Origin of the sequence: Enterobacter oligotrophicus, assembly GCF_009176645.1 — a bacterium.
GTDB lineage: Bacteria > Pseudomonadota > Gammaproteobacteria > Enterobacterales > Enterobacteriaceae > Enterobacter > Enterobacter oligotrophicus.
Window position 1 is genome coordinate 2,224,723 of sequence record NZ_AP019007.1, and the last position, 57,671, is coordinate 2,282,393.

The 57,671-nt window shown below is 55.4% G+C and carries 50 protein-coding genes, 5 tRNA genes and 2 rRNA genes (2 of these 57 only partly in view); 14 read left to right on the forward strand and 43 right to left on the reverse strand.

Annotation, left to right across the window (positions count from 1 at the left end):
- From EoCCA6_RS10720 to pepQ, 7 genes are all read right to left on the reverse strand, one after another.
- A 23S ribosomal RNA gene (locus EoCCA6_RS10720) occupies positions 1-975 on the reverse strand; it reaches 1,929 nt to the left of the window's first position.
- 184 nt (positions 976-1,159) lie between these two features.
- Positions 1,160-1,234: transfer RNA gene (locus EoCCA6_RS10725), tRNA-Glu, on the reverse strand.
- Positions 1,235-1,321: 87 nt separating this feature from the next.
- A 16S ribosomal RNA gene (locus tag EoCCA6_RS10730) occupies positions 1,322-2,863 on the reverse strand.
- The 16S and 23S rRNA genes sit together here with 1 tRNA gene alongside, the layout of an rRNA operon.
- A gap of 353 nt (positions 2,864-3,216) precedes the next feature.
- On the reverse strand, positions 3,217-3,762 hold the full coding sequence (gene hemG, locus EoCCA6_RS10735; protein ID WP_152082639.1) for a menaquinone-dependent protoporphyrinogen IX dehydrogenase: 546 nt from the start codon (positions 3,760-3,762) through the stop codon (positions 3,217-3,219).
- 10 nt (positions 3,763-3,772) lie between these two features.
- Positions 3,773-5,224 (reverse strand): Trk system potassium transporter TrkH, encoded by a 1,452-nt coding sequence (gene trkH, locus EoCCA6_RS10740; protein WP_152082640.1) that lies wholly within the window; start codon positions 5,222-5,224, stop codon positions 3,773-3,775.
- A 39-nt stretch (positions 5,225-5,263) separates the two neighbouring features.
- Positions 5,264-5,878 (reverse strand): IMPACT family protein, encoded by a 615-nt coding sequence (locus EoCCA6_RS10745; protein WP_152082641.1) that lies wholly within the window; start codon positions 5,876-5,878, stop codon positions 5,264-5,266.
- Positions 5,878-7,209 carry a Xaa-Pro dipeptidase gene (gene pepQ / locus EoCCA6_RS10750; RefSeq protein WP_152084439.1) on the reverse strand — a complete coding sequence of 444 codons (1,332 nt, stop codon included), beginning with the start codon at positions 7,207-7,209 and terminating at the stop codon, positions 5,878-5,880. Before pepQ ends, EoCCA6_RS10745 begins: the two co-directional genes overlap by 1 nt.
- 190 nt (positions 7,210-7,399) lie before the next feature.
- Between pepQ and fadB the strand changes: the two genes are divergently transcribed.
- Positions 7,400-9,589 carry a fatty acid oxidation complex subunit alpha FadB gene (fadB, locus tag EoCCA6_RS10755; RefSeq protein WP_152082642.1) on the forward strand — a complete coding sequence of 730 codons (2,190 nt, stop codon included), beginning with the start codon at positions 7,400-7,402 and terminating at the stop codon, positions 9,587-9,589.
- Positions 9,590-9,598: 9 nt separating this feature from the next.
- Positions 9,599-10,762 (forward strand): acetyl-CoA C-acyltransferase FadA, encoded by a 1,164-nt coding sequence (gene fadA, locus EoCCA6_RS10760; protein WP_152082643.1) that lies wholly within the window; start codon positions 9,599-9,601, stop codon positions 10,760-10,762.
- A 152-nt stretch (positions 10,763-10,914) separates the two neighbouring features.
- On the opposite strand, the gene fre is transcribed toward fadA, so the two are convergent.
- Both fre and ubiD read right to left on the reverse strand, forming a co-directional pair.
- The gene (gene fre, locus EoCCA6_RS10765) at positions 10,915-11,616 is read right to left on the reverse strand and encodes an NAD(P)H-flavin reductase (protein ID WP_152082644.1); all 702 of its coding nucleotides are present in this window, start codon (positions 11,614-11,616) and stop codon (positions 10,915-10,917) included.
- A 30-nt stretch (positions 11,617-11,646) separates the two neighbouring features.
- On the reverse strand, positions 11,647-13,152 hold the full coding sequence (gene ubiD, locus EoCCA6_RS10770) for a 4-hydroxy-3-polyprenylbenzoate decarboxylase (protein WP_152082645.1): 1,506 nt from the start codon (positions 13,150-13,152) through the stop codon (positions 11,647-11,649).
- A gap of 170 nt (positions 13,153-13,322) precedes the next feature.
- Here ubiD and rfaH point away from each other — a divergent pair, with 170 nt between their 5' ends.
- On the forward strand, positions 13,323-13,814 hold the full coding sequence (rfaH, locus tag EoCCA6_RS10775) for a transcription/translation regulatory transformer protein RfaH (RefSeq protein ID WP_152082646.1): 492 nt from the start codon (positions 13,323-13,325) through the stop codon (positions 13,812-13,814).
- On the opposite strand, the gene tatD is transcribed toward rfaH, so the two are convergent.
- The 9 genes from tatD to udp form a co-directional block, all read right to left on the reverse strand.
- Entirely contained in the window at positions 13,811-14,593 is a 783-nt protein-coding gene (gene tatD, locus EoCCA6_RS10780; protein WP_152082647.1) for a 3'-5' ssDNA/RNA exonuclease TatD, read from the reverse strand. The two genes, rfaH and tatD, sit on opposite strands and share 4 nt — an antisense overlap.
- A 41-nt stretch (positions 14,594-14,634) precedes the next feature.
- Positions 14,635-15,405: a Sec-independent protein translocase subunit TatC gene (tatC, locus tag EoCCA6_RS10785; RefSeq protein WP_152082648.1), complete on the reverse strand. Its 771-nt coding sequence runs from the start codon at positions 15,403-15,405 to the stop codon at positions 14,635-14,637.
- 2 nt (positions 15,406-15,407) lie between these two features.
- Positions 15,408-15,950, reverse strand: a complete 543-nt coding sequence (gene tatB, locus EoCCA6_RS10790; RefSeq protein ID WP_152082649.1) for a Sec-independent protein translocase protein TatB — start codon at positions 15,948-15,950, stop codon at positions 15,408-15,410.
- Between the two features lie 3 nt (positions 15,951-15,953).
- Positions 15,954-16,208, reverse strand: a complete 255-nt coding sequence (gene tatA / locus EoCCA6_RS10795) for a Sec-independent protein translocase subunit TatA (RefSeq protein ID WP_152082650.1) — start codon at positions 16,206-16,208, stop codon at positions 15,954-15,956.
- A gap of 76 nt (positions 16,209-16,284) precedes the next feature.
- Positions 16,285-17,925 (reverse strand): ubiquinone biosynthesis regulatory protein kinase UbiB, encoded by a 1,641-nt coding sequence (ubiB, locus tag EoCCA6_RS10800; RefSeq protein WP_152082651.1) that lies wholly within the window; start codon positions 17,923-17,925, stop codon positions 16,285-16,287.
- Positions 17,922-18,527 carry a ubiquinone biosynthesis protein UbiJ gene (gene ubiJ, locus EoCCA6_RS10805; protein ID WP_152082652.1) on the reverse strand — a complete coding sequence of 202 codons (606 nt, stop codon included), beginning with the start codon at positions 18,525-18,527 and terminating at the stop codon, positions 17,922-17,924. Before ubiJ ends, ubiB begins: the two co-directional genes overlap by 4 nt.
- Before the next feature lie 13 nt (positions 18,528-18,540).
- On the reverse strand, positions 18,541-19,296 hold the full coding sequence (ubiE, locus tag EoCCA6_RS10810) for a bifunctional demethylmenaquinone methyltransferase/2-methoxy-6-polyprenyl-1,4-benzoquinol methylase UbiE (RefSeq protein WP_003860790.1): 756 nt from the start codon (positions 19,294-19,296) through the stop codon (positions 18,541-18,543).
- A 66-nt stretch (positions 19,297-19,362) separates the two neighbouring features.
- Positions 19,363-20,820, reverse strand: a complete 1,458-nt coding sequence (gene rmuC, locus EoCCA6_RS10815; protein WP_152082653.1) for a DNA recombination protein RmuC — start codon at positions 20,818-20,820, stop codon at positions 19,363-19,365.
- A 138-nt stretch (positions 20,821-20,958) separates the two neighbouring features.
- Positions 20,959-21,720, reverse strand: a complete 762-nt coding sequence (gene udp / locus EoCCA6_RS10820) for a uridine phosphorylase (RefSeq protein WP_003860792.1) — start codon at positions 21,718-21,720, stop codon at positions 20,959-20,961.
- Positions 21,721-21,975: 255 nt separating this feature from the next.
- Between udp and EoCCA6_RS10825 the strand changes: the two genes are divergently transcribed.
- Positions 21,976-22,782, forward strand: a complete 807-nt coding sequence (locus tag EoCCA6_RS10825; protein WP_152082654.1) for a dienelactone hydrolase family protein — start codon at positions 21,976-21,978, stop codon at positions 22,780-22,782.
- Positions 22,783-22,828: 46 nt separating this feature from the next.
- Here the strand turns inward: EoCCA6_RS10825 and metE are convergent, their stop codons facing one another.
- Entirely contained in the window at positions 22,829-25,090 is a 2,262-nt protein-coding gene (gene metE / locus EoCCA6_RS10830; RefSeq protein WP_152082655.1) for a 5-methyltetrahydropteroyltriglutamate--homocysteine S-methyltransferase, read from the reverse strand.
- A 115-nt stretch (positions 25,091-25,205) separates the two neighbouring features.
- On the opposite strand from metE, the gene metR reads away from it, so the two are divergent.
- Complete coding sequence (gene metR / locus EoCCA6_RS10835; protein WP_152082656.1) at positions 25,206-26,159, forward strand: HTH-type transcriptional regulator MetR; 954 nt, start codon at positions 25,206-25,208, stop codon at positions 26,157-26,159.
- On the opposite strand, the gene EoCCA6_RS10840 is transcribed toward metR, so the two are convergent.
- The 3 genes from EoCCA6_RS10840 to pldB all read right to left on the reverse strand — a co-directional run bounded on the left by EoCCA6_RS10840 (position 26,047) and on the right by pldB (position 28,854).
- Positions 26,047-26,946, reverse strand: coding sequence for a carboxylate/amino acid/amine transporter (locus tag EoCCA6_RS10840; protein ID WP_152082657.1), 900 nt, complete (start codon positions 26,944-26,946; stop codon positions 26,047-26,049). The genes metR and EoCCA6_RS10840 overlap by 113 nt on opposite strands.
- An 82-nt stretch (positions 26,947-27,028) precedes the next feature.
- Positions 27,029-27,829: a sugar/pyridoxal phosphate phosphatase YigL gene (yigL, locus tag EoCCA6_RS10845; RefSeq protein ID WP_152082658.1), complete on the reverse strand. Its 801-nt coding sequence runs from the start codon at positions 27,827-27,829 to the stop codon at positions 27,029-27,031.
- A 32-nt stretch (positions 27,830-27,861) separates the two neighbouring features.
- Complete coding sequence (gene pldB / locus EoCCA6_RS10850; RefSeq protein WP_152082659.1) at positions 27,862-28,854, reverse strand: lysophospholipase L2; 993 nt, start codon at positions 28,852-28,854, stop codon at positions 27,862-27,864.
- A gap of 111 nt (positions 28,855-28,965) precedes the next feature.
- Here pldB and rhtB point away from each other — a divergent pair, with 111 nt between their 5' ends.
- Positions 28,966-29,586 (forward strand): homoserine/homoserine lactone efflux protein, encoded by a 621-nt coding sequence (rhtB, locus tag EoCCA6_RS10855; protein WP_152082660.1) that lies wholly within the window; start codon positions 28,966-28,968, stop codon positions 29,584-29,586.
- On the opposite strand, the gene rhtC is transcribed toward rhtB, so the two are convergent.
- The 3 genes from rhtC to pldA all read right to left on the reverse strand — a co-directional run bounded on the left by rhtC (position 29,583) and on the right by pldA (position 33,054).
- Entirely contained in the window at positions 29,583-30,203 is a 621-nt protein-coding gene (gene rhtC, locus EoCCA6_RS10860) for a threonine export protein RhtC (protein WP_010426287.1), read from the reverse strand. The genes rhtB and rhtC overlap by 4 nt on opposite strands.
- Before the next feature lie 61 nt (positions 30,204-30,264).
- On the reverse strand, positions 30,265-32,094 hold the full coding sequence (gene recQ / locus EoCCA6_RS10865) for an ATP-dependent DNA helicase RecQ (protein WP_152082661.1): 1,830 nt from the start codon (positions 32,092-32,094) through the stop codon (positions 30,265-30,267).
- A 90-nt stretch (positions 32,095-32,184) separates the two neighbouring features.
- Complete coding sequence (pldA, locus tag EoCCA6_RS10870) at positions 32,185-33,054, reverse strand: phospholipase A (RefSeq protein WP_152082662.1); 870 nt, start codon at positions 33,052-33,054, stop codon at positions 32,185-32,187.
- Positions 33,055-33,214: 160 nt separating this feature from the next.
- Between pldA and yigI the strand changes: the two genes are divergently transcribed.
- Together yigI and rarD are read left to right on the forward strand one after the other, a co-directional pair.
- Positions 33,215-33,682 (forward strand): acyl-CoA thioesterase YigI, encoded by a 468-nt coding sequence (gene yigI / locus EoCCA6_RS10875; RefSeq protein WP_152082663.1) that lies wholly within the window; start codon positions 33,215-33,217, stop codon positions 33,680-33,682.
- Positions 33,683-33,733: 51 nt separating this feature from the next.
- Positions 33,734-34,630, forward strand: coding sequence for an EamA family transporter RarD (rarD, locus tag EoCCA6_RS10880; protein WP_152082664.1), 897 nt, complete (start codon positions 33,734-33,736; stop codon positions 34,628-34,630).
- 83 nt (positions 34,631-34,713) lie between these two features.
- Here rarD and corA read toward each other — a convergent pair whose 3' ends face one another.
- From corA to lptM, 8 genes are all read right to left on the reverse strand, one after another.
- Entirely contained in the window at positions 34,714-35,664 is a 951-nt protein-coding gene (gene corA / locus EoCCA6_RS10885) for a magnesium/cobalt transporter CorA (RefSeq protein ID WP_152082665.1), read from the reverse strand.
- Between the two features lie 150 nt (positions 35,665-35,814).
- A complete protein-coding gene (gene ysgD, locus EoCCA6_RS21670; RefSeq protein WP_212743980.1) occupies positions 35,815-35,871 on the reverse strand; it encodes a YsgD/CorL family protein in 57 nt (18 codons plus the stop codon).
- Positions 35,872-36,020: 149 nt separating this feature from the next.
- Complete coding sequence (gene uvrD / locus EoCCA6_RS10890; protein WP_152082666.1) at positions 36,021-38,183, reverse strand: DNA helicase II; 2,163 nt, start codon at positions 38,181-38,183, stop codon at positions 36,021-36,023.
- Positions 38,184-38,262: 79 nt separating this feature from the next.
- On the reverse strand, positions 38,263-38,979 hold the full coding sequence (gene yigB / locus EoCCA6_RS10895; RefSeq protein ID WP_152082667.1) for a 5-amino-6-(5-phospho-D-ribitylamino)uracil phosphatase YigB: 717 nt from the start codon (positions 38,977-38,979) through the stop codon (positions 38,263-38,265).
- Positions 38,979-39,881 (reverse strand): tyrosine recombinase XerC, encoded by a 903-nt coding sequence (xerC, locus tag EoCCA6_RS10900; RefSeq protein ID WP_152082668.1) that lies wholly within the window; start codon positions 39,879-39,881, stop codon positions 38,979-38,981. Before xerC ends, yigB begins: the two co-directional genes overlap by 1 nt.
- Complete coding sequence (locus EoCCA6_RS10905; RefSeq protein WP_152082669.1) at positions 39,878-40,585, reverse strand: DUF484 domain-containing protein; 708 nt, start codon at positions 40,583-40,585, stop codon at positions 39,878-39,880. Before EoCCA6_RS10905 ends, xerC begins: the two co-directional genes overlap by 4 nt.
- Positions 40,582-41,406 (reverse strand): diaminopimelate epimerase, encoded by an 825-nt coding sequence (gene dapF / locus EoCCA6_RS10910; protein WP_152082670.1) that lies wholly within the window; start codon positions 41,404-41,406, stop codon positions 40,582-40,584. Before dapF ends, EoCCA6_RS10905 begins: the two co-directional genes overlap by 4 nt.
- Positions 41,407-41,441: 35 nt before the next feature.
- Complete coding sequence (gene lptM / locus EoCCA6_RS10915) at positions 41,442-41,645, reverse strand: LPS translocon maturation chaperone LptM (protein ID WP_152082671.1); 204 nt, start codon at positions 41,643-41,645, stop codon at positions 41,442-41,444.
- Between the two features lie 134 nt (positions 41,646-41,779).
- On the opposite strand from lptM, the gene cyaY reads away from it, so the two are divergent.
- Positions 41,780-42,100: an iron donor protein CyaY gene (gene cyaY / locus EoCCA6_RS10920; RefSeq protein ID WP_152082672.1), complete on the forward strand. Its 321-nt coding sequence runs from the start codon at positions 41,780-41,782 to the stop codon at positions 42,098-42,100.
- 184 nt (positions 42,101-42,284) lie between these two features.
- Here the strand turns inward: cyaY and cyaA are convergent, their stop codons facing one another.
- Positions 42,285-44,828 carry a class I adenylate cyclase gene (cyaA, locus tag EoCCA6_RS10925; RefSeq protein WP_152082673.1) on the reverse strand — a complete coding sequence of 848 codons (2,544 nt, stop codon included), beginning with the start codon at positions 44,826-44,828 and terminating at the stop codon, positions 42,285-42,287.
- 349 nt (positions 44,829-45,177) lie between these two features.
- Here cyaA and hemC point away from each other — a divergent pair, with 349 nt between their 5' ends.
- The 5 genes from hemC (at position 45,178) to EoCCA6_RS10950 (ending at position 50,654) form a co-directional block, all read left to right on the forward strand.
- Positions 45,178-46,119, forward strand: coding sequence for a hydroxymethylbilane synthase (gene hemC / locus EoCCA6_RS10930; RefSeq protein ID WP_152082674.1), 942 nt, complete (start codon positions 45,178-45,180; stop codon positions 46,117-46,119).
- Positions 46,116-46,856, forward strand: a complete 741-nt coding sequence (gene hemD / locus EoCCA6_RS10935) for a uroporphyrinogen-III synthase (protein WP_152082675.1) — start codon at positions 46,116-46,118, stop codon at positions 46,854-46,856. Before hemC ends, hemD begins: the two co-directional genes overlap by 4 nt.
- 20 nt (positions 46,857-46,876) lie before the next feature.
- Positions 46,877-48,070, forward strand: coding sequence for a uroporphyrinogen-III C-methyltransferase (hemX, locus tag EoCCA6_RS10940; RefSeq protein WP_152082676.1), 1,194 nt, complete (start codon positions 46,877-46,879; stop codon positions 48,068-48,070).
- Between the two features lie 2 nt (positions 48,071-48,072).
- Complete coding sequence (gene hemY / locus EoCCA6_RS10945) at positions 48,073-49,272, forward strand: protoheme IX biogenesis protein HemY (RefSeq protein WP_152082677.1); 1,200 nt, start codon at positions 48,073-48,075, stop codon at positions 49,270-49,272.
- A gap of 170 nt (positions 49,273-49,442) precedes the next feature.
- Positions 49,443-50,654: an MFS transporter gene (locus EoCCA6_RS10950; protein WP_152082678.1), complete on the forward strand. Its 1,212-nt coding sequence runs from the start codon at positions 49,443-49,445 to the stop codon at positions 50,652-50,654.
- 505 nt (positions 50,655-51,159) lie between these two features.
- On the opposite strand, the gene EoCCA6_RS10955 is transcribed toward EoCCA6_RS10950, so the two are convergent.
- The 9 genes from EoCCA6_RS10955 to wzxE all read right to left on the reverse strand — a co-directional run.
- A tRNA-Pro gene (locus tag EoCCA6_RS10955) sits at positions 51,160-51,236 on the reverse strand.
- Between the two features lie 45 nt (positions 51,237-51,281).
- Positions 51,282-51,368 (reverse strand) — tRNA-Leu (locus EoCCA6_RS10960).
- Positions 51,369-51,389: 21 nt separating this feature from the next.
- Positions 51,390-51,465 (reverse strand) — tRNA-His (locus EoCCA6_RS10965).
- Positions 51,466-51,532: 67 nt separating this feature from the next.
- Positions 51,533-51,609, reverse strand: a tRNA-Arg gene (locus tag EoCCA6_RS10970).
- 102 nt (positions 51,610-51,711) lie between these two features.
- Positions 51,712-53,097, reverse strand: coding sequence for a bifunctional threonine/serine APC transporter ThrP (gene thrP / locus EoCCA6_RS10975; RefSeq protein ID WP_152082679.1), 1,386 nt, complete (start codon positions 53,095-53,097; stop codon positions 51,712-51,714).
- 195 nt (positions 53,098-53,292) lie between these two features.
- Positions 53,293-54,033, reverse strand: a complete 741-nt coding sequence (wecG, locus tag EoCCA6_RS10980; RefSeq protein ID WP_152082680.1) for a lipopolysaccharide N-acetylmannosaminouronosyltransferase — start codon at positions 54,031-54,033, stop codon at positions 53,293-53,295.
- A 12-nt stretch (positions 54,034-54,045) separates the two neighbouring features.
- Complete coding sequence (gene wzyE, locus EoCCA6_RS10985; protein ID WP_152082681.1) at positions 54,046-55,398, reverse strand: ECA oligosaccharide polymerase; 1,353 nt, start codon at positions 55,396-55,398, stop codon at positions 54,046-54,048.
- Positions 55,395-56,474, reverse strand: a complete 1,080-nt coding sequence (locus EoCCA6_RS10990) for a TDP-N-acetylfucosamine:lipid II N-acetylfucosaminyltransferase (RefSeq protein ID WP_152082682.1) — start codon at positions 56,472-56,474, stop codon at positions 55,395-55,397. The genes wzyE and EoCCA6_RS10990 overlap by 4 nt, the downstream gene beginning before the upstream one ends.
- Positions 56,471-57,671, reverse strand: partial view of a lipid III flippase WzxE gene (gene wzxE / locus EoCCA6_RS10995; RefSeq protein ID WP_152082683.1) — the 3' portion only. The gene runs 50 nt beyond the window's last position; the window shows 1,201 of its 1,251 coding nt (coding positions 51-1,251); the start codon falls outside the window, past its right edge; the stop codon is at positions 56,471-56,473. The genes EoCCA6_RS10990 and wzxE overlap by 4 nt, the downstream gene beginning before the upstream one ends.

The following is a 57,671-nucleotide window of genomic DNA, read 5'->3' on the forward strand; positions in this document are numbered from 1 at the left end:
CCTCTTCACGACGGACGTTAGCACCCGCCGTGTGTCTCCCGTGATAACATTCTCCGGTATTCGCAGTTTGCATCGGGTTGGTAAGCCGGGATGGCCCCCTAGCCGAAACAGTGCTCTACCCCCGGAGATGAGTTCACGAGGCGCTACCTAAATAGCTTTCGGGGAGAACCAGCTATCTCCCGGTTTGATTGGCCTTTCACCCCCAGCCACAGGTCATCCGCTAATTTTTCAACATTAGTCGGTTCGGTCCTCCAGTTAGTGTTACCCAACCTTCAACCTGCCCATGGCTAGATCACCGGGTTTCGGGTCTATACCCTGCAACTTAACGCCCAGTTAAGACTCGGTTTCCCTGCGGCTCCCCTATTCGGTTAACCTTGCTACAGAATATAAGTCGCTGACCCATTATACAAAAGGTACGCAGTCACACCACGAAGGTGCTCCCACTGCTTGTACGTACACGGTTTCAGGTTCTTTTTCACTCCCCTCGCCGGGGTTCTTTTCGCCTTTCCCTCACGGTACTGGTTCACTATCGGTCAGTCAGGAGTATTTAGCCTTGGAGGATGGTCCCCCCATATTCAGACAGGATACCACGTGTCCCGCCCTACTCTTCGAGTTCACAGCATATGTGCTTTCGTGTACGGGACTATCACCCTGTACCGTGCGACTTTCCAGACGCTTCCACTAACACACAAGCTGATTCAGACTCCGGGCTGCTCCCCGTTCGCTCGCCGCTACTGGGGGAATCTCGGTTGATTTCTTTTCCTCGGGGTACTTAGATGTTTCAGTTCCCCCGGTTCGCCTCACAGCACTATGTATTCATGCTGTGATGATGCACCGTAGTGCACCGGGTTTCCCCATTCGGACATCGCCGGGTCAAAGGTTCATATCACCTCGCCGGCGCTTTTCGCAGATTAGCACGTCCTTCATCGCCTCTGACTGCCAGGGCATCCACCGTGTACGCTTAGTCGCTTAACCTCACAACCCGAAGATGTTTCACTTCATGATTGCGAAAATTTGAGAGACTCGAACACACATTAACTGTGTGTCGTTTCAATTTTCAGCTTGATCCAGATTTTTAAAGAGCAAATATCTCAAACGTAACTCAGTGAGTCAGTTTTGAGATATCGGTTGGCTGTGTCTTTCACTCACACCCAGCAAGTGGCGTCCCCTAGGGGATTCGAACCCCTGTTGCCGCCGTGAAAGGGCGGAGTCCTAACCGCTAGACGAAGGGGACACGGAGTGTCTCGACTTCGCAGCCGTCTTGCTTCTCTACATTCATCAGACAATCTGTGTGAGCACTGCAAAGGCAGGTTCTTTAAGGTAAGGAGGTGATCCAACCGCAGGTTCCCCTACGGTTACCTTGTTACGACTTCACCCCAGTCATGAATCACAAAGTGGTAAGCGCCCTCCCGAAGGTTAAGCTACCTACTTCTTTTGCAACCCACTCCCATGGTGTGACGGGCGGTGTGTACAAGGCCCGGGAACGTATTCACCGTGGCATTCTGATCCACGATTACTAGCGATTCCGACTTCATGGAGTCGAGTTGCAGACTCCAATCCGGACTACGACGCACTTTATGAGGTCCGCTTGCTCTCGCGAGGTCGCTTCTCTTTGTATGCGCCATTGTAGCACGTGTGTAGCCCTGGTCGTAAGGGCCATGATGACTTGACGTCATCCCCACCTTCCTCCAGTTTATCACTGGCAGTCTCCTTTGAGTTCCCGGCCTAACCGCTGGCAACAAAGGATAAGGGTTGCGCTCGTTGCGGGACTTAACCCAACATTTCACAACACGAGCTGACGACAGCCATGCAGCACCTGTCTCACGGTTCCCGAAGGCACATTCTCATCTCTGAAAACTTCCGTGGATGTCAAGACCAGGTAAGGTTCTTCGCGTTGCATCGAATTAAACCACATGCTCCACCGCTTGTGCGGGCCCCCGTCAATTCATTTGAGTTTTAACCTTGCGGCCGTACTCCCCAGGCGGTCGACTTAACGCGTTAGCTCCGGAAGCCACGCCTCAAGGGCACAACCTCCAAGTCGACATCGTTTACGGCGTGGACTACCAGGGTATCTAATCCTGTTTGCTCCCCACGCTTTCGCACCTGAGCGTCAGTCTTTGTCCAGGGGGCCGCCTTCGCCACCGGTATTCCTCCAGATCTCTACGCATTTCACCGCTACACCTGGAATTCTACCCCCCTCTACAAGACTCCAGCCTGCCAGTTTCGAATGCAGTTCCCAGGTTGAGCCCGGGGATTTCACATCCGACTTGACAGACCGCCTGCGTGCGCTTTACGCCCAGTAATTCCGATTAACGCTTGCACCCTCCGTATTACCGCGGCTGCTGGCACGGAGTTAGCCGGTGCTTCTTCTGCGGGTAACGTCAATTGCTGTGGTTATTAACCACAACACCTTCCTCCCCGCTGAAAGTACTTTACAACCCGAAGGCCTTCTTCATACACGCGGCATGGCTGCATCAGGCTTGCGCCCATTGTGCAATATTCCCCACTGCTGCCTCCCGTAGGAGTCTGGACCGTGTCTCAGTTCCAGTGTGGCTGGTCATCCTCTCAGACCAGCTAGGGATCGTCGCCTAGGTGAGCCGTTACCCCACCTACTAGCTAATCCCATCTGGGCACATCTGATGGCAAGAGGCCCGAAGGTCCCCCTCTTTGGTCTTGCGACGTTATGCGGTATTAGCTACCGTTTCCAGTAGTTATCCCCCTCCATCAGGCAGTTTCCCAGACATTACTCACCCGTCCGCCGCTCGCCGGCAAAGTAGCAAGCTACTTTCCGCTGCCGCTCGACTTGCATGTGTTAGGCCTGCCGCCAGCGTTCAATCTGAGCCATGATCAAACTCTTCAATTTAAGTTTGATGCTCGTGAATTAAACTTCGTAATGAATTACGTATGTTCACTCAGAGACTTGGTATTCATTTTTCGTCCGAGGACGTTAAGAATCCATGTCACTTTGAGTGCCCACACAGATTGTCTGATAAATTGTTAAAGAGCAGTGCCGCTTCGCTTTCGCAGCGGCGCGGGGTGTGCATATTACGCTTTCCCGCTTCAGAGTCAAGCGTTTGTTTTCGCTTTTCCCTGCTGACCCGGCGGCGTGTGTGCCGTTGTTCCGTGTCAGTGGAGGCGCATTATAGGGAGTTATTCTGAGGTGACAAGCACAAAATACAAAAAACTTTTCGTTCGCTCACTTTTCAAACTTTACGCTTATTTAAACCGCGAATCGCCGGTTAAATGCGCAATTTCCCGCGCAAAATTGGCCACCTGCGACCAGTCGGTATAAACCACTTCTTTACGTGTATCCGTTTCCCCGCCGGTCATCTTCATAATCAGACGGATCATAAAGCGGTCATACCAGCGATATCGCGGATAACGCAGCGCCCCGGCAAAGACCGCACAAAGTTTTGGCTGCCAGGGAGAGTTCAGCAAAAACTTGCGCGTGTAGCTGTTAGTTTGTGGCGTACGCTTTTCTGCTTTACGGGCAACCAGATTGACCGAGTAGAACGCACTGGGCAGCTTATTGAGCACGTCCTTATGCTTCTTCACAAAACGATCCAGCGCGGGGTGGAAATGTCCATAACGAATAGACGCGCCAATCACCACGCGATCGTATTCCTGCCAGGCTATCAGCTCCGCCCGATTCAGGTTCACCACATCCGAGTAAATACCCAGTTCTTTTAATTCAGACGCCAGATAAGAGGCAATCTCACGCGTTTGTCCGTCTCGCGTAGAGAAAAGAATAAGTGTTTTCACCGACGACTCCTTACTCGCGCCAGAATGTTGGGGTGAACAGGACCAGTAGCGTAAAGACCTCAAGACGCCCGAACAGCATATTGGCAATCAAGATCCACTTCGCGACCGGGTTCATGCTGGCAAAGTTATCCGCCACCACCCCCAGCCCAGGCCCCAGGTTATTCAGCGTTGCTACAACGGAGGCGAATGCTGAGAAATCATCCACACCTGTCGCGATGATGGCCAGCATACTGACGATAAAGACCAGCGCATACGCCGAGAAGAAACCCCACACCGCTTCGAGGATACGTTCCGGCAGCGCTCGATTTCCCAGCTTGATGCTGTATACCGCGTTCGGGTGGACCAGGCGTTTCAACTCGCGATTACCCTGCTTGAACAAGAGCAGAATACGAATGACCTTCAGGCCCCCGCCCGTTGACCCCGCACAGCCCCCGATAAACGCAGAGCACAGCAGCAATACCGGCAGGAAGAGCGGCCAGCGCGCGATGCTGTCTGTGGTAAAGCCCGCCGTAGTTGCCATCGACACGACCTGGAAAAAGGCCTGGTTTAGCGTCGTTACCGCCGAGTTATAGACATCATGGAACCACAGCACCAGCGTACAGATAACTACCAGCGTCAACTGGACACCAATAAACATGCGAAACTCCGGATCGCGCCAGTACACCTTCAGGCTGCGCCCGCTCAGTAAAGAGAAGTGCAGGCCGTAGTTACAGCCGGAGATCAGCAGAAAAATAGCAATAATGGTGTTAATTGTCGGGCTGTCGAAATAGCCCACGCTGGCATCGTGCGTGGAAAATCCACCAATGGCGATAGTCGCAAAGCTGTGCCCGATGGCATCGAAAGCGGGCATTCCGGCAAACCACAGCGCCAGCGCGCAGGCCACCGTCAGCAACACATAGATCAGCCACAGCGTTTTCGCCGTTTCAGCAATACGCGGGCGCATCTTGTTATCTTTTAGCGGGCCAGGCATTTCAGCGCGATAGAGCTGCATCCCACCGACGCCCAGAATAGGGAGGATAGCCACGGCCAGGACGATGATCCCCATCCCGCCGAACCATTGCAGCATCTGGCGATAAAAGAGAATGGCGTGCGGTAGCGAATCCAGCCCCACCAGCGTTGTCGCTCCGGTGGTGGTTAAACCAGAGAAGGACTCAAAGAATGCATCGGTAATACTCAGATTGGGCTGTTCAGAGAAGATAAAGGGCAGCGAACCGACGCTTCCCAGCACCGTCCAGAACAGCACCACAATCAGAAACCCTTCGCGAGATTTCAACTCCCCCTTTTCCCTGCGGTTAGGCCACCACAGCAGCGAGCCAATCGCCAGCGCGACAAAAAACGTCTGGGTAAACGCGCGCCCCGCACCGTCCCGGTAGATAAGTGCCACCAGTCCAGGGAGAATCATCGTCCCGGAAAAGAGTATGACCAGCAGTCCAACGATTCGGGTAATGGCACGAAAATGCATCTCTGCCGCTTCCTTTGGTATTCAAAAGTGAGGTGGGGATTATTCTTCAATCGGCAGCAATTGCAACGAGCCGCGACTAAAATCAGCCAGTTTTGCTGAAAAAGCAGCCAGTTCCGCCTGAGGAAGCGCCACGCGTAATTGCACCATCGCCTCATATTCACTGTGTGCAATCACACCGTTAAATTGCTTAAGCAGCGTTTCTATACCCGAGAGCTGGGCGTAATCGCATAACAAAGTATATTCGGTAAGTGGCGTTTTGCGGGTTGTTATCAGCAGATTAAGTGCCTGCTGGACACCGCCACCGTAGGCTTTAACCAGCCCTCCCGTGCCTAACAAAATACCGCCATAATAGCGAACCACTACGGCGGTTATCTCGCCCACGCCGCTGCCCATCAGTTGAGAGAGCATGGGTTTACCGGCCGTGCCTGCCGGTTCACCGTCATCGGAAAACCCCAGCTGTTGTGAATCGTCCGGTGGCCCTGCCACCCACGCCACGCAGTGGTGACGGGCGTCAGGATGCTCAGCCCGGACGGACTCGACAAACGCCTTTGCCGCCTCTACGCCATCGGTATGTGCCAACAGCGTAATAAAGCGGCTTTTCTTGATTTCCTCAACAAAGGTGACCGGTTCAGCCGGTATCAGCCAGCTTTCCATCAGGCCAGCTTCAGGTCTCGCGTCATGTTCTCAGTACCGTTTTCGTGGATAACCACGTTATCTTCGATACGGATGCCGCCAAACGGCTTAAGCGCTTCAATTTTTTCCCAGTTGAAGTGCTTGCTGAACTGGCCTTCACGCCATGGCGCTAACAAAGATTCAATGAAGTAGATACCCGGTTCAATGGTCAGCACCATACGCGGCGCAAGGACGCGGGTGCAGCGCAGGTAAGGATATTTAGACGGTGCCGCCAGGTGCGTCCCGGTGTCATCCTGCATAAAGCCTGCAACGTCGTGAACCTGCAGACCCAGCGGGTGACCAATACCGTGAGGCATAAATGGCCCGGTCAGATCGTTCTCCACCATCGCCTCTTCGCTCATGTCTTTCACAATCTGATGCTTACGCAGCAGTTTCGCGATGCGCTGATGGAACTGAATGTGGTAATCCACATAGCTGGTGCCCGCTTTCATGGTGCTGATAAGCGCCAGTTGCTCATCGTTCACGTCTTTAATCAGGTGTGCAAAATCGGTGTCGCCATTCGCCGCCCAGGTACGGGTCAGGTCTGCCGCGTAGCCGTTGTACTCTGCACCGGCATCCAGCAGGAAGCTGCGCATTTCGGACGGAACCTGGTGATCCAGTCTGGTGTAGTGCAGAACAGATGCGTGTTCATTGAGCGCAACGATGTTGCTGTAAGGCACGTCGGTATCACGATGACCGGTGGCAGTCAGGTAGGCCTGGTTAATATCGAACTCGCTCATGCCGGACAGGAACGCTTCGTGCGCCGCGCGGTGGCCGGTAACAGCCGTTTTTTGCGCTTCACGCATGCAGTAAAGTTCGTAGTCGGTCTTATACGCGCGATAGTAATGCAGATAATCCAGCACCCCTTTCGGGTTGAGTTTGTCTGCCGGAATATCCAGACCCAGCGCACGCTCCGCCACCGGGCCAATATAGGCGATGTTACCGCGCGCAGCAGGCAGCTGGCTGCCAATGCCGTCGGCTTTTGGTAATGCAATGACGTCCACTTCTTCCGTCCAGAAGCTGGTTGGCAGCGGTTCCACGTTGTGCCAGTAATCCACCGGCAGATAGAACCACAGTTTCGGCTTATTCACGCCATCCACCAGCAGCCAGCAATTGGGAACCTGTGTTACCGGCACCCAGGCTTTAAACTGCGGGTTGACCTTGAAGGGATAGGCATGGTCATCAAGAAATGTATTCATCAGCTCGCCGGAGTGGATCAGCAGAGCATCCAGTTTAAAGCGCGCCAGTACATCGCGGGTACGTTCCTGTAGGGTAACGATATGATTTTTATAGAGCGAAGCCAGTGAGTCCATCATTCTTCCTTTCGTTTTTTTGACCTCAAGTCCTCGCATCTTAGCACACCTGACTCCGGCTGCGTGATTTCCACCGACCGTGATCAACGCAGCAATTTCTTAATGAGTAATTTGCATTTTATTAACATAAATTCCACACTCCGTCTCATCTGGTATGACCAGATCCACTTGCTGGATTCAGGAGACTGACATGCTCTACAAAGGCGACACCCTGTACGTAGACTGGCTGGAAGATGGCATCGCCGAACTGGTGTTCGATGCCCCCGGCTCAGTGAATAAGCTCGATACCGCGACGGTGGCCAGTCTTGGCCAGGCGCTGGATGTACTTGAAAAGCAATCTGATTTAAAAGGGTTGCTGCTGCGCTCCAACAAAGCAGCCTTTATTGTCGGTGCCGATATCACCGAATTCCTCTCGCTGTTCCTGGTACCTGAAGAACAACTGAGCCAGTGGCTGCATTTTGCCAATAGCGTCTTTAATCGCCTGGAAGATTTGCCCGTTCCTACGATCTCCGCCGTTAATGGCTACGCGCTGGGCGGCGGCTGCGAGTGTGTGCTGGCAACCGACTACCGACTGGCGACGCCAGACCTGCGCATTGGCCTGCCGGAAACGAAGCTAGGCATCATGCCGGGCTTTGGTGGCTCCGTGCGTATGCCGCGCATGCTGGGTGCCGATAGCGCACTGGAAATCATCGCCGCGGGCAAAGACGTCGGTGCGGACCAGGCGCAGAAAATTGGACTGGTGGATGGTGTGGTTAAGCCAGAAAAACTGATTGAAGGCTCCATCGCCATCCTGCGTCAGGCCATTAACGGCGATCTCGACTGGAAAGCCAAACGTCAGCCGAAGCTGGAGCCGTTAAAGCTCAGCAAAATTGAAGCCACCATGAGTTTCACCATCGCCAAAGGCATGGTGATGCAGACGGCGGGTAAACACTACCCGGCCCCAATCACGGCGGTGAAAACCATTGAAGCGGCGGCTCGTCTGGGCAGGGATGAAGCCCTGAAACTCGAAAACCAGAGCTTTGTGCCGCTGGCGCACACCAACGAAGCCCGTGCGCTGGTCGGTATCTTCCTTAACGATCAGTTCGTGAAAGGCAAAGCCAAACAGCTGACCAAAAACGTTGAGACGCCAAAACACGCAGCGGTACTCGGCGCTGGCATTATGGGCGGCGGAATCGCTTACCAGTCGGCATGGAAAGGCGTGCCGGTGGTGATGAAAGATATCAGCGATAAATCCCTGACGCTGGGCATGACCGAAGCGGCCAAACTGCTGAATAAACAACTGGAACGCGGCAAGATTGATGGGCTGAAACTTGCAGGCGTGATCGCCACTATCCAGCCGACGCTGGAATACAGCGGTTTTGACCGTGTGGACGTGGTGGTTGAGGCCGTCGTCGAAAACCCGAAAGTCAAAAAAGCGGTACTGGCGGAAACCGAAGACAAGGTTCGCCCTGATACCGTGCTGGCGTCTAACACCTCCACTATTCCGATTAGCGAACTGGCGAGCGTGCTGAAGCGCCCGGAAAACTTCTGCGGGATGCACTTCTTCAACCCGGTACACCGCATGCCGCTGGTCGAAGTGATCCGTGGTGAAAAAACGTCTGACGAAACCATTGCGAAGGTGGTGGCGTGGGCCAGCAAAATGGGCAAAACGCCGATTGTGGTGAACGACTGCCCTGGCTTCTTTGTTAATCGCGTGCTGTTCCCCTACTTTGCCGGTTTCAGCCAGTTGCTGCGCGACGGCGCGGATTTCCGCAAAATCGACAAAGTGATGGAAAAACAGTTCGGCTGGCCGATGGGCCCGGCGTATTTGCTGGATGTGGTCGGTATTGATACCGCACATCACGCTCAGGCGGTGATGGCGGCAGGCTTCCCGCAGCGTATGCAGAAAGATTATCGCGACGCGATTGACGCGCTGTTCGACGCCAACCGCTTCGGGCAGAAAAACGGTCTGGGCTTCTGGCGCTATAAAGAAGACAGCAAAGGCAAACCGAAGAAAGAAGAAGATCCGGCGGTGGATGGCCTGCTGGCCGACGTATGCCCGCCAAAACGCGACTTCACTGACGACGAGATCATCGCCCGCATGATGATTCCAATGATCAACGAAGTGGTGCGTTGCCTGGAAGAAGGCATCATCGCCAGCCCGGCAGAAGCCGACATGGCGCTGGTCTACGGCCTCGGTTTCCCTCCGTTCCACGGCGGCGCGTTCCGCTGGCTGGATACGCTCGGCAGTGCCCGCTATCTCGATATGGCTCAGCAGTACCAGCACCTCGGCCCGCTGTATGAAGTGCCGGAAGGTCTGCGTAACAAAGCGCGCCATAACGAACCCTATTATCCAGCAGTGGAGCCAGCCCGTCCGGTTGGCGAGCTGAAAACGGCTTAAGGAGTCACAATGGAAAAGGTTGTCATTGTTGATGCAATTCGCACCCCGATGGGCCGTTCAAAGGGCGGTGCTTTCCGGAACGTGCGTGCGGAAGATCTCTCCGCGCACCTGATGCGTAGCCTGCTGGCGCGTAACCCGGCGCTGGACCCCGCTGCGCTCGACGATATCTACTGGGGCTGCGTACAGCAGACCCTGGAGCAAGGCTTCAACATCGCCCGCAACGCCTCGCTGCTGGCGGAAATCCCACATTCCGTTCCGGCCGTCACCGTTAACCGTCTGTGTGGTTCGTCAATGCAGGCGCTGCACGATGCGGCACGCATGATCATGACCGGCGATGCGCAGGCATGCCTGGTGGGTGGCGTAGAGCATATGGGCCATGTTCCCATGAGCCACGGCGTGGATTTTCATCCAGGCATGAGCCGTAACGTGGCGAAAGCGGCGGGCATGATGGGGCTGACCGCCGAAATGCTCTCCCGCCTTCACGGTATTAGCCGTGAAATGCAGGATGCATTCGCCGCACGCTCACACGCTCGCGCCTGGGCTGCCACGCAGTCCGGTGCGTTTAAGAATGAGATCATCCCAACCGGTGGCCACGATGCTGACGGCGTACTGAAGCAGTTCAACTACGACGAAGTGATCCGCCCGGAAACGACCGTTGAAGCCCTCTCCACGCTGCGTCCGGCCTTTGATCCGGTGACCGGTACAGTGACAGCGGGCACCTCGTCTGCGCTGTCTGACGGTGCAGCCGCGATGCTGGTGATGAGCGAAAGCCGTGCCCGTGAGCTGGGCCTGACGCCGCGCGCCCGCGTGCGTTCGATGGCCGTCGTCGGCTGCGATCCTTCAATCATGGGCTACGGCCCGGTTCCGGCCTCGAAGCTGGCGCTGAAAAAAGCGGGATTAACCGCCAGCGATATCGATCTGTTTGAGATGAACGAAGCGTTCGCCGCGCAGATCCTGCCATGCATTAAAGATCTGGGGCTGATGGAGCAGATCGACGAGAAGATTAACCTCAACGGCGGCGCGATCGCGCTGGGTCACCCGCTGGGCTGCTCCGGTGCACGTATCAGCACCACGCTGCTCAACCTGATGGAACGCAAAGATGCCCAGTTTGGTCTGGCGACGATGTGTATCGGGCTGGGTCAGGGTATCGCGACGGTGTTTGAGAGAGTGTAAGGCTATAACGTAGGCCCGATAAGCATCGCACCATCGGGCTTTTGCCGGGAGGCGCTACGCTTTCCCGGCCTACGAGAGGTATCTCACCGCTGTTGGCGAAGAGAGACAGTTTAGTTGCCGTTCTTCCCGCCTGTCAGGGGCGGGTTTTTTATTTAAATGAACGCAAACGCATCACCGAACAGACGATCTTCACGTGCACCACGTTCGTTACAGAACAGGTCGCGGGCAATTTTCGCCATCTCAAAACGACCCGCGATGTAGATATCGTGTTCTGCCAGCGTACCGTAATCCTGCAATACTGCCGTCAGCACCGTTCCGCTACGCCCGCGCCAGCCCTCTTCCGGCTGCTCGACAACCGGCTCAACGCGCAGGTGAGGATGATTCACGCTCAGTGCTTCCAGCTCAGACAGATCGTAAAGATGTTTCTCTTCGCGGCCGCCCCAGTAGATGGTGATATCACGATTCGGGTTACGCGCCAGTGCAGTCAACAAAATGGAGCGCACATAGGAGAAACCTGTACCACCGGCAATCAGGATCAGCGGACGGTCCTCGTCTTCACGCAGCCAGGCTTCGCCGTGCGGAATATCCACCACGATTTCACGTTCTTTCAGAATGCGGTCCATCACGGCCATCGCGTACAGGTTAAGCTCAGACGCACCGATATGAAGCTCAATAAATTCCTGCTCTGCGGGCGTGGAAGCCATCGAGAAAGGACGCTTATCACGCTCATCCATCACGACCATCAGGTACTGACCAGCGCGGAAAGAGAATGCCGCTTCAGGCACTAAACGGACGCGATATACGGTGTCGGTAATAGCATCTACCGAGGTCACTTTACAGCTTAAGGTTGTCATTCGCTCTCTCTGTCGGGAAGTCTATAGGGCTTAACGGTCAGCTTCAGATTTACCGTTACTCATTATGGCCAGTTCGTCCCAGATCGCGTCAATTCGCGCGGTCACGGCAGGATCTTTTCTGATCGGGCGACCCCATTCACGCTCGGTTTCGCCGGGCCATTTATTCGTGGCATCCAGTCCCATTTTTGAGCCAAGACCGGAAACCGGCGAGGCAAAATCCAGATAATCTATCGGTGTGTTTTCCACTAACACCGTATCACGCGCGGGGTCCATACGCGTGGTAATGGCCCAGATAACGTCATTCCAGTCGCGGGCGTTGACGTCATCATCGCAGACGATAACAAATTTTGTATACATAAACTGACGCAGGAAAGACCATACGCCCATCATCACGCGTTTAGCGTGACCGGCATACTGCTTCTTCATCGTCACGACCGCCAGGCGATAGGAACACCCTTCCGGCGGCAGATAGAAATCAACGATTTCCGGGAACTGCTTTTGCAGAATGGGCACGAACACTTCGTTCAGCGCCACGCCCAGTACCGCCGGTTCATCCGGTGGACGCCCCGTGTAAGTCGAGTGGTAGATCGCATCTTCACGTTGCGTAATGTGCGTCACGGTGAACACCGGGAAGTGATCAACTTCGTTGTAATAACCTGTGTGATCGCCGTATGGTCCTTCCGGTGCCAGCTCACCCTGCTCAATATACCCTTCCAGCACAATCTCAGCGCTGGCCGGTACTTCCAGGTCATTAGAAATACATTTCACAACTTCGGTTTTGGTGCCGCGCAGCAGGCCCGCAAACGCATATTCAGAGAGCGTATCGGGGACAGGCGTGACGGCTCCCAGAATCGTGGCCGGGTCAGCACCCAGCGCCACGGATACCGGAAAACGCTCGCCCGGATGTGCCGCACACCACTCCTGGAAATCCAGCGCGCCGCCGCGATGGGACAACCAACGCATGATGAGCTTGTTTTTGCCAATCAGTTGCTGACGGTAAATTCCGAGGTTTTGCCGCTCTTTGTGCGGGCCACGCGTAACGGTCAGCCCCCAGGTAATGAGCGGTGCGGCATCTTCAGGCCAGCATTGCATAATCGGGATACGGGTCAGGTCAACCGCATCACCTTCCAGCACTTTTTGCTGGCACGGCGCACCGCGCAGGCGTTTGGTTGGCATGTTCAGCACCTGCTTAAACTGCGGCAGTTTGTCGAACAGATCGCGGAAGCCTTTTGGCGGCTCCGGCTCTTTCAGAAAGGCCAGCAACTTACCCACTTCACGCAACGCCGTGACATCTTCTTGCCCCATACCGAGCGCCACGCGCTTAGGCGTACCAAACAGGTTGCACAGCACTGGCATAGAGTAGCCTTTCGGGTTTTCAAACAGCAGAGCAGGGCCACCGGCACGCAGAGTGCGGTCAGCAATTTCTGTCATTTCCAGATAAGGATCAACAGGGAGCGTAATGCGTTTGAGTTCGCCCTGCTTTTCCAGCAGCGCCAGGAAGTCGCGTAGATCGTGGTATTTCATGCAGTTAGTCATGGCCTCTCTGTAAGCGCTTCATTATACGGCGTAAGCCAGCGTGATGCTGTAATTTTGTTAAATTAGCGTGAACTTCCGCTACTTACTCCCTTTCAGGCCATTATAATCACCTTAGCGATCCCGCCAGGGTTTTGATATGCTTGCGCCCCGAACTAAGGGAAAGAGTGATTATGCCGGCCTGGTATTTACTGTATTGCAAACGCGGGCAACTTCAGCGCGCGCAGGAACATCTTGAACGTCAGTCGGTAAACTGCCTGACGCCCGTGATCACGCTTGAAAAAATGCAGCGTGGGAAACGCGCAACGGTCAGTGAACCTCTGTTTCCGAACTATCTGTTCGTTGAATTTGACCCGGAAGTGATCCACACCACAACCATTAGCGCCACGCGCGGCGTCAGCCATTTTGTGCGTTTTGGTGCCCATCCGGCAATGGTGCCTTCATCGGTTATTCACCAGCTTTCTGTCTATCAACAGCCTGAAGGCATCACCGACCCTGAGACCCCTTACGCGGGTGACAGCGTGGTGATCACCGAAGGTGCTTTTGAAGGATTACAGGCTATCTTTTCTGAGCCGGATGGCGAAGCACGCTCCATGCTGCTCCTCAATCTGTTGAACAAGCAGGTGTTACAGAGCGTTAAAAACACCGACTTCCGCAAAGTTTAAAACTGCACCCCGAACACGCGGCGCACATTGTCATCCGTCTGCGCCGCCAGCCACTGCGGATCGTCCCCGCGCCAGTGCGCGACGCTCTCAACAATATGCCCCAGATAAGCCGGTTCATTACGCCGCGAAGCTGGTTTTGGTTTCATATCGCGCGGGAGAAGATACGGTGCATCCGTTTCAACCAGCAGGCGGTCGGCCGGGATCACAGGCAGCAACTCACGAAGCTCTAATCCGCGGCGCTCATCGCAGACCCAACCCGTAATGCCCAGATAAAGACCGCGATTAAGGCAATCAAGCGCCTCCTGACGAGAACCGGTAAAGCAGTGCAGTATTGTGCCCGGCAGTTTATCCAGCCACGGCTCCAGGAGTGCGAGAAAACGCTCATGCGCGTCGCGACAGTGCATAAACACTGGCATCCCAAGCTCTGCGGCCAGCGCAAGCTGTGCGGTGAATGCCTTTTCCTGCTCCTCCGGTGTAGAGAAGTTACGGTTAAAATCGAGCCCACACTCGCCAATGGCAACCACCTCTGGTGTTTTAGCAAGTTTATGGAGCGACTCTGCGCTGTTATTTGTCCACCGGCTACTGTCATGAGGGTGGACGCCTGCAGTAGACCAACAGTGTGCGTAGCGTTGTGCCAGTCGCTGTGCCTGCTCACTTTCATGAAGATTAGTCCCCGTCAGCAAAAGCCCTTTCACACCGGCGGTAAAAGCGCGCGCAACCACCTCATCGCGATCTTTCGCAAACTGCGAGCTGGTCAGGTTAAGCCCAATATCAAACATGCTAATCCCCATATAACAACCGCCCTGACGGGCGGCTGGTTTTATTCTTCTGTGGTCTTTTCAGGTTCGTCGTCTTCGTCGTCCTGTGGGCGTCGCTTGCCTACATAGAAGCGCGAGAAGAACACGCCAACTTCAAACAGGCAGTACATCGGTATTGCCAGTAAAGTCTGCGAGAAAACATCCGGTGGCGTCAGCAACATACCAACAACAAACGCGCCCACCAGGATATACGGACGTTTTTTTCGCAGATCTTCTGGCGTGGTTACGCCCACCCAGCAGAGCAGAACAATCGCGACCGGCACTTCAAACGCCACGCCAAAGGCCATAAACAGTGCCATGACGAAACTGAGGTAACTGGCGATGTCCGTCGACACCTGAACGCCTTCCGGCGCGGTATGCGTCAGGAAGCCAAAGGCCAGCGGGAAGACCACGAAATAGGCGAACGCCATACCGATATAGAACAGCAGCGAGCTGGATACCAGCAGCGGGATCACCAGTTTACGTTCATGCTTGTACAGTGCCGGGGCCACAAACGCCCAGACCTGGTACAAAATGACCGGCGCAGACGCAATCAACGAAACCCAAAACGTCAGCTTGATCGGGGTGAAAAACGGCGAGGCAACGTCCGTTGCAATCATCGTTGCACCCAACGGCATCTGCTTAATCAGCGGCGCAGAAACCACCTGGTAGATATCGTTGGCGAAATAAACCAGGCATAAGAAAATTAGGCAAACCGCAATAATGCAGTTTAACAGGCGCTTACGCAGCTCAATAAGGTGCGTAATGAGCGGTTGAGTATCATCTACTGCCATGTTTACGCTTTATCACTCGACGAGGGGGATGATTCGGAAACGGGCGCGGCGGGCTTTACTTCAGCCGCTTTAACAACGGGCTCTTCCGGTTGCACCTGTTTTTTCACTTCGGATTCCTGCGGCGTCTGTTCTGGCGCGGCGGCCTGATGCTCTGCGCTGGAAGGCGTTACCCCTTCGCGCTGCTCTTCGCTGCCCTTCACCACCGGATTATGGATGGTATTCGCTTCATCGCTCGCCTTTTCAGGATCGTTGATGCTGTAAGAACGCTTCATCGATTCCGCCGCTTCGCGCAGTTCGTCCATAGAGGCTTTCAGCTCTGGCGTCAGGTTTTCCATGCTCGCCTTCTCAACCTTTTTCAGGCTGTCCTGAAACTCCTGGAGCTTAAGTTCCTGCGCCAGCTCGTTCTGTACAGTCGTTGCCAGCGAGCGAAGCGCCCGCACCCAACCCGCAACGGTTTTCACCGCAACAGGTAAACGCTGCGGCCCCAGCACAATCAGACCAATCACAAAGACCAGCAGTAACTCACCAAAACCAATGTCGAACACGAATTACACCTGCTCTTTATCGTGGCGTTTAGCGTCTTCCTTTTTGGCTTCATCTTGCTTGTCGGCGATGGGTTTAGCAGTAAAGTCCGCATCCTGACTGGATTTATCCTGCTTATTCTCATCATCGCCCATGGCTTTCTTAAAGCCTTTGATAGATGCGCCAAGATCGGAACCGATAGAACCGAGTTTCTTCGTGCCAAACAGCAGCACAACGATGACGGCAATAATTAACAATTGCCAGATACTGATACCACCCATACATGTTCCCCAGTGACAGATGATTAATTAGTCAGGCCGCATTATACGTATGCGACCCGTCGATAGCGACGCTAATTCAGCGCGTTTTTCTCCAGCCAGCAAGCCAGACCACAGCGCCTGCAGCCATCAGCCAGGCGGGCATCATTTGCCAGTCCGGGCGATTGATCAGCAGCAACGTGCCACTTAACAGCAGTGTAGCCCCAATCCCAAAGAGATAACGTGACTGTCCCTGGCGCACGCGGCTGGATTGAAGCTCGCGAGCGATTTTATCCATGCTGTGCTGAAGGTTCTTGCTCTGACGCAAACTGTCGTAAACCAGTTCAGGAATTTCAGGCATTTTTTCAATCCAGAACGGGCCTTTCTCTTTCAGAGAGCGCACCAGCGCTGGAATACCGACCTGATCCTTAATCCAGGATTCAAGGAAAGGTTTCGCGGTTTTCCACAAGTCTAACTGAGGATAGAGCTGGCGGCCTACGCCCTCAACGTAAAGTAATGTTTTCTGAAGTAAAACTAATTGAGGCTGCACTTCCATGTTGAAGCGACGCGCGGTGTTGAACAGGTTCAGTAAAACGTGGCCGAAGGAGATCTCTGCCAGGGGCTTTTCGAAAATAGGCTCACACACGGTACGGATCGCGAACTCAAACTCTTCGACGTTAGTATCTGGCGGAACCCAGCCTGAATCCACGTGCAGCTCGGCCACCTTTCGGTAGTCGCGGTTAAAGAAGGCGATAAAGTTCTCGGCGAGGTAACGCTTATCTTCTTTGTTCAGCGAACCCACAATCCCGCAATCAATACCGATATACTTCGGATTCTCAGGGTGCTCATAGCTGACAAAAATGTTTCCCGGATGCATATCGGCATGGAAAAAACTGTCGCGGAACACCTGGGTAAAGAAGACCTGCACGCCACGCTCGGCCAACAGCTTCATGTTAGTCCCCTGTTTTTCCAGGGCAACCACATCCGATACCGGAATACCGTAGATACGTTCCATCACCATCATGTTCTGGCTGCAATAGTCAGAGTAAACCTCAGGAACATACAACATCGGGCTGTCTTCGAAATTACGGCGCAACTGGATGGCGTTCGCTGACTCACGCAGCAGGTTTAACTCATCAATCAGCGTTTTTTCATATTCTCGCACCACTTCCAGTGGGCGTAGACGACGTCCGTCAGGGAGCAGACGCGGCACCCAGCGAGCCAGACGATAAATCAGCTTCATGTCAGCTTTAATGATCGGCAGGATATCCGGGCGAATAACCTTAATCACCACATCTTTGCCGTTTTCCTTCAGCCGCGCCGTATGCACCTGAGCAATAGACGCAGACGCCAGGGGTTGGATGTCGAAATCGTCAAACCAGGTTTCAACAGGAATATTTCCCATTGCCTCTTCGATCTGTTTCTTCGCTCTTTCGCCGTCAAACGGCGCGACGCGATCCTGTAGCAAGGCCAGTTGATCGGCAATTTGCGGCGGGAAGAGATCCCGGCGGGTAGAGAGCATCTGCCCAAACTTGATCCATACCGGGCCAAGCTCTTGTAACGCCAGACGCAGGCGTTCCCCCAGCGGCTGACCTTTATGGCGATTGGGCATCCAGAACAACATCCGCCGCCAGATTCGAAGTGGCAGCGTGATACGCATTTTGGGGATAAGCTCGTCGAGCCCGTAACTCAAAAAGGTGTGGACGATAAAGTAGAGGCGCCGAATTTCACCAGGCGTCATTTGCCCTCCAGTTTTTCCAGCCGTTTGGTTAACGCATCAACCGCACGTTCAACCGCTGCGGTCTCTTCCGCAAACCATGCCACTTCCAGTGGTCCGGGTGCCATACGCCACTCTTCGGTGAGCACTTCTGCCGCATAGCGCTGCTGTCGCTGCAGGCTTTTGCGCAGGAAAGCCGTACCACCATGAATGGCTTTGCTCATCCCTTCTGCAGCAATATCGCCTATATACGGTGCCAGCAGTTCTGCCGGGTCGAACTCGGCTAAATCGCTCAGTGCAACGAAATTCTGCACGACCTGGATGTCGCCCTCAACTTCAAGCTCGCCGCTGCGGATCAGCGCCGTCAGTCGCTGACGATCTCGTAGTTTGGGCAGCACGCTCAAATGCGTAATAACCGAGCAGTCAGCCTCGCCTTCCCACTCACCCAGAACGTCAAGCTGGCGTTCGCTGAAAACCAGCACAAGCGGCGTCGAGAACTCTTTTAAAACAATACGCAAAACCTTTCCGTTTAACCGCTGACGTGCGGTTTTCAGCGCCGGTGCGCGATACAAAAAGGCGTTCAGTGCATTCTCAATGCCTGCGGTGACTAAGGGTTTAAAGGGCACAGGAGACCTCCACTCAGAACTTATAACCGCGATGAAGCGCAACGACACCTGCCGTCATATTGAAGTATTCAACATTCTCAAATTCCGCATCCTGCATCATGGCTTTCAGGGTGTCCTGATCCGGGTGCATACGAATGGATTCGGCCAGGTAGCGATAGCTCTCGGCGTCGTTTGCCACCAGCTCACCAATACGCGGAAGAACGTGGAACGAATAGGCGTCGTAGGCTTTGCTCAGCGGATCGATAATCGGCTTAGAGAATTCGAGCACCAGCAGGCGTCCACCCGGCTTGAGCACGCGGTACATGGAGCGCAGCGCTTTGTCTTTATCGGTCACATTACGCAGCCCGAACGAGATAGTGATGCAGTCAAAGGTGTTATCCGGGAACGGCAGCGCTTCCGCGTTTGCCTGCACATATTCCACATTACCCACCACGCCGATGTTACGCAGTTTCTCGCGTCCCATTTTCAGCATGGAATCGTTGATATCTGCCAGCACCACGCGGCCGGTTTCACCCACCAGACGGGAGAATTTCGCCGTCAGGTCGCCGGTGCCACCTGCCAGATCCAGCACCGTTTGTCCGCGACGCACGCCGCTACAGTCAATGGTGAAGCGCTTCCACAAGCGATGAATGCCGAACGACATCAAGTCATTCATCACATCGTACTTCGCCGCCACGGAATGAAATACGTGGGCCACCATGTCAGCCTTCTGCGCTTTGGCGACAGTCTGAAAGCCAAAGTGCGTCGTGTCTTGTGAATCGTCAACCATCTCAGAGCCTGCTAATCAGTCAAATGTTCGTGAAGTGTAACAGATTGGGCGCGTTTGCCCTACGTTTCAACCACCGCGAAAGAAACGCGTCGGCTGCTCTTCTGGCGATAAATCCGCCGCTAAATCGTTGTCTTTGTTGTCTGTCTTTTGCTCACCCTCTCCTGCGCGAAGGCGAAACTCCTCGTCCTGAGCCGTTGCCTGTTCGACCAATTCCGGATTAATCTCGCGTTTCACTTCCACGCCCAGGCTACGAAATGCCTCGGCTTGCGCCAGCAGGTTGCCGCGCCCGGAGGAGAGTTTTTTCATCGCCTGACGATAGTTATCCTGCGCGCGATCCAGGCTTTGCCCAACCGAGGACATATCGTCCACGAAGAGACGCATTTTGTCGTACAACTTGCTGGCCCGGTCAGCAATCTGCTGTGCGTTACGGCTCTGGTGCTCATAGCGCCACAGGTTGGCAATGGTACGTAACGCCACCAGCAGCGTGGTAGGGCTGACCAGCATAATGTTATTTTTTAACGCTTCGGTGATCAGTTCGGGCTGTCTGTCGAGCGCCAACAGGAATGCAGGCTCTACCGGGATAAACATCAGGACATAGTCGAGCGAGCGGAGACCTGGAAGCTGTTGATAATCCTTCCGGCCCAGCAGACGAATGTGATTACGCACGGAGGCAATATGCTCCTGCAACGCCGACTCACGGGTGTAATCGTCTTCGGCATTAAAATAGCGCTCGTAGGCCACCAGCGTCATTTTGGCATCAATCACCACGTCTTTACCCTGCGGCAGACGCACAATCACATCCGGCTGCATCCGCGAACGGGCATCGTTTTCGATGCTGACCTGCGTTTCATATTCGTACCCTTCACGCAGACCAGAGGCTTCCAGCACGCGCGTCAGGACGACTTCACCCCAGTTTCCCTGGGTTTTGTTGTCTCCTTTCAGTGCACGGGTCAGGTTGACCGCCTCCTGTGCCATCTGCGCGTTCAACTGCTGGAGATTGCGAATTTCATGTGCCAGGGTGTGGCGCTCACGCGCCTCCTGACCAAAGCTGTCCTGCACCTGACGACGAAAACCGTCCAGCTGTTCGCGCAGCGGTGTCAGCAGGCTGTTAAGACTCTGACGGTTTTGCTCGTCGACGCGGCGGTTGCTGTGCTCAAAAATGCGATTGGCGAGGTTCTCAAACTGCTCGCTGAGGCGCTGCTCGCTGTTGATCATCTGGCGGATTTTGTCTTCCGCATGCAACTGGGTGGATTCGAGACGGGTGGTCACTTCGCGCAGATCGGCCTCCAGCGAGGTGTTGATGTCACGCAGGTTGCGCAGTTCATTGTTAAGCAGTTCGCACTCATCACGCCAGTGATCGCTCAGAGCAAGCTGCTGTTTTGCCGCACTTAACCCGGCAACTATCTCCTCGCGCTCTGCCAGTTGATCGGCCTTCTGCTGCGCATGCTGATAACCTGAAATCAGCCACCCTATCGCCACGCCCACCAGCGCAATCACCGCATAAATCAGGATTGAGAGATCCACAATGCCCCCTGCATCAACGTATTACCGCACAAAATAGAATTGTGCTGTATAAACGTCCAGTTTGAAAGGGTTTTCCTGCGAGGCGCTACGCAAAAAATAAAGGCCGAACGCGCCGGCCTTTTATCTTGAAAGGGAGGACTAGATAAGACGGCGAGCCGCTTCCACCACGATTTTCACCGCATGACTTTCGGTCTGCTTCATGGTTTCAGCGTTCGGGATCTCCTGCTGGGTACGGTTGACGATAACGCCCGCCACCATACCGGCACGCAGACCCTGGCTTGCGCACATGGTCAGCAGGGTTGCAGATTCCATTTCGTAGTTCATTACGCCCATGGACTGCCACTCTTCCATAGAGCCTTTGAAGCGGCTCACCACGCGGCCAGAGAAGGTATCGTAGCGCTCCTGGCCAGGGTAGAAGGTATCAGAGGATGCAGTGACGCCCACGTGGGTGGTTGCGCCCACAGATTTCGCGGCTTCAACCAGCGCAGTGGTACATTCGAAATCCGCCACTGCCGGGAATTCCATTGGTGCAAAGTGCAGGCTGGCACCGTCCAGACGCACGGACGCGGTCGTCACCAGCACGTCGCCCACATTAATGTGCGGCTGAATCGCACCGGTAGTACCGATTCGCAGGAAAGTACGAATGCCCAATTGTGCCAGTTCTTCCACGGCGATAGAGGTAGACGGGCCGCCGATACCGGTAGAGCACACGATCACCGCTTTGCCATCCAGCTCTGCACGCCAGGTGGTGAATTCACGATGGGCAGCCAGCTTGACCGGCTTATCCATCAGCGCGGCGATCTTTTCCACACGCTCCGGATCGCCAGGGACGATAGCCAGCGTAGCCCCTTGTAAATCGTTTTTAGTGAGGCCGAGATGAAAAACATCAGACTTGGACATAGGTGACTCCTCTGTGGGTCGGTTAGTCAGAAGAAGTAAAACGGTACTTTACAGAAGCAAAGGGCTTAATTTCGTGATGAAACTCACCATGAATGAAAATGATTGCAGTTAATTTCCACAAAATAGTGATTTACATCACATTAACAAGTTATATCGTGGGATGCTGCACAAAAGATAGACTGTATAAGGCACTGTGGGTTGTTAACCTGGTGACTATATTTACCTTTGCGCTAACTCATTGGTACGGAGAATGCCATGACTGAAAAAACCGGTTTTGCACCTGCTGCGGCTCCGCATGCTTCCACCATCGTCTCAACGCCTGAAGAAGCCATTACTGCAGGTGAGACGTCTATTCCCTCGCAGGGGGAGAATATGCCTGCTTACCACGCGCGGCCAAAATCGGCAGGCGGTCCGCTGCCGATCGTGATTGTGGTTCAGGAGATTTTTGGCGTTCACGAACATATTCGCGACCTCTGCCGTCGTCTGGCGCTGGAAGGTTACCTGGCCGTTGCGCCTGAGCTTTATTTCCGTCAGGGCGATCCGAACGATTACAGCGATATCCCGACGCTGTTCAGCAACCTGGTCAGCAAAGTGCCGGACGCACAGGTGCTGGCCGACCTGGACCACGTTGCCAGCTGGGCGGCACGCAACGGCGGCGACCCGCACCGTCTTATGGTCACGGGCTTCTGCTGGGGTGGACGCATAAGCTGGCTGTATGCTGCGCACAATCCGCAGCTCAAAGCCGCCGTCGCCTGGTACGGCAAGCTGGTGGGGGAAAAGACGTTGAACTCACCGAAGCAACCTGTTGATATCGCGACGGATTTGAATGCTCCGGTGCTGGGACTTTATGGCGGCCAGGACACTGGCATCCCGCTTGATACGGTCGAGACGATGCGCCAGGCGCTGCGCGCGGCAAACGCGAAGGCGGAGATCGTGGTGTACCCGGATGCCGGACACGCGTTTAATGCCGACTATCGTCCGAGCTACCACGCAGAATCTGCCAAAGATGGCTGGCAGCGGATGCTGGCGTGGTTCAGCCAGTACGGTGGCAAGAAAGCGTAAAAATAAAAGCCCGGTGGCGGCTACGCCTTACCGGGCCTGCATTTCATCAAGCCTGACGCAGATTCTGCGCCGCCTTCACCATATTCGCCAGCGCCGCGCGCGTCTCCGGCCAGCCACGGGTTTTCAGGCCACAGTCCGGGTTCACCCACAGGCGTTCCGCCGGAATGCGCTGGGCGGCTTTTTTCAGCAGCGCCTCAATCCATTCGACGCTCGGGACATTCGGGGAGTGAATGTCATACACGCCCGGCCCGATTTCGTTCGGGTAGTCGAACTCTTCGAACGACTCCAGTAGCTCCATGTCCGAACGTGAGGTTTCGATGGTGATCACATCCGCATCCAGCGCGGCAATGGAATCCATGATGTCGTTAAATTCGCAGTAGCACATGTGGGTGTGGATCTGCGTGTCGTCCTTTGCGACCGCCGCGTTGATACGGAACGCTTCCACGCCCCACTTCAGGTACGCATCCCAGTCGCTGCGGCGCAGCGGAAGCCCTTCGCGCAGTGCCGGTTCGTCAATCTGGATGATGCCAATGCCTGCTGCTTCCAGATCCGCCACTTCATCACGCAGCGCCAGCGCAATCTGTTTGGCGATGGTTTCACGGGTCACGTCTTCACGCGGGAACGACCAGCAGAGAATCGTCACCGGGCCGGTCAGCATGCCTTTTACCGGCTTGTCGGTCAGAGACTGGGCATACTTCGCCCACTCCACGGTGATCGCTTCCGGGCGGCTGACGTCGCCAATCACTACCGGCGGTTTTACGCAGCGGGAGCCGTAGCTCTGCACCCAACCGTTCTGGGTAAAGACGAAGCCGTCCAGATGTTCGCCAAAGTATTCCACCATGTCGTTACGCTCGGCTTCACCGTGCACCAGCACGTCCAGACCTAAGCGCTCCTGCTCGATAATCGCCTGCTTGATATGTTCGGCAATGCCGGTGCGGTAGTTGGCTGCATCCAGATTGCCTTTTTTGAAGTCCAGACGCAGGCCGCGGATCTCGGTCGTTTGCGGGAAGGAGCCGATGGTGGTGGTCGGCCACGCTGGCAGGTTGAAGCGGGCGCGCTGGGCTTCAGCGCGTACCTCATAGGGGCTTTGACGCTGGCTGTCCTGGGCGGTGATGGCCGCCAGACGTTTTTCGACCGCAGGATTGTGTACGCGAGCCGAGTGACGACGCGCCTGGATCGGTGCGCTCCATCCGGTAATCGCCGCCGTGTCGCCGCTGTTCAGCGCGTCGCGCAGCAGCGCCAGCTCTTCACATTTTTGCAGAGCGAAGGCGAACCAGCTTTTCACTTCCGCATCCAGACGGGTTTCAACGCTCAGATCGATCGGGCTGTGCAGCAAGGAGCAGGACGAGGCCACCCAGAGTTCACGTTTGCCGACGATGTCTTTAATCTGCGCGTATTTCTCTGTCAGATCGGCGCGCCAGACGTTACGGCCGTTGACCAGCCCCGCTGAGAGCAGCCACTCCTCCGGCAGTCGCTTATGCAGTTCAGCGACATTGTCTTTGCCGTGAACCAGATCAACGTGCAGCCCCTGAACCGGCAGCGTGGTGATGGTGCTGAGGTTCGGTGTTACGCCTTCGAAATAGGTGGTCAGCAGCAGCTTCACCTGACCGGTGAGCGCGTCATACGCCGGTTTGAAGGCATCAAGCCACGCCTGCGGCAGCTCCAGTACCAGCGCAGGCTCATCGATTTGCACCCACTGAATGCCACGTTTGCCCAGCTCGATCAGCACCTGTTTGTAGACCGGCAGAATATCGTTCAGCAGGCTGAGACGGTCAAACTGCTCGCCTTTCACTTTACCCAGCCACAGATAGGTTACTGGCCCGAGCAGCACGGGTTTCACCTGGTGGCCCAGCGCCAGCGCTTCGTCCACTTCATCCAGCAGCTGGGTCCAGGTCAGTTTGAACTCCTGACCTTTCACGAACTCCGGCACCATATAGTGATAGTTGGTGTTAAACCACTTGGTCATTTCCGCTGCTGCCGCTGGCTCACCCGTTGGCGCACGGCCACGGCCAATGCGGAACAGGGTATCGATATCCACCGATCCATCTTTGTTCTGATGACGAGCCGGCACGTTGCCAAGCAGCAGGCTGGTGGTCAGAACATGGTCGTACCAGGCGAAATCGCCCACTGGCAGCAGGTCAATGCCCGCCTGTTTTTGCTGATCCCAGTGACGGGCGCGCAGCTCGCGTCCCACCGCCAGCAGTTCTTCACGGGTGGCGTTACCCGCCCAGTAGCTTTCTTGCGCTTTTTTCAGCTCACGACGCAAGCCAACGCGAGGGAAACCGAGGGTGTGATTGCGAATTGTCATGGTATGCCCCTTGAGAAATTTGTTATTTAGACGTCCAGATGTTTACACATCTATAATTGGCAGGTACTGTATATTCCTCAAGCGCAAAATGTTCATGGCGAAGTGAAGGACTTTCATGATCGAGATAAAACACCTGAAAACGCTCCAGGCGTTGCGGAACTGCGGTTCGCTCGCAGCGGCTGCGGCCACGCTGCACCAGACCCAGTCTGCCCTTTCTCACCAGTTCAGCGATCTGGAACAACGCCTCGGCTTTCGTCTTTTTGTCCGTAAAAGTCAGCCTCTGCGGTTTACGCCTCAGGGTGAGATCCTGCTGCAGCTGGCGAACCAGGTGTTGCCGCAGATTGCCAGCGCCCTGCAGTCCTGCAACGAGCCGCAGCAAACTAAACTGCGTATCGCTATTGAGTGCCACAGCTGTATCCAGTGGTTAACTCCCGCGCTTGAAAACTTCCGCCAGAGATGGCCGCAGGTGGAAATGGACTTTAAATCCGGCGTGACGTTCGACCCACAGCCGTCGCTCCAGCAGGGCGAGCTGGATCTGGTGATGACGTCTGACATTCTGCCGCGCAGCGGTCTGCACTACTCGCCGATGTTTGATTTTGAAGTGCGCCTGGTGCTGGCTCCGGATCATCCGCTGGCCGCTAAAACGCGCATTACGCCGGAAGATCTGGCGACAGAAACGCTGCTGATTTACCCGGTACAACGCAGTCGCCTGGATATCTGGCGTCATTTCCTGCAGCCCGCAGGCATCAGCCCACAGCTGAAAAGCGTGGATAACACCCTGCTGTTGATTCAGATGGTTGCCGCCAGAATGGGCATCGCGGCGCTGCCGCACTGGGTGGTGGAGAGTTTTGAACGCCAGGGCCTGGTGGTCACCAAAACCCTGGGAGAAGGACTGTGGAGCCGGCTGTACGCCGCCGTGCGCGATGGCGAGCAGCGTCAGCCGATCACAGAAGCGTTTATTCGCTCAGCGCGGAACCACGCCTGCGATCACCTTCCGTTTGTGCGGAGCGCGGAGCGACCCAACGGCGATGCACCCACAGCGAAGCCAGGATCACCGCTCCCCCAATAAGGAAGCTCGGCCAGTGCGGCTGTTCCTGCCAGATGGCGAGGTTCACCAGTAGCCCGGCAGGCACATGTACGTTATTCATGATCCCCAGCGTACCGGCGTCTACCTGGGTAGCGCCGTAGTTCCACATGAAGTACCCCAGCCCGGAAGCCACCACGCCCAGCCAGACCAGAATGCCCCACTGCACGGAAGTGGTCGGCAGTTTTTGCGGGTTGCCAAGCATAAACCACGCCACCACCGCGACGATCGCCGCGCCCATGTAGAACCAGGCAAACGCGTTATGCTGCGGCATCGGGCGGGTCTCCATCAGACGTTTGTAGCCCACCATCCCGATAGCGAAGCTAATATTGGCGAGCTGGACGAACATCAGCCCGGTCCAGAAGTGATCGCTCACTTTGTCGTAGCGAATAATCGCCGCACCAATCACCGCCAGCGCAGCGCTCAGCAGATACCCCCAGCGCAAACGACGCTTGCTGAGCACATCGTAAATCAGCGTGATATAGAGCGGCGTGAGCACGGTAAAGAGCAGGAATTCCGAGACGGAGAGGTAGACGTAAGCCCGGAAGCTGAACAGATACATGATGCCGAGCTGCATCGCACCCACCAGCATGTACAGCAGAATCGTTTGCAGCGATTGTCCGCGGGTACGCAGGAACGGCAGGAATACCAGCGCCGCCAGCCCTACGCGCATCAGCACCGAGAAGTAGCTGTCGACCGAACCGGCAAGGTATTCGCCAATCAGGCTAAAGGAGAAGGCCCACAGGATAGTGGTGATAATGAGTAGCGCCACAATGCTTGTCTCTCAGGAAGAAGGACAGGCATTGTAGCGAACTCTTTAGTTGACAACTGAACAATAAACAAGCAAATGAAGATTATTCAAGGAACAGTTTGCGCAGATATTTAGGTACCGCGTTGTCAGCATTAGTGCCGATCACTTCCAGCTCCGGGTGCAAATCTTTCAGACGCTGATGCGCATTCGCCATGATGCAGCCTTTGCCCGCCATGGAGAGCATCTCGGCGTCGTTCATGCCGTCGCCAAAGGCGATGCAGTCTTTCAGCTCGAAGCCCAGACGCTTCGCCACCGCTTCCAGCGCGTGGCCTTTGGAAACGCCGCCCGCCATCACTTCCAGACAGGTCAGCGTGGAGAAACTCACGTTAACACGGTCGCCCCAGCGAGCGTTGATCGCTTGTTCCAGCGGCAGAAGTTCTTCGTGGCTTTCGCAGGTAAAGAACACTTTACTGATCCCTTCCGGCTCCAGCAGGCCCGGTTCGTACAGGGAATAGTTAAATACGGCTTCTTTGAAGAAACGCATTTCGTCCGGACGGTGGCGGTTCATAAACCAGTCGTCGTCGCGGTAAACGTTGGTGACGATATCCGGATTGTTATGCACCACACCGAACAGGTCGGCGGCGATGTCGCGATCCAGGTTGTGGGTAAAGATCAGGTTGCCATCCGTGTCGTGTACACGCGCACCGTTGGAGGTGATCATGTACGATTTGATCTCCAGATTATCGCGGATCTGCCCCACGTCCACGTGGTGGCGGCCGGTGGCAAACACAAAGTTTACGCCACGGGCTGTCAGAAGTTTTAAGGTTTCTTTCGCGTAAGGCGACAGGGTGTGGTCGGGGGAAAGCAGCGTGCCATCTAAGTCAGATGCAACAACCTGGTACATAGGGATTTCAACCTCTGGTGGTAAAACAATAATCAGTTATGCCTGTCGAAAAATTCAACAATGGCGTTGAGCGCGACTGAGCGCATAGCGTCCTTTTCGAAAAGGATCTCATGGTACGCGCCGTTTATGACCAGCGGTTTACCCCCTTCACAAGGGTGTCCGGCAGCGGCGCGGAGTTCACAAAAGCGGTCATGCATGCGGTTATCGACCACACGTTCATCTTCTGCCTGAATCAGGAGCGTCGGCGTGTCGTCATCACCAACACCTGCCAGCACATGCTCGCCAGCAAGAATGCCCTCCCGCACCCAGTGCCAGGTGGGGCCGCCGACGCGCAGGCGCGGTTCATCAGCATAAAAACGCAGATTACGGCGGTAACGCTGCCGACTGTGGGTTAACACGTTGATAGCAAACGGCAGCGCGCGCCAGCGTCCTGTGCCAATGGCATACCCTTCCCGAATGCGCTGATGGCCCTCAGCCCAGTCGAGAATATGACGCACCATCCAGTCAGGTAAGCGGATCACGATGCCGAACATCGGCGCGGTAAGCGCAATGGCATCACACTGGTGCTCGTGGCGCTGCAAAAACAGCGTCGAAATCGCGCCGCCCATGGAGTGCGCAAGAATGTACCGCTTACGCCACGGGCCCGGCTCAACTTCCTGCTGCCAGAAAGCAGCCAGATCGTCGACATAATCGCTAAAATTATCCACGTGGCCACGATGGGTGTCCGACAGCAAGCGACCAGAAAGCCCCTGACCGCGATGGTCGATAATCAACACATCGAAGCCCAGATGGAACAGGTCATAGGCCAGTTCGGCATATTTCACGTAGCTTTCGATACGCCCAGGGCAGACCACGATCACCCGATCGTTTTTCTCATCACGGAAACGAACAAAGCGTACCGGAATATCACCTACGCCCGTAAACGCATCTTCCTCACGCTGCCGCCAGAAGTCGGTCAGCGGCCCCATAGAGAAAGCAGCAAATGCGTTTTCTCGTGTTTCCCAGTCCTTTTTCTGCTGAAACATTGGGTTTCCACCCCCCGTAATCCAGGGAATATAGTTTTTTTCGTAACCGGTCACAAAATGACGTAACAATAGCGTATTGTGGCATAAAAACAGACGATTCGGGAGTTTCAAATGACCTTCGAGTGGTGGTTCGCTTACCTGCTGACATCCATCATCCTTAGCCTTTCACCAGGCTCTGGCGCAATCAACACCATGACCACGTCCATTAACCACGGCTATCGCGGCGCGGTAGCGTCCATCGCCGGTTTACAGACCGGGCTGGGCATTCACATCGTGCTGGTGGGGATTGGTCTGGGTACGTTATTCTCCCGCTCGGTGCTGGCCTTTGAAGTGCTGAAATGGGCTGGTGCGGCATACCTGATTTGGCTCGGCATTCAGCAGTGGCGCGCAGCAGGCTCGATTGATCTTAACACGCTCGCCCATGCACAAACGCGCGGTCGCCTGTTTAAACGCGCGGTGTTTGTGAACCTGACCAACCCGAAAAGCATTGTGTTCCTCGCCGCGCTGTTCCCGCAGTTTATCGTTCCGCATCAGCCGCAGGTGATGCAGTACGTGGTGCTGGGCGCAACCACCATCATTGTCGATATCATCGTGATGATTGGCTACGCGACGCTGGCGCAGCGGATTGCGGCGTGGATTAAAGGGCCTAAGCAGATGAAGGCCCTGAATAAAGTCTTTGGTTCGCTGTTTATGCTGGTTGGCGCGCTGCTTGCGTCAGCGCGTCATGCTTAGCGAGAGATGATGAGATGAATACCAAAGCCGGCAAACAGCGCGCCGGCAAAGCCGTCGATCCACTTCGCGATGCGCTGGTAGCCACGGCGCATCGCCGGTAAGGCGAACAGGCTGGCGACGATGGTAAACCAGGCGAACGTCTCAACGACGATCAGCAGGAAGATGCCCCAACGCGCGCCCGCGCCCACGCTGTCACCCACAAACAGCGAGAACACAGAGCCAAAATAGATAATTGCCTTCGGGTTTGCCAGGTTTGTCAGCAGCCCTTTAACGAAGCTACGGCCGCCCGTTGCCAGCTCAACCTTTGGCTCTTCCGGCTTTTTCTCTTCTTTTTTCAATGCCCCGCGCAGCATCTGGTAGCCCATCCAGCACAGGTACAGCCCGCCGCCGACCATAATGATGTTATGCAGCCACGCCATCTTTGCCAGAATCAGGTTCAGACCGAGCAGCGCGACTGCCGCCCACACCATGACGCCCATGGTGATGCCGAGCACACCCATCATCGCCTCTTTGCGGGAGCGGCTGACAGCCGTTTGTGATACGAAGAAAAAGTCAGGGCCAGGGCTCATCAGCGCAACGATGTGCACTAACGCCACGGTGAGAAATAGCATTAACATAATTAGCTCGCGGGGAAATAATTCAGTGAGTCACCATCCTGGCACTTTTTTGCCCGGCTGACTACTCCTCGTCATCACCATCGGCGTAAGAGCGGATGAGCGCCATAAACTCTTTCCCGAAGCGCTCCAGCTTGCGTGTGCCGACGCCGTTGACGCTGAGCATTTCGCTGGCGCTGAGCGGCATCTGCTCGGCCATTTCAATCAGCGTTGCGTCGTTGAACACCACGTATGGTGGGATGTTCTCTTCGTCGGCTATGGCTTTACGCAGCTTGCGCAGTTTGGCGAACAGTTTGCGGTCGTAGTTGCCGCCGTAAGATTTTTGCATCACGCGCGGCTTCAGGGCGATGACGCGCGGTACGGCGAGCTTGAGTTCAACTTCACCGCGCAGAACAGGCCGAGCGGCTTCGGTAAGCTGCAACGCAGAGTGCTGGGCAATATTTTGCGTGGCAAAGCCGAGGTGGATCAGCTGGCGGATGATACTCACCCAGTGCTCATGGCTTTGGTCTTTGCCAATCCCATAGACGGGCAGCTTGTCGTGGCCCATGTCGCGGATACGCTGATTATTGGCACCGCGCAGCACTTCTACAACGTAGCCCATCCCGAAGCGCTGGTTCACGCGCCCGATGGTCGAGAGCGCTTTACGCGCGTCCATCAGGCCATCGTACTGCTTCGGCGGGTCGAGACAGATATCGCAGTTACCGCACGGCTCCTGACGCCCCTCACCAAAGTAGTTGAGCAACACCAGACGGCGGCAGGTTTGTGCTTCGGCAAACGCGCCCATCGCGTTGAGCTTGTGGCGCTCGATATCCTGCAACTGCCCCTGCGGTTTTTCCTCAAGACAGCGGCGCAGCCACGCCATATCAGCCGGATCGTAAAACAGCATCGCTTCCGCAGGCAGGCCATCACGCCCGGCGCGGCCGGTTTCCTGATAGTAGGATTCGATGTTGCGCGGGATGTCGAAATGCACCACAAAGCGCACGTTGGGCTTATTGATGCCCATTCCAAACGCCACTGTCGCGACCACGATTTGCAGGTCGTCGCGCTGGAATTTCTCCTGCACGTCGGCACGGATGTGGTTCTCTAACCCGGCATGGTAGGCGGCGGCGCTGAAGCCACGGTTTTGCAGACGCGCGGCGGTGTCTTCCACCTTCGCACGGCTGTTGCAGTAGATAATGCCGGACTTGCCGCGCTGCTCCTGCACATAGCGCAAGAGCTGATCCAGCGGCTTGAATTTCTCCATCAACATATAGCGGATGTTTGGGCGGTCGAAGCTGCTGACCTGAATCAGCGGGTCTTTCAGCCCCAGCAGACGAACGATATCCAGTCGCGTGGTATCATCCGCCGTGGCGGTAAGCGCCATAAAGGGCAGTTCGGGGAAACGCTGACGAAGCTGACCAAGAGCGGCATATTCCGGGCGGAAATCGTGTCCCCACTGGGAAATACAGTGCGCTTCATCTACCGCCAGCAGCACCGGATTCCAGTGCGCCAGGTGATCGAGGAAGTTATCCAGCATCAGGCGTTCTGGCGCGATATACAGCAGGCGGATCTGCCCGGTGCGGCACCCGGCCATCACCTCTTGCTGCTGCTCGCGGGTCTGCGTCGAGTTCAGGCAGGCCGCCGCCACGCCGTTAGCGAGCAGCTGGTCAACCTGGTCTTTCATCAGGGAAATGAGGGGAGACACCACGACCGTCAGGCCGTTAAGCACCAGCGCGGGCACCTGATAACAGAGTGATTTCCCGCCGCCGGTTGGCATCACCACCAGACAATCGCGGCCTTCCAGCACGGTTTCAATGATGGTTTCCTGGCCAGGGCGGAACTGCTGGTAGCCAAAGGTTTCCTGCAAAACCTGTTTAGCCAGCGATTCCTGATTCAATACTTCCGCCTGCGCCACATTAACCCCATATGCCAGAAATGAAACAGGCGCTATTTTCAGCGCCTGAGAGAGAAACTTCAACGTTTAACGCAAAAACATTCGAGCGGCTTAGAAAATATCGTTCAACATCACGCCAACACCGACACGGGTCTGGTTGAAGTTGTAGTCGATCAGCGACTCGCCGTAACCGCTGTAAACCTGCGTGTAGATACGCACATGTTTGGTCATCGGGTAGCTCAAGCCCACTTCCGCGCCGCCGTAGCCGGTGTTCCAGTTGTACTGGCCTTTCGCGCTCAGCACCGCATCACCCAGTTGATAGCCCACTTTGAGCTGGTAGTAGCCCATGTATTTGGTGATATCCGGGTTGTCATCGGTGCTGCCCAACACATACCACGGCTTCACTTCCACCATGAAATTGCCGTTCTGCGCCATCAGGCGCGTGTAGGCGCGGTTCCAGCTACGCGAGGTTGGGTCAGAACGGCCGTTGGAATCGTGATTAAAACCGACTTCAACGTCGCGTAGCGTCCAGCCAGCAAATTCATAATCCGTTGCGAAACCGAGGAACAATTGCGGCTCATAGTTGGTTTCACGGAACGGTGAAGACTCTCCGCTGTTGGAAAGCTGCCACCAGGACTTCTGGGTATAAGACGCGCCAAGCACAGAGTTCGGCCCCAGAATGCCGCGCCAGAATGGGAACGCGAGACTGAGCTGGAACTTCACCTCATCTTTACGCGCATTATCAGACCAGTTATAGGAGCTAATCGCCTCTTTATTGAGATCGCTGGTCTGGGTGTAAATCACGTAGTTTGTGTCATACGGATAGAGCGTGAACGGATTGTCATGCTCCTGAAGCAGGTTAGCAATGACGCTACCGCGAACGGCGGGCGCATCATGCACCTCTTTAACCGTGGCTTCCTGCGCATATGCTGTGAGGGGCAGCGCAACCGCCGCCAGTAACCAACCCAGATACGTCCGCATCGGTGGTGTTCTCCTGAAATTGTTACATTTAATAAATCGTTTTGTCTGTGCATTCTACAGACTTCTTCGGCAACTTCCGCCTCTTCGTTTCTGAAAGTGGAAATCCTCCGTCGCGAAGCATAAAATCAACATTTTGTTAACAACAAGGATGCCATTTCTCATGTCAGCCACGCTTACCGCCGAAGAAGTTTTAAAACTCGTGGGAGAGATTTTTGTTTACCACATGCCGTTTAACCGCGCGCTGGGTCTGGAGCTGGAGCGTTATGAGAAAGAGTTTGCCCAACTCAGCTTCAACAACCAGCCGATGATGGTGGGCAACTGGGCGCAAAGCATCTTGCATGGCGGCGTGATTGCGTCGGCGCTGGACGTCGCGGCAGGGCTGGTCTGTGTCGGCAGTACGCTGACGCGCCATGACACCATCAATGAAGACGAACTGCGTCAGCGACTCTCGCGCATGGGCACCATTGATTTACGCGTCGATTATCTGCGTCCGGGGCGCGGAAATCGCTTTACCGCCACCAGCAGCCTGCTGCGTGCAGGCAATAAAGTGGCCGTGGCGCGCGTCGAGTTGCACAATGAAGAACAGGTTTATATCGCCAGCGCAACCGCCACTTATATGGTGGGTTGAGGCGATAAAATCGGGTAAAATTACTTCACTTTTTTGTAACGGATTTTCCCGATGGATGCTAAACAGACGCGGCAGGGCGTTTTACTCGCCCTTGCCGCTTATTTTATTTGGGGTATTGCGCCAGCATATTTCAAACTTATCGCTTACGTACCGGCTGACGAAATCCTCACTCACCGCGTGATTTGGTCGTTTTTCTTTATGATCGCGTTGATGAGCCTCAGTCGACAGTGGTCAGGCGTTAAAACGCTGCTGAAAACACCGAAAAAGGTGTTTCTGCTCGCCCTCTCTGCGGTATTGATTGGCGGTAACTGGCTGCTGTTTATCTGGGCGGTGAATAACCATCACATGCTCGAAGCCAGCCTGGGCTACTTTATTAACCCGCTGGTGAACATCGTACTGGGGATGATTTTCCTCGGCGAACGCTTCCGTCGTATGCAGTGGCTGGCGGTGGTTCTGGCCTTCTGTGGCGTGCTGGTGCAGCTGTGGACCTTCGGCTCGCTGCCGATTATCGCGCTCGGCCTGGCGTTCAGCTTTGCGTTCTATGGTCTGGTGCGTAAGAAAATTGCGGTGGAAGCCCAAACCGGGATGCTATTCGAAACCCTGTGGCTGCTGCCGGTAGCCGCAATTTATCTGTTCGGTATTGCCGACAGCGCCACCAGTCATATGGGCAGCAACCCATGGTCCCTGAACCTGCTGCTGGTCGCGGCAGGCGTGGTGACAACCATCCCATTGCTGTGTTTCACCGGTGCGGCGACGCGCCTGCGTCTCTCCACGCTCGGCTTCTTCCAGTACATTGGCCCGACGCTGATGTTCCTGCTGGCGGTAGTGTTCTACGGTGAAGTACCCGGTATGGATAAGATGGTGACGTTCGCGTTTATCTGGGTGGCGCTGGCGATATTTGTCGCGGATGCGATTTATACCCAGCGCAGGGTGCGCAAAGGGCTGTGATGTTGCCCTCACCCTAACCCTCTCCCACGGGGAGAGGGAATTCGATCGTAGGGCGGGTAAGCGCAGCGCCACCCGCCAGATTTTTACAGCCAGTTCCGGCGCTTAAAATAGAGATACGGTGCCAGCCCGGCGAGGATCATAAAGACAATTGCGCCTGGGTAACCAAAGCTCCACTTCAGTTCCGGCATAAACTCAAAGTTCATCCCGTAGCTTGATGCGACAAGCGTCGGCGGCAGGAACACCACAGATACCACCGAGAAGATTTTAATAATGCGGTTCTGCTCGATGTTGATAAAGCCCATCGCCGCCTGCATCAGAAAGTTCACCTTCTGGAACAGGGATTCGTTATGCGGTAACAGGGATTCGATATCGCGCAGGATCTCACGCGCCTGCTCCAGCTGGCCGCCCGGCAGACGTGCCTTGCGCACCAGGAAGTTCAGCGCGCGCTGGGTATCCATCAGACACAAACGCACCTTCCAGCCGATATCTTCCAGCTCCGCCAGCGTAGAGAGCGCTTCGTCATACTCATCGCCCTGATGACCTTCCATGATCACGCGGCTCAGCTTTTCCAGATCGCTGTAGATATTTTCAATTTCATCCGCCAGCTGTTCGATTTTGGTTTCAAACAGATCCAGCAGCAGCTCATAGGCGTTGCCGTCCACCATTGCCTGGCTGCGGGCACGCATGCGGTAGAGACGAAACGCAGGCAGTTCGCGCTCGCGCAGGGTAAACAGGCGGCCATCGCGAATGGTAAACGCCACGGTGGAGTTACCCGCGTGGTCTTCGGCATCTTCAAAAAAGAAGAAGGAGTGAATATGCAGACCGTCTTCATCTTCAAAAAAACGTGCGGATGCTTCGATGTCTTCCAGTTCTGGACGGGTCGCCAGGCTTTGCCCCAGCTCAGATTGTACGCGAAGGCGTTCATCGTCGTCCGGCTCGACCAGATCCACCCATACGGCATCAATGAGGGGCTGTGACTCTTCGGCTTCAAGCCGAGTCAGTCGGTTATTTTCGAGTTGAAATGCGCTCAACATGACCGGGACTCCCAATGCAAAAAATATCGGACAGTTCGGTGGGCACACAGAAACAATTTGGGTTTCAGACCATTAAACAGCCTGACTCAGCGCGACGGGAATAATGCAGTCGCTGACAACCACTAAGGCCATCAGCAAGGGGAGATAGCCTTAGGAGTTGTTCCTGGATGACAGGGAATTGAGCCAGTATCTACTGGGTGTGTCCAAGGCGAATGTCCTCTTAGCGTAATCGTGCGCGCATGTTACGCCAGCATTAACTGTGGCGTCAACACGCAACGAAACGCTGAAGGGCATTAATTGACCTTCAATGTATAAGGCTAGCAGATTATTACAAAATAATGATATTTTTCTGAAAGTTACACAGTTTCCAGCTTAGCATAGGCAGCCACCAGCCATTTGATCCCCTGCCCCTGGAACGCCACCTGCAAACGGCTGTGCTCACCGCTTCCTTCCAGATTCACGATAGTACCTTCACCAAATTTCGAATGGCGAACCCGCTGCCCCAGTTTGTAGCCCGTGTCGTTTTCTGAGATCGGCGCGCCCATGCGCTGATGACTGACCGGACGGCTAATGCTGGCACGCAGACGTACCTCTTCCACGCACGCTTCCGGCAGTTCGCCGATAAAGCGCGACGGACGGTGATAGACCTCTTTGCCGTACAGACGACGGGTTTCGGCGTAGGTCAGCGTCAGCTTTTGCATTGCTCGCGTCACGCCCACGTAGGCCAGTCGACGTTCTTCTTCCAGACGTCCGCCTTCATCCAGCGACATCTGGCTCGGGAACATCCCCTCTTCCATGCCGACGATAAACACCTGCGGGAACTCCAGACCTTTCGCGGAGTGCAGCGTCATGAGCTGTACCGCATCCTGCCACGTATCCGCCTGCCCTTCGCCCGCTTCCAGCGCGGCGTGGGAGAGGAACGCCTGCAGCGGCATCAGGTCTTCGTCTTCTTCGTTGTAGCTGAACTGGCGCGTTGCCGTCACCAGTTCCTCTAAGTTCTCGATACGGGTCTGGCCCTTCTCGCCCTTTTCCTGCTCGTACATGGTGCGCAGGCCGGAGTCCTTGATCACCCGGTCGGTCTGCACGTGCAGCGGCATGTCGGCCGTTTCCTGCGCCAGCGCGTCAATTAACTCAAGGAAGCGCTGCAAGGCGCTGGCGGCACGTCCGGCGAGGGCTTTTTCCTGCAATAGCTCACGGCATGCCTGCCACAGCGTAAGCTGACGGTCGCGGGATGCCTGACGGACCACGTCCAGCGTTCGGTCACCAATGCCACGGGTTGGCGTATTGACCACGCGCTCAAACGCGGCGTCGTCGTTACGGTTGGCAATCAGGCGCAGATACGAGAGCGCATCTTTGATCTCCTGACGTTCGAAGAAGCGCATACCGCCATAAATGCGGTACGGCATGCTCACCTGCAGCAACGCCTCTTCCAGCACGCGCGACTGGGCGTTGCTGCGATAGAGAATGGCGCACTGCTCCAGCGCGCCGCCGTTGTCCTGCCAGGTTTTAATGCGGTTCACCACAAAACGCGCTTCGTCGAGCTCGTTGAACGCGCAGTAGATAGAGATAGGCTCGCCGTCGACGCCGTCGGTCCAGAGCTTTTTCCCCAGACGCCCGTTGTTGTTTTCAATCAGGGCGTTGGCCGCGCTCAGAATGTTGCTGGTTGAACGGTAGTTCTGCTCCAGACGGATGGTCTGCGCACCGGGGAAATCGTTAAGGAAGCGCTGGATATTTTCCACCTGCGCACCACGCCAGCCGTAGATGGACTGGTCGTCATCGCCCACGATCATCACCTTGCTGGTATCACCGGCCAGCAGGCGGACCCACGCGTACTGAATGTTGTTGGTATCCTGGAATTCGTCCACCAGGATATTAGTGAAGCGTTCGCGGTAGTGCTGCAGAATGTGCGGCTTGTTGAGCCACAGCTCGTGCGCGCGCAGCAGCAGCTCGGCGAAATCCACCAGACCGGCGCGATCGCACGCTTCCTGGTAGGCCTTATAGACATTCTGCCAGGTCTGCTCGACCGGGTTACCGAAGCTCTGAATATGATGCGGGCGCAGCCCTTCATCTTTCTGGCCGTTGATGTACCACATCGCCTGACGCGGCGGCCACTGCTTCTCGTCGAGGTTCATCGCCTTGATCAGGCGCTTCAGCAGACGGAGCTGATCTTCGCTGTCGAGGATCTGGAAATCCTGCGGCAGGTTGGCGTCCATATGGTGCGCGCGCAACAGACGGTGCGCCAGACCGTGGAAGGTGCCAACCCACATGCCGCCCTGGCTGGTGCCCATCAGCTGTGCGATACGGTGGCGCATTTCTGCCGCCGCCTTGTTGGTAAACGTCACCGCCATGATGGAGTACGGCGAGCAGTTTTCCACGCTCTGCAGCCAGGCGATACGGTGAACCAGCACGCGCGTCTTACCACTGCCCGCTCCAGCCAGCACCAGCATGTTGGTGCGCGAGGCGGCAACCGCGTCACGCTGTTTGTCATTAAGGCTGTCGAGCAGGTAAGAAACGTCCATTGGCACCGTCACGTCATGTCGGGCAGGCGAATGTTTTCATTCGCCAAAACCCTGTTAATTTATACAGAACAATTGATGATTATATCAGCGTCGTGAGGGATGCCAACCGTGAAATTTCCACGTGCGGCAGAAGACGGCTGTCGGGGGTTATCATCAGGTCAGCGTTTTCCGGCTTGATCCAGCAGGCCTGCATGCCGCAGCGGATCGCCCCGGCCACGTCCGTGGTCAGGTCATCGCCCACGTGCAGGATCTCGCCGAGAGGCAAATCCAGTTTTTCTGCCGCCAGGTGATACATGTCGCTGAATGGCTTCGAACGCCCGTGCGGGCCCGCGCGCAGCACGAACTCAAAGTAATCGCCAAGACCAAACAGTTCAGGCTGGGCATTGCCGTTGGTGATCGCCACCAGCGGCCACTTATCCGCCAGTTTTGCCAGCATATCGTGCGTCTCCTGCGGCACGTCAATGCGGCTGCGCCATTTGGCGAAGTTCTCCATCGACGCTTCCGCACCAATGGCCGCCTCGCGCGCGCTCAGGCCGACGTTAAGCATCGCCTGTTCCACCGCGCGGCGACGCCATTCGGTGACATCGTGATAAATCTCCGGCTCGGTCTCCCGCAGGGACTGACGCAGTTGCTGAAAATCTTTGTTCTGCAATGTTTTCAATGCAGGATGATAATTCTGCACAAACGCCAGCGATTCTTGTTCAGTACGCAGGATCACCGGGCGGTTGTCATAAAGGGTGTCATCAAGGTCAAACGTCAGGGCTGAGATCTGACCGAGTGGGCGGTAAAAACGCATTATTTCCCCCGTTTGGCGCGTGGATGCGCCGCGTCATACACCGAGGCAAGGTGTTGAAAGTCTAAGTGGGTGTAAATTTGAGTGGTCGACAGATTCGCATGGCCGAGAAGCTCCTGCACACCGCGCAGGTCGCTGCTTGATTCCAGCATGTGCGTCGCAAACGAGTGGCGCAGTTTGTGCGGATGAACGTGGCTGTTCAGCCCCTGCCTGATGCCCCACTCTGCAAAACGCTTCTGCACGTTACGCGCGGAAATCCGCTTGCCGAGTTTCGACAGGAACAGCGCGTTTTCTTCTGCACCAAACAGCCCACGCAGGTCAAGCCAGTGCTCAATCCAGGCGACGGCGTTGCGGCCAATCGGCAGGCGGCGCTCTTTGCTGCCCTTACCCATCACCCACACTTCGCCGGATTCCAGATCGAGGTGTTTTACGTCGAGGTTCACCAGTTCAGACAAACGCAGCCCGGCTCCGTACATCACCTCCAGCATGGCGCGGTCGCGCACGGCCAGCGGATCGTTAAGATCGATATCCAGCAGGCGGTTTACGTCGTCGACGTCGATATTTTTAGGCAGATGGCGCGGGGCTTTTGGCGTGGCGATACCTTTCGCCGGGTTGGCTTTTAAACGCCCCTGGCTCACCAGCCAGTCGAAGAAACTGCGCAGCGCAGAGAGCCTGAGCGCAAGGCTGGCCGGGCTTAAGTTTTTTTTACGGCTACGCACAACGAACCCGCGTACCGTGGCAGCGTCACAGTGTTGCCAGCTTTTCAGGCCGATCTCGTCGGCAATCTGCATGATGGCATCAAGCTGACGCTGATAGTTCAGCAACGTAATGGGGCTTAACTGACGTTCAACGCCCAGATAGCGCAGAAAGCGCGTGACGTCAGTGCCGAGTAATTCGTCCGTCATACGCGCTCAATCCAGCGCTCCAGCAGCTCAGGCAGCATCAGGGCAAGCTCCTGCAGCAGGTGCGTGCCTTGCCCCTGCTCATAATGATGCGCGTCGCGACTGGTGAATAACATCACGCCCAGATCGCCGTCGCGCCCCATCAGCGACATCGCCACCGAGCCAATCGCTTTGGCTTCCGGCAACACCACCAGCAGCTCGGGTCCATTCAACGGCCCCAGATAGTGGTGCTCATGTCCCAGACGCTGGATACGCAGTGGCTCAAATGCCTGACGGCTCAGCGCCAGGTGGGTAAAACTGGACGGCGCGTTAATGCGCCAGCGGTCAGGGAAGAGACGAATCGTCGCACCTGCCAGACCCAGCTCACGCGCCCAGCGGTGGAAACGGCTGAGAAACTCGTCAAGGCTGTGCGCCGAAGCCAGACGCGCCTGCAGATGCAACAGCCGATAGAACAGGCTTTCATTATTGTTGGCCTGCTCCATCAGCAGCGTCATGTTCTCTTCGAGCTGATTGATATGCTTGCGCGAGCGTGCCATGTGCCATTCGACCAGCGACACGGTTTCGCGAACCGGATGCGGCACGCGCATCTGTTCGACGACGCGTGCATTGCGGATAAAAAACTCAGGATTGTTCAGCAGGTAATCAACAACAGCTCTGTCGTCCAGTTCCGTCACTGTTTCCTGCAGTTCTTCCCCTGGTTGTTTCATAGATGGATAAACCCGTCATAAACATGTGCCGCCGGGCCAGTCATATACAGTGGATGACCCGGTCCTTTCCAGGCGATATCAAGACGCCCGCCTGGTAATTCCACGCGAACCTCTTCTGCCAGTAACCCCTGGGAGATGCCTACCGCCACGGCAGCACAGGCACCGCTTCCGCAGGCCTGCGTTTCGCCCGCGCCGCGCTCGTAAACCCGCAGGCGGATGTGCTCACGCTTCACCACCTGCATGAAGCCGATATTTGCCCGCTCCGGGAAACGTTCGTGGCCTTCCAGCACCGGACCGAGGGCTTCGACCGCAGCAGTATCGACATCATCAACCTGAATCACGCAGTGCGGGTTACCCATCGAGACGACGCCGCACAATACTGTCTGCTCGGCCGCACGCATAATATAGGTCTTTTCCGCTTTGTTTGCGCGAAACGGCACGGAGGACGGCTCAAAGTTCGGCTCGCCCATATTCACGCGCACCAGTTCGTCATCGGTGACGCTGAGCACCATACGGCCATTCGCGGTGCTGACGCGGATATCACGCTTGTTGGTCAGCCCTTTCAGGCGAACAAAGCGGGCAAAACAGCGCGCGCCGTTACCGCACTGGGAGACTTCACTGCCGTCTGCATTAAAGATGCGGTAGTGGAAATCAAGGTCAGGATCGTAAGGGGGTTCAACCACCAGCAGCTGATCAAACCCCACGCCCAGATGCCGGTCCGCCAGGCGACGGATTAGCTCAGGGGAGAAAAAGACATTCTGCGTTACCGCGTCGACGACCATAAAGTCGTTGCCAAGGCCATGCATTTTAGAGAACTGCATTATTTGCTCCATTGCGCGGGTACAGAACGTAATTGTCAGTAATTCACCTGGGTTGGGCCGCCATTGTCGCCACGATCGTTCGTGTCCGGCGTCGAAGACTCAATACCGCTTTGTACAGGTTTCGTTGGTGGCGGTGCGGTTTTATCCGCTGGCGGGAAGTAAAGCGGTCCCTTCAGTCCACAGCCAGTCAGGCTAAACAGAGTGATGAGAACGGCAAGCGTTCGGAAAACGTTTTTCATTAGTTGTTGCCCGTAAGTTCAAATCTGTTTCTATCATCGCAGGAGAAGACACAAAAGCAAGAGTTTGCCGCTTTCCTGCAACGGGAATTATTTAGCGTTATACTGCCGCCATCACGAAAAACAGGAACAAAACCATGAACGACAGTGAATTCCATCGCCTTGCCGACACCCTGTGGATGACCATTGAAGAACGTCTCGACGACTGGGACGGCGACAGCGATATCGATTGTGAAATCAACGGCGGCATCCTGACCCTGAGCTTCGAAAACGGCAGCAAAATTATTATCAACCGTCAGGAGCCGCTTCACCAGGTGTGGCTGGCAGCGAAACAGGGCGGCTATCACTTCGATCTGAAGGGTGACGAGTGGATTTGCGACCGTAGCGGCGAAACGTTCTGGGATTTGCTGGAGCAGGCGGCCACGGCGCAGGCAGGTGAGGCAGTTAGTTTCAGGTAGTCTTGTTGCCCGGTGGCGGCGACGCCTTACCGGGCCTACAACGGCTCGAACCGTAGGCCGGGTAAGCATGAGCGCCACCCGGCAACAGCGACTCGAACCGTAGGCCGGGTAAGCATGAGCGCCACCCGGCAACAGCGACTCGGGCCGTAGGCCGGGTAAGCGCCAGCGCCACCCGGCTGAAAAATCAGGAGAAATACTGCTGCAACAGCGGTGCAGTATCCTGGCTCGCTGGCACCGCTGGCGCTATCGCCTGAGTACGGAACGGGATCACCTGTGCACGCCCGTCGACGTTCACAATCTGGTAGAACTGCGGCAGGTTGAAGTTGATAAAGCTCGAACCGTAGGTAAAGCGGTCGTGTGACGACGAATAGAAGCGGCTGACGTCACGCACCAGTTCCTCTTTACTGCCTTCACAGTGGTGATACACCTCGGCGCGGTTGGTCTCATCCAGAATGTAGATGTTGAAACCGGCATCATCGCCCGACTCTTCGAAGAAGAACTGAATAATCCCTTCACTCGCAAAGCCATCCACTACCTGCGGCAGTTTGACGTGGTTAGTTTCCACCTGAACAGACAGACCATGCAGCTTGTTGTGTGAAATCGCGCCGTAGAACTCAATGGCGTTTTCCAGCTTCTGTACCGACACATTCAGGCGCTCGAAGAACAGGCCCCAGGTCTGGCCTGAGACGCGCAGCGCCTTAAAGCGTCCGGTTTCATTCCGGGTACTGGAAAGACGCAGTTCAATGCACTCAGAAACCAGTTGCTGCACGCGGGTACGAATCAAACCGCGCAGGTGCTGGCTGTAGCAGAACACGTCGACGCTGTCCGGCGGCGCGGCGTCCTGGTGCATCTTGCCGAGAATCGTTTTCAGCGCTTCGATCATCGCCTGCTCGCCGTTGAAGTGCAGGGTACGCACTTCGTTCCACGAGTTGCGGTACAGCAGGTCGACGCTGCCCACCAGGCAGTTTTGCTGCTCGCCAAAGCTGAAGACGTCCAGCTTGCGGAAATCAAAATGAACCACCTGATTGCGGAAGGCCGCCGTCGGGTCGTACTCCAGGTTGACGATGATCGCCAGATGGCGGATCTCGCACGGGCTGTAGAGCGCTTTTGGCGTCGGCGCAGGCAGACGCAGCGGGAAGTGGTGCGAAACATCCGCCACCATTTCCTGCAGCTTGGCTAAATCCACCACCTCGTTGCCTTTGATAAACAGGCGAGTGCGCGAGGTCAACAGGCCATTAAACCAGGCCCAGGCCACCAGCTTGTTCAGGTAACGGTTATATTCCAGCGGCTGATGGCTGATGATCGAGTCCATGCTTGGCGCACGGTTGTAGAGATACCATCCGGTGCGATTCGCGCGGCCCGGTGGCACATAGATAAAGGTCAGGTTGGGTTCTGACAGGTCTGGTGAAATTTGCGGGTTCACCAGGGTAACTTTACCCGGCAGCGCTTCAAATGCGGCGTACAGTTTACGGGTCAGGACACCGATATCCTGCGGGCTGGCGGAAACGCTGAGGTTGTTACGGCGGGCAAAGCGGATCAGGTTACGGTAGCTTTGCATCATCGCGTCGAGCAGTTCATTGTGCGCTTCACGCACCTGATCGATTTTCCAGTTGGCGCGGTTGTCGAGCATGGACAAGCGTTCGTCGTCCCATCCCCACTCTTTGACTAACTGACTGACCACTTCGCGACGCCAGCCAACGCAAGCGCGTTCACGGCTCAACTTCTCACAGACTTTGAGATAAAAACATCGACGCACCAGGTCGAGACGCGTGGTGTCATCAATGGCTTTTAGGTATTCGGTGACGCGTTCCAGCATCATGCAGTAGGCATCCAGCCCGTAGGAGACAATCTCCCCGTCGTGCAGACGCTGCTTGATATCTTTCGCCAGCAGGCGCGGCGTCGGGTATTCCCAGGAGTAGGCTTCGAGCAGCAGCGTTTTCAGCACCGCTTTATACGGTGAGTCGATACTCTTGTAGAGCTGCCAGAGGCTCGCGCCAAAATACTCTTCTGCGGACAAGGAGCTAAGCCCGCCGAGATCCAGCCATTCGTTTGGCGTCAGTACGCCCTGCGAATAGAGCGACATGACGTAATCATCGTAATGCTCTTCTTCATCGCACGGCACCATATTCCACAGAATACGCTTCCCGGCGAGGCGAACAGCGGTACGGTAAAATTCATCCAGCAATAAGATGTGCTGAGTCGAGCCACAGTCTTCGCCACCGAGACTGCCGCTTTCGTTATGGCGGAAACGGTTTTCATCAATCAGGAAGAAGCTCACTTCCACACCGAGCGAGGCCGCCCAGCTCTCCAGCAGGCTGCATTTACGCTGCAACAGCTGGCGCTCTTCGTTATCGAGCCAGGATTGATGGCAGACCCAGATATCCAGGTCAGAGGAACAGCTTTGCCCTACCGATGAGGTACTTCCCATGGTGTAAACGCCGGTGATCGGCAATTCGCCTTTCGGGGATTCCTGTGGCGGCATGCCACGGTAGAGTTCCAGCTCGTTCAGATAATGCTGTTGGGTTTCATCAGGCGTGAAAAGGCAGATGCCCTGGGGAACGTTACCATCGAGGTAACCCGGCATCAGCGGGTGGTGATAGTGCAATAAAGTCGGCAGCAGACTGTAAACCTGCTGGAAAGCAGGCCCCATGGCAGCAAGCGCGCGATCCACACGCAGTTGATTTATGGCATCCAGTCTCTGTTTTAAAGTCTCAATATAGAGGTACAAGACGTATCGCCTGATGTTTCCGGGTGGCACAAGTTATTCAAAAAACGAATAACGGTGGACCCGCAGTATTTCAAAAAGATAACCGTTACCCTTTTTCGCCCTTATCTTTATGGTGGTACAGACGAAAAAATGGTCTAAAACGTGATCAATTTAACACCTTGCCGATTGACCGTAAAGAAAGATGCGCTACATACAAGTGTAGCATCGTTCTTTACATGTAAATTCCTGAATACGGCTGTGGCCGACTATCGCGCCGCCCTTTCCCTCTCTTTCTTCATCAACCGTAAAACTGCCATCCGGGAGTCAACAATGTTAGGATGGTTAGCGATTGATAATGACGGTAACAAGCATGTTAGACAATGTTTTGAGAATTGCCACACGCCAAAGCCCTCTTGCGCTCTGGCAGGCACATTATGTTAAGCAGCGCCTTGAAGCCTGCCACTCAGGATTACGCGTCGAGCTGGTGCCGATGGTCACGCGCGGCGATGTGATCCTTGATACGCCACTGGCGAAAGTTGGCGGAAAGGGCTTGTTTGTCAAAGAGCTGGAACTGGCACTGCTTGAAAACCGCGCCGATATCGCCGTGCACTCGATGAAGGATGTGCCCGTTGAGTTCCCGGAAGGGCTGGGGCTGGTAACGATCTGCGAGCGCGAAGATCCGCGCGACGCGTTTGTCTCCAACCAGTATGACTCGCTCGATGCGTTGCCGGAAGGCAGCGTGGTTGGCACGTCAAGTTTACGCCGCCAGTGCCAGTTGGCTGAACGCCGTCCGGACCTGGTCATCCGATCGCTGCGCGGTAACGTGGGCACGCGACTCGGCAAGCTGGATAACGGTGATTACGACGCCATTATCCTCGCCGTTGCGGGCCTGAAACGTCTGGGGCTGGAGTCACGCATTCGCGTGGCGCTGCCACCGGAGCTGTCTCTCCCGGCCGTGGGCCAGGGAGCCGTCGGTATTGAATGCCGTCTGGATGATGCCCGTACCCGTGACCTGCTTGCTCCGCTGAATCATGACGAGACCGCCATCCGCGTAAAAGCTGAACGCGCGATGAATACCCGCCTCGAAGGGGGCTGTCAGGTGCCGATTGGTAGCTATGCTGAATTGACAGACGGCGAGCTGTGGCTGCGTGCGCTGGTTGGCGCACCGGACGGTTCACAGATGGTGCGCGGGGAACGCCGCGGCAAGCCGCAAGATGCCGAACAGCTTGGCGTGTCGCTGGCGGAAGAGCTACTGAATAACGGCGCGCGTGAAATTCTGGCCGAAGTTTATAACGGAGAACCCCCTGCATGAGTATTCTCGTCACCCGCCCTTCTCCCGCAGGAGAGCAATTAGTGAGCCGTCTGCGCGCACTGGGGCAGGTGGCCTGGAGTTTTCCGTTGATTGAATTCTCCCCCGGTCGGCAGTTGTCCTCACTCGCCGCCCATATGAATACTCTGCAGGAAGGCGATTTACTCTTTGCGCTGTCGCAACATGCCGTGGAGTTTGCCCATGCGCAGCTACAGCAACAAGGGCTTAGCTGGCCAACGCCCCCCCGCTATTTTGCTATCGGGCGCACTACGGCGCTGGCATTGCATACCGCCAGCGGGATCGACGTTCGCTACCCGTTAGATCGGGAAATTAGCGAAGTCTTGCTACAATTACCTGAATTACAAACTATTGCCGGAAAGCGTGCGCTGATTTTACGCGGTAACGGCGGGCGCGAACTGCTGGGCGAAACGCTGCGGGAACGTGGCGCTGACGTCACGTTCTGCGAATGCTATCAGCGTTGTGCAAAACATTATGATGGTGCGGAAGAGGCAATGCGCTGGCACACGCGCGGCATCAACACGCTGGTGGTCACCAGTGGTGAAATGTTGCAACAGCTTTGGTCGCTTATTCCGCAATGGTATCGTGAAAACTGGTTACTCCGCTGTCGGCTTCTGGTCGTCAGTGAGCGTCTGGCGAACCACGCCCAGGAACTGGGCTGGCAAGATATTCGGATCGCTGATAACGCCGACAACGATGCGCTGCTGCGCGCATTACAATAACTCTCAAATGGGAAGCCATAATGACGGAACACGAAAAATCCTCCGCCGTGGTTGAAGAGACCAGGGAGACTGTGGATACCACACCACAGCCAGAGACGACTGAGAAAACCGCTGAGAAGAAAAACGGCAGCAATAAAACCAGCCTCACGCTGAGCGTGATTGCCATCGCGATTGCGCTGGCCGCAGGCGTTAGCCTGTATGGGCTGGTGAAGAAGCAGGGCACCAATCAGACGGCCACCAGCGACGCGCTGGTAAACCAAATCACCGCGCTGCAAAAAGCGCAGGAAACACAAAAATCCGAGCTGGAAAGCGTAATTAAACAGCAGGCTGCCGCACTTGCCGACGCGAACAGCAAGCAGGAAGCGTTGACCAAACAGCTTGGCGACGTACAGCAAAAAGTGGCGACCATTTCCGGTACAGATGCCAAAACCTGGCTCCTCTCTCAGGCTGATTTTCTGGTGAAACTGGCCGGACGTAAGCTCTGGAGCGATCAGGACGTCACCACCGCCGCCGCGCTGCTGAAAAGCGCCGATGCAAGCCTGGCAGACATGAACGACCCGAGCCTGATCAATGCTCGCCGCGCGATTACCGAAGATATCGCCAGCCTGTCTGCGGTTTCGCAGGTGGATTACGACGGTATCATCCTCAAGGTTAACCAGCTCTCGAACCAGATTGATAACCTGCAGCTTGCGGATAATAACGACGACGACTCCCCGATGGATTCTGACGGTACTGAGCTTTCCAGCTCGCTCAGCGAGTGGCGCATCAACCTGCAAAAAAGCTGGCAGAACTTTATGGACAGCTTCATCACTATCCGCCGTCGCGACGAGACCGCTGTGCCGCTGTTAGCGCCAAACCAGGATGTCTATCTGCGCGAAAATATTCGCTCCCGCCTGCTGGTTGCCGCCCAGGCCGTGCCACGTCATCAGGAAGAGACCTACAAACAGGCGCTGGATAACGTCTCTACGTGGGTACGTGCTTACTACAACACCGATGACGCAACCACCACCGCGTTCCTCGATGACATTGATAAGCTGAGCCAACAAAACATCACCATGAACGTGCCGGATAAACTGGCCAGCCAACCTATTCTGGAAAAGCTGATGCAGACGCGTGTGCGTAATCTTCTGGCGCAACCCGGCGTACCGGCAGAGCCGAACGCCGATGCCCCTGCCGCCGCGCCAGCGCCCGAAAGCGCGCCACAAGGAGAGTAATCATGTTGAAAGTGCTTTTACTCTTCTTATTGCTGATCGCCGGGATCGTTCTGGGGCCAATGCTTGCTGGCCATCAGGGCTACGTTCTGATCCAGACCGATAACTACAATATCGAAACCAGCGTGACGGGCCTGGTGATCGTCCTGATCCTCGGCGTTGTGGTGCTGTTTGCTGTGGAATGGCTCCTGCGTCGCATCTTCCGCACCGGGGCGCACACCCGCGGCTGGTTCGTTGGCCGTAAACGTCGTCGCGCCCGTAAGCAGACCGAGCAGGCGCTGCTGAAGCTGGCCGAAGGGGATTATCAGCAGGTTGAGAAGCTGATGTCGAAAAATGCCGACCACGCTGAACAGCCGGTGGTGAACTACCTGCTGGCCGCTGAAGCCGCGCAGCAGCGTGGGGATGAAGCTCGCGCCAATCAGCATCTGGAGCGCGCGTCTGAGCTTTCACCGAAAGATCCGATTCCGGTGGAAATCACCCGCGTTCGCCTGCAGCTGGCGCGTAATGAAAATCACGCGGCGCGCCACGGCATTGACCGTCTGCTGGAAATTACCCCGCGTCACCCGGAAGTGCTGCGTCTTGCTGAACAGGCTTACATTCGTACCGGTGCCTGGGGCTCGCTGCTGGACATCATTCCTTCAATGGCGAAAGCCGATGTCGGTGACGATGAACATCGTGACGAGCTTCAGCGTATGGCATGGATTGGCTTGATGGATCAGGCGCGTGCCGATCTGGGCAGCGACGGCCTGAAAACCTGGTGGAAAAATCAGAGCCGTAAAACACGCCAGCAGGTTCCACTGCAGGTGGCGATGGCGGAACATCTGATTGAATGTGACGACCATGACACGGCGCAGGAAATTATCCTTGATGGCCTTAAGCGCCAGTACGATGACCGCCTGGTGCTGGTGATCCCGCGTCTGAAAACCAATAATCCTGAGCAAATCGAAAAAGCGCTGCGCCAGCAGATCAAAACCGTGGGCGACCGCCCGCTGCTGTGGAGCACGCTGGGCCAGTCGCTGATGAAGCACGGTGAATGGCAGGAGGCGAGCCTCGCCTTCCGCGCCGCGCTGAAACAGCGCCCCGACGCGTTTGACTACGCCTGGCTTGCCGATTCACTGGACAAGCAGCATAAACCAGAAGAGGCCGCAGCCATGCGGCGAGACGGGTTACTGCTGACGTTGCAAAATAATAACACCCAACAGTAATCGTGAAGGAGGCCTAAAGGCCTCCTTTTTTTATCGCCCTTCCCCTGCTACATTCGTTGTATCTTCATCAGGAAACGAACCCGCCAATGTAAAGATGTCTTTTCATTAACTTTTTTTCGTACACGCCTCTTCTGCTGCGTGGAATAAATCGTTTTTGAAAGGAAATCTTCATGAACTCGCTTTTATATGCGCTTTTTGAAGCACTTCGCTGCCATCGTTGGCTGCGCCTTCTTGCCTGCGCTTTTATCTTTTCGTCGCTGGGGAACGGCTTAACCCAGGTTGTTGTTTTCGGCTTACTGCTACAATGGGATGCGCCACCGCTACTGCTCACTCTCGCATTTCTTTTGGCTACGGTTCCGGGATTTATCGGCAGCGTAATTGGCGAGAGGCTATGCCAGCAGTTTTCCCCGATATCCCTGCTGATAATCACCGAATTACTGGGTTTAGTCGCACTGCTCTTTCCTTTGCTCGGCGTACATTATCACAGCATTCCTGCCCTGCTTGCCGTGCAATCCGCAGAGGCGTTATTGAGTGGGATGAGTTGGCCTGCGCTAACGCTGCTGTTTAAACGTGGGCTCAGTGAAGGAGAACTGCCTGCTGCAACCTGTCTGGAGAATCTGATATTTGCTTCTCAAGTACTTTTAGGAACCGGGTTGGGTGTCGTGCTGTTCCAAAAAATGTCGGTAACCGGTTTGCTGGCTATTGATGCCGCCAGTTTTCTGGGATCGTTGTTGATGCTACGGCTGGCGGGGCGGGAATTTACTGCACCGACGATACCGCTACCCGCAGATTTTCACGAGCCGGTAGCGTTACGCTGGCAGACGTTAACTCTACGGCAAAAACGCAGTCTGCTCATTTTGCCTGGGCTGGCAGCCGTTGGCTCACCGGCAATGGCATTACTTCCCGCCCTGGCACAGCAATTCCAGCCTGAGAATGCCGCGGAACTTGCGCTACCCCTGCTTTTCGCCAGAAATATGGGGCAACTTTGCGGACCGATGTTGCTCAAGAGAGATAGTCTGACGCGTATTGCTACGCAACCTCCCCTACTGATGGCCTGCCTTAGTGTCTTTCTGGCTGCTTACGGAGTGCTTCCGTTGTTGTCCGGATGGATTGCGCCTGCACTGGGAATGATCTTTATTGCCCATCTGGCGTCGAATATTGTGTTTGCGGCAGGTACGTTTGGCGTGCTTAGTAGCTTTCAGATCGCACAGATCCCGGCTGCAAGCAGTAAAGCCTGGCGCTGGCAGACGCTTAGCGCTTCTCTCTTTACTGGTCTCGCAGCAATGACGACGACGATGCTAGGGGCACTTCATGCGCTGTATGTAGTCTCTGGCGTCGCGCTGCTTTTCGTTGCGCTGGTGATGACGCGTTTTCGTGGCTAAAACATAAAAAAACGCCTGCTATAAAAGCAGGCGTTAAAACAGGTCTGTATGACAACATATTTGGTGCTTCACTCAACGTTGTGTCCATGGTGTTTGATGAGGCCGAAGCGACATCTGTCAGTGGACGATAAGCACCGTAAACGGCTCTGCGTCATTCCTGAGTTTATGAGGCACTAAGGCGAACATAAGAGATGGAATGAGCATCTACGCGTATATTATTGCACGTTACGTGCCAACATGACACGCAGAACTTTTACATCGCGCAACATTTTAAGATAAAAGGAAATTTTGTCGTTAAGGCTCGCCTGAAGCCTCTGCCGGAACCCGAAAATGTGATCATCTGTCGCCTGGAAGCGACAACAATATCAGTCACACACTAAATACAGATATATCAATAGGTTATATGTCGCTGAAACGCGACAAAAAAGGAGATGGTTGTCGGGATAAGACTACAGGAGAGGGAACAGCAGAAAACAAAAAACCCCGCCGAAGCGGGGTTCAAAATTGGTCGGCGAGAGAGGATTCGAACCTCCGACCCACTGGTCCCAAACCAGTTGCGCTACCAAGCTGCGCTACTCGCCGATGTACTGCTTTTTTGAATTTTTAGTTCAATTCATTAAAAAGTCGTGGTGCGAGGGGGGGGACTTGAACCCCCACGTCCGTAAGAACACTAACACCTGAAGCTAGCGCGTCTACCAATTCCGCCACCTTCGCAATTCACAACTCTTTCAATAATGGGGTGGCTAATGGGATTCGAACCCACGACAACTGGAATCACAATCCAGGGCTCTACCAACTGAGCTATAGCCACCACTGTATTCTTTCACGCGGTACTGACTACTTCTCAGACCACCGCAGCTCTAGCGCCGGGACTAAAATGGCGCGCCCGACAGGATTCGAACCTGAGACCTCTGCCTCCGGAGGGCAGCGCTCTATCCAGCTGAGCTACGGGCGCTTAGCGCCGTTGCGGGGCTGGATATTACGTACCTCCGACCCCGCTGTCTAGTGCTTTTTTGAAAAAAATGCGCGTTTGGTTATGGTTTGCACATTTTGCCGTTTAATCCTCCACTTTCTGCGTGGTGGCATGGCGACCCAGGCCAAAAAGTTTATACGCTGCCGTGACCGCAGCCAGGAAGATCATCCCGACAAACAGCGACATGCGGGTATCTTCATTAAAGTACATTCCGATTAATACGCAAATCAGGAACGCCATCGTTAAATAGTTCGCATACGGGAAAAGAATGGAGCGAAACGGATGGCTGGCAATCGCTTTTTTGTGCGCATGGCGGAAACGCAGCTGGCTAATCAGAATCACAAACCACGGGATCATCCCCGGCAGCACGCTGGCGCTGTAGACATAGACAAACACACGCTGCGGATTAGGAATAATGTAGTTCAGGCAAGAGCCGACCAGCAGGATCGCAATCGACACCGCCACGCCTGCCACCGGTACGCCCGCGCGGGAGACTTTACTCATCGCTGCTGGCAGTTGGTTATTTTTAGAGAGCGCGTAGAGCATACGGCCACAGCTGTACATCCCGCTGTTACAACCAGAGAGAGCTGCCGTCAGCACCACGAAGTTAATAATACCTGCCGCTGCCGTGATACCAATCTTCGCGAAGGTTAAGACAAACGGGCTGCCGGTGGTGCCGATTTCATTCCACGGGAAGATGGTCACGATAACGAAGATCGCGCCCACGTAGAAAATCAGGATACGCCACAATACTTTGCCAACTGCGCTACGCAGCGTGACTTGCGGATTTTTCGCTTCCCCGGCAGTGATACCAATCAGTTCAACGCCCTGATAAGACGCGACAACGATACACAGCGCCGTCAGGAAACCTTTCCAGCCACCGGCGAAGAAGCCGCCATGATCTGTCAGATTGCCAAAACCGATAGCGTGCCCGCCGTTGCCAAAGCCAAAGAAAATCACGCCCAGCCCGACAACAATCATCACGATAATGGTGGTGACTTTAATCATCGCGAACCAGAATTCGATTTCACCGTACAAACGCACGGCGGCAAGGTTTGCCAGCGCCACCAGCCCCACGGCGATAAGCGCCGGTATCCACTGAACCATATCCGGGAACCAGAACTGCACGTAGACCCCTATCGCGGTGATCTCCGAGATACCCACCGCCATCCACATAAACCAGTACGACCAGGCGGTGAGATAGCCAAAAAATGGGCTCATGTAACGGTGCGCGTAAACGGCGAAGGAGCCGGTTACCGGCTCCAGGAAGAGCATTTCCCCCATCGAACGCATAATGAAGAAGACGAACAGCCCGGCGATAATATACGCCAGTAATACGGAAGGACCTGCCCACTTAAGCGTACTTGCGGAACCCATAAACAGGCCAACACCGATAGTGCCGCCCAGCGCGATCAATTCAATGTGTCGAGCTTCCAGCCCACGCTGTAGCTCCGGTTTTTTCTCTGCCATAAATCCTCGGTTGTGTTTGCTGTTTCCCGACTTCTGCCGGTTATTATTTTTTGGGGTACTGAAATACGGTGGGAATGGTTTCTTAAATTCTGCCAAATGGCAAACGATGCATTAAAAAAATGAATGCATTGCACATAAACGCAGCAGTTTTGCAGGAGAGTTGCAGCGCGAATAGCATATCGCGCTACATTTTGATTACATCTGCCCGGTGTAATGCCAGGTGAGGTAGCGCAGCAGGCGGATCTGGCGTTTAATACGCGACGGTTGAGATAACAGACGATACAGCCACTCCAGCCCCAGGTTTTGCCAGACTTTAGGCGCACGCTTTACGTGGCCGGTAAAGACGTCGTAGGTGCCACCAACGCCCATGTAGAGCGCATCCGGGCAGACCTGGCGGCAATCGCGCATCAGGATCTCCTGACGCGGAGATCCCATCGCGACGGTGACAATTTTCGCCCCGCTGTCGCGCACGCGTTCAAACAGTGCCTGTCGATCTTCGGGTTTGAAATAACCGTCCTGGCTGCCCACGATGTTAACATTCCACTGGCTGCGCAGCTTTTGTTCCGTCTGCGCCAGCACATCTGGTTTACCACCAATCAGGAAGACAGGTGTTCCTTCTGCACCGGCACGCGCCATTAATTCTTCCCAGAGATCGGCTCCCGCCACGCGGGAAACATTAGCACCAGGATACTTTTTACGGATAGAGCGCACCACGCTGATACCGTCTGCGTATTTAAACTCGGCCGCGTCAATCAGGCTTTTGACGTCCGCGTTATCTTCTACCGCCAGCATCTTTTCCGCATTGATAGCCACCAGCGTGCCCGATTTCATCTGTCCGTTTGCGAACAGGTAATCCAGCGCGTGTTGCATATCGCGCCAGCCAATAAGTTGCAGACCACGCAGCGCGTAGCGCGGCGCGGAAATCGTGTCAGTCATAAAAATTCCTACTCAGACTTGCGACAGCGTTGTGCTGCCTCGTGGCTCGCGTCTGTGCACAAGCCCTGCGCTATCAAATAACCAGTACAACAGTTTGGCCAGCAGCAGGCAGATGCCGAAAACGACCATGAAGAAAACCACACGTGAGACAAACGAATCCAGCCCCTCACGTGCCAGAACAATCATATTGAAAATGGCACCAAAACAGAAACTGTGCAAAATCGCTGCTTTATAGCGGTTCGTCTCTTCATTACCGCGCATATAGAGCCAGTCGAACCACTTAATGATCAGCCCCACGGCAATGGCACCCGGCAGGATAAACCACGCTCCGCCCATCACCACCAGTGAGCCAATTAACGTTGGCGAAATCGCCAGGCCCGAATGGTTGTTCAGCACTTCCCAGGTAAAGTAGTTCGCCGTATTGAGCACAACGCCAGGGCGGTCTGGCCACAGCCACGTCGGGATAAAGACGTAGAAATCACGGACAATTGGCGCTAAGCCCTGGAAATCGATCTTGTCGTAGTTTTGCAGCAGCAGCGCCAGGTTTTCCCACGGCGAGAAGGTGTCGCGCGTGAGGTACAAAAAGGTGTAAAACGCTTCATCTCCGGCCACGTTCAGCCCGTAACGCTTCAGCGCCAGCCAAAACATCCCCACAATGCCAAACACGCCTGCCGCCGCCAGCATCCACAGCGAGATCCAGCCGCGAATGATGCCGATAAACAGGAAGATCGCAAACGCGATAATGATGTTGGCGCGCGTACCGCCGACGATCATGTAGGTCAGGATGCCGAACGCAACGGTGCTGACCAGGAAAAACAGCCAGGCTTTGCTGTCCTGACGCAGGAAAAAAATAACCAGCATCGCCGGAATGAAGAAGTAAAAGAAGCGCTTAAGGGCAACGCCGGAAACCTCTGCAGAGAAAATCTGGCTGTAGGACTGCAGCTTAAACAGCAGGAAGCCGTTGTGCATAAAGAAGATGCCCACGCTCACAAGCGCGATTGTCATCAGCATTATCCACGTCAGATGCGTTTCCACCCGGTTCATGGTGAAGAGTGGCCGACGTGGTGCCGTCTCTTTCGCAGAACGCAGGCGCGTTTTGTAGGTGACGTAATACACCGCGTAGAAGCAGGTTGCGGATAACAGCGCCTGCAGCAGAATTTCCGGCGGCGCGACGCCCACATCAAAGCGGAAGACCAGAATGCTGGTCAGCGGAAAACCAAAGTAAAAGGTCAGCAGAAACAGCAGCGAGAAAAAGACGTTGAAGTTAAAACGCACGCGCCTGAACTCAAACCAGGTGAGCGTGGCGATAAACAAGGTACTCAGCAGCCAGACCACCAACAAGCCGCTAAATTGCAACTGGCTCATGGGGTGTCTCCTGAAGCGATACGCAGCGCACGGTGCCACGGCGTGAGGTAATTTGGACTGAAAAAGTCGATGGCATTTTTATCCACCAGCGCCAGCTGACGCTGCGCCTCTCGTACCACATCCTCGCTGAGCGCATCCTCTGTAAACAAAACCGGTATATGCTGCTCAGCCATATCCTGCCAGAACGGGTTTTCGCGGTTAAGCACGCACGGTACGCCCGCCTGAATTAGCAGACACAGCGTACCAATCCCCTGCTGGCGGGCAAAGATGAAATAGCCCAGGTCACACTTTCTCAGCAGCGCCAGGTAATCATCAAATTCCAGCTTATCGCTGAGAATGTGCAGGTTCTCCGGGCTAAACCGCGCAAGTCCCTGCTGGCGAACCTCAGCAATATAAGCGTCGTTATTCGCCGGGTAGCCCATCGGCACGACCACATTTACCGTATCGCCAAACTGCTGGTGTACGGCACGGAGCGCGGCGATATGTTCATTACTGCGGTCGCCCGAGTTTCCGACCAGAATAGTCAACTTGCCTTCACGCGGCGTGTCGTTCGCCATATTGTTGAGCGCCGGGTTCATGCGGGTCGGGAAATAGAGCAGCTCACCGCGCACGTTGGGATGCAACTTCGCAAAGTAATTGAGATCGCCACGCGTGGCAAAAACGCAACCCACGCGTCCCTGCGCCATACGACGCAGCGGGTAGAAAAGACGGAATTTCCAGCCACGCGAGACTTCATACAGGTCCGCGCCCCAGATATGCCAGCTGCATTGCGACGGCTTAATCCCGCCACTCAGCAACGCCAGCCACAGGCCGGTATTGAACTGCCCATGGAAAAAGAAGCGTTGTTCACGATCCGCTTTAGCTTTAGCGACAACCGCCTTCGCCAGCGCAGATTTATCCGGCCAGAAGGTGATATTGAGTGCCGGACACGCCGCACTCAGGCCGTTATCCTGGCCTGCAACCATAAATTCACGGGCATCAGGCGTGCCGGATGCCAGCTCATCGTTAAAGAACCGCAAAACGGTCTGGTTGTGGTGCGGGATATCCGATCCCAGTACGTGAATCAGTGCAGTCATGCGCGTTTACGCCAAAGTAAAAATACGCCGCAACAGGCAGCGAAATAAACGATATAGGTTGCCATATAAGCCTGAGCGGCCCCCAGCGCACCGTGCTCAGGGATCAGCCAGCGTGAGAACGCCGTCAGCAGCGTAAACTGACTGATTTCTGCCAGGATATACAACCGCAGCGAGGCCTTTGCAATCACCAGATAGCCGAAAACGTAAGCGCCCACTTTCAGCACATCACCCACCAGTTGCCAGGCAAAGAGATCGCGCATGGCGGTAAACTTTGCCGAGAAGAGCAGCCAGATGGCGACATCGCGTAATAACCAGACGGTAAAACTAGCCACCGCGACGGCAGGCAACACAAAACGCAGGGAGCGAAAAATCTCGCGGGTAATATCCTTTTTGACGGTCAGACGCGATAAGGTTGGCAGCAACCAGACGCTAAAGGAAGCCGTTATAAACTGGAGGTAAGCGTCTGAAATGCTGCTCACGCCCTGCCAGATCCCGACTTCATCCCAGCTGTAATGCGCTGCCAGCATGTTTCGCATCATCACATAGGCTACCGGCAGCGTCACGGAGGTGATGAGCGCCATCAGGGTAAATTTGCCTAACTGGCCCGCCAGGGCTTTTTCCCACTGCGGTTTGAGATAGTGCAGTGGGATCACGCCTCTGCGCATCAACATAAACGCCGCCGGAATGACCACCAGCGCAGGCACCAGCGCCAGCCCCAACAGCGCGCCTTCGTAGCCGCCCAGACGATAGCAGAAATAATACGCAATAACGCCGATGATACTACCCAGGATCAGCGCCAGTGCGTTACCGGCGGCATCGCGAAAGCCTTTCATCAGCGCCAGCAGCAGGTTGGCCCAGGCAATCCCCATCTGAACCAGCGCGACCAGACGCACCAGCCCCTGATAATGCGTGTGCCCAAACAGACCCTGGCTAATGGGTGATGCCGCCAGCAGAAATATGACGGCCAGCAGGGTCGAGAAACCTAATACCATCGCCGAAGATGTACCGACCACCCTGCGAAGCTGAGCCGCATCGTCGTGGTACTGAGCAACGTATTTAGTGACGCCGTTAAAGATACCGGCACCAGCCAGCACGCCAAGAACAGTAACAAGCTGACGGAAATTGCCCGCCAGCCCGACGCCGGAAGGGCCAAATGAGACGGCTAATAGCTTGACGACCAGTAACCCGGCACCAATT

Coding starts and splice junctions, on each gene's coding strand:
- fre (WP_152082644.1), bottom strand. CDS start 11,616: ATGACAACCTTAAGCTGTAAAGTGACCTCGGTAGATGCTATTACCGAC.
- tatD (WP_152082647.1), bottom strand. CDS start 14,593: ATGTTTGATATTGGGCTTAACCTGACCAGCTCGCAGTTTGCGAAAGAT.
- pldA (WP_152082662.1), bottom strand. CDS start 33,054: ATGCGGACGTATCTGGGTTGGTTACTGGCGGCGGTTGCGCTGCCCCTC.
- udp (WP_003860792.1), bottom strand. CDS start 21,720: ATGTCCAAGTCTGATGTTTTTCATCTCGGCCTCACTAAAAACGATTTA.
- thrP (WP_152082679.1), bottom strand. CDS start 53,097: ATGGCAGAGAAAAAACCGGAGCTACAGCGTGGGCTGGAAGCTCGACAC.
- tatA (WP_152082650.1), bottom strand. CDS start 16,208: ATGGGTGGTATCAGTATCTGGCAATTGTTAATTATTGCCGTCATCGTT.
- cyaY (WP_152082672.1), top strand. CDS start 41,780: ATGAACGACAGTGAATTCCATCGCCTTGCCGACACCCTGTGGATGACC.
- metR (WP_152082656.1), top strand. CDS start 25,206: ATGATCGAGATAAAACACCTGAAAACGCTCCAGGCGTTGCGGAACTGC.
- tatC (WP_152082648.1), bottom strand. CDS start 15,405: ATGGCAGTAGATGATACTCAACCGCTCATTACGCACCTTATTGAGCTG.
- EoCCA6_RS10950 (WP_152082678.1), top strand. CDS start 49,443: ATGAACTCGCTTTTATATGCGCTTTTTGAAGCACTTCGCTGCCATCGT.
- ubiD (WP_152082645.1), bottom strand. CDS start 13,152: ATGACTAACTGCATGAAATACCACGATCTACGCGACTTCCTGGCGCTG.
- EoCCA6_RS10990 (WP_152082682.1), bottom strand. CDS start 56,474: ATGACTGCACTGATTCACGTACTGGGATCGGATATCCCGCACCACAAC.
- EoCCA6_RS10745 (WP_152082641.1), bottom strand. CDS start 5,878: ATGGAAAGCTGGCTGATACCGGCTGAACCGGTCACCTTTGTTGAGGAA.
- yigB (WP_152082667.1), bottom strand. CDS start 38,979: ATGCGTTTTTACCGCCCACTCGGTCAGATCTCAGCCCTGACGTTTGAC.
- wecG (WP_152082680.1), bottom strand. CDS start 54,033: ATGACTGACACGATTTCCGCGCCGCGCTACGCGCTGCGTGGTCTGCAA.
- rhtC (WP_010426287.1), bottom strand. CDS start 30,203: ATGTTAATGCTATTTCTCACCGTGGCGTTAGTGCACATCGTTGCGCTG.
- EoCCA6_RS10905 (WP_152082669.1), bottom strand. CDS start 40,585: ATGAAACAACCAGGGGAAGAACTGCAGGAAACAGTGACGGAACTGGAC.
- lptM (WP_152082671.1), bottom strand. CDS start 41,645: ATGAAAAACGTTTTCCGAACGCTTGCCGTTCTCATCACTCTGTTTAGC.
- hemD (WP_152082675.1), top strand. CDS start 46,116: ATGAGTATTCTCGTCACCCGCCCTTCTCCCGCAGGAGAGCAATTAGTG.
- pepQ (WP_152084439.1), bottom strand. CDS start 7,209: ATGGACTCACTGGCTTCGCTCTATAAAAATCATATCGTTACCCTACAG.
- dapF (WP_152082670.1), bottom strand. CDS start 41,406: ATGCAGTTCTCTAAAATGCATGGCCTTGGCAACGACTTTATGGTCGTC.
- rarD (WP_152082664.1), top strand. CDS start 33,734: ATGGATGCTAAACAGACGCGGCAGGGCGTTTTACTCGCCCTTGCCGCT.
- metE (WP_152082655.1), bottom strand. CDS start 25,090: ATGACAATTCGCAATCACACCCTCGGTTTCCCTCGCGTTGGCTTGCGT.
- rfaH (WP_152082646.1), top strand. CDS start 13,323: ATGCCGGCCTGGTATTTACTGTATTGCAAACGCGGGCAACTTCAGCGC.
- rhtB (WP_152082660.1), top strand. CDS start 28,966: ATGACCTTCGAGTGGTGGTTCGCTTACCTGCTGACATCCATCATCCTT.
- ubiE (WP_003860790.1), bottom strand. CDS start 19,296: ATGGTTGACGATTCACAAGACACGACGCACTTTGGCTTTCAGACTGTC.
- wzyE (WP_152082681.1), bottom strand. CDS start 55,398: ATGAGCCAGTTGCAATTTAGCGGCTTGTTGGTGGTCTGGCTGCTGAGT.
- trkH (WP_152082640.1), bottom strand. CDS start 5,224: ATGCATTTTCGTGCCATTACCCGAATCGTTGGACTGCTGGTCATACTC.
- xerC (WP_152082668.1), bottom strand. CDS start 39,881: ATGACGGACGAATTACTCGGCACTGACGTCACGCGCTTTCTGCGCTAT.
- EoCCA6_RS10825 (WP_152082654.1), top strand. CDS start 21,976: ATGACTGAAAAAACCGGTTTTGCACCTGCTGCGGCTCCGCATGCTTCC.
- fadA (WP_152082643.1), top strand. CDS start 9,599: ATGGAAAAGGTTGTCATTGTTGATGCAATTCGCACCCCGATGGGCCGT.
- yigL (WP_152082658.1), bottom strand. CDS start 27,829: ATGTACCAGGTTGTTGCATCTGACTTAGATGGCACGCTGCTTTCCCCC.
- hemC (WP_152082674.1), top strand. CDS start 45,178: ATGTTAGACAATGTTTTGAGAATTGCCACACGCCAAAGCCCTCTTGCG.
- hemX (WP_152082676.1), top strand. CDS start 46,877: ATGACGGAACACGAAAAATCCTCCGCCGTGGTTGAAGAGACCAGGGAG.
- uvrD (WP_152082666.1), bottom strand. CDS start 38,183: ATGGACGTTTCTTACCTGCTCGACAGCCTTAATGACAAACAGCGTGAC.
- pldB (WP_152082659.1), bottom strand. CDS start 28,854: ATGTTTCAGCAGAAAAAGGACTGGGAAACACGAGAAAACGCATTTGCT.
- yigI (WP_152082663.1), top strand. CDS start 33,215: ATGTCAGCCACGCTTACCGCCGAAGAAGTTTTAAAACTCGTGGGAGAG.
- ubiB (WP_152082651.1), bottom strand. CDS start 17,925: ATGACGCCTGGTGAAATTCGGCGCCTCTACTTTATCGTCCACACCTTT.
- corA (WP_152082665.1), bottom strand. CDS start 35,664: ATGTTGAGCGCATTTCAACTCGAAAATAACCGACTGACTCGGCTTGAA.
- fadB (WP_152082642.1), top strand. CDS start 7,400: ATGCTCTACAAAGGCGACACCCTGTACGTAGACTGGCTGGAAGATGGC.
- hemY (WP_152082677.1), top strand. CDS start 48,073: ATGTTGAAAGTGCTTTTACTCTTCTTATTGCTGATCGCCGGGATCGTT.